Raw genomic sequence first — 57,108 nt, forward strand, 5'->3', positions numbered from 1 at the left:
CGGGCCGCAACTCGATGCGACCAAAGCCGGTGTGGTAGCGAGCCAGGATCAGGTCGACGATCTGCTCGATAGCCTCGGTTTCTGATTTGCACCTAATCCTTCATGTTCTTATGAAGGATTAGGTTTGTAAAACAGCATGTTATAAAAAAGTGGAAAGGACTAAAACTTTCCGCTTTTGCTTTTCCCTTTCTTTTTTTGCATATCTTATCGCCGTCATGGCGTGATGTTTCCCTGCCCAAATGGCGAAAACCCCCCGTTTTTGTGCCTTACTCTGCCCATTAGACGGCGTTGACTCTGGCAATATGTCATCAAACCTGCAACCCCTGGATGTACGCCGTGGCCTCTGAAGACAGCGACGACAAAACAGAAGCCCCCACAGCGCACCGACTAGAAAAGGCGCGCGAAGAAGGGCAGATCCCCCGATCGAAAGAGCTGACATCGATTCTGATCATGCTGGCGGGTATCTGCATCCTGTGGTTTGGCGGCGAGTCGTTTGGCCGTCGGTTGTCGATTGTCCTGTCAACCGGCCTGCGCTTTGACCACGGTATCGTCAACGACGAAAACCTGGTACTGGCGCAAATTATCATCATGCTGAAAAACGCACTTCTCGCCATGTTGCCTCTGCTCACTGGCGTGGTGATTATCGCGTTGATTGCGCCCGTGATGTTGGGCGGCCTGGTGTTCAGCACCAAATCGCTGGCGTTTCAGTTTTCCAAACTGAACCCGTTAAGCGGCATCAAGCGACTGTTTTCCGGGCAGGTGGGCGCGGAGCTGGTAAAAGCGCTGATGAAAGCATTGTTTATGGGGGGCGTTGCCGGTTTGTTCCTGTGGCACCACTGGCCGGACATGATGCGTTTAATGAGTGAGTCGCCTTCTAAAGCCATGGCGAATGCACTCAATCTGGCCGGACTTTGTGCACTGCTGGTGGCTCTGAGCATTATCCCGATGGTGGGGTTTGACGTGTTCTGGCAGATCTACAGCCACCTGAAAAAACTGCGGATGTCACGCCAGGATATCCGTGATGAGTTCAAACAGAGCGAAGGCGACCCGCATGTGAAAGGTCGTATTCGCCAGATGCAGCGCGCGGCGGCGCGCCGTCGCATGATGGCCGATGTGCCGAAGGCTGACGTTATAGTGACTAACCCGACGCATTACTCCGTCGCGCTGCAATATGACGAGAATAAAATGAGTGCGCCGAAAGTGGTGGCGAAAGGGCAGGGCCTGGTCGCACTGCGCATTCGTGAGTTGGGTACAGAAAATCGCGTGCCGATTCTTGAAGCCCCGCCGCTGGCGCGTGCGCTCTATCGTCATGCTGAGATTGGTCAGCAAATCCCTGGCCAGCTGTACGCGGCGGTAGCCGAAGTACTGGCGTGGGTATGGCAGTTGAAACGCTGGCGTTTGTCTGGCGGCCAACGCCCTGTTAAACCTGAAAACCTTCCGGTGCCAGAGGCGCTGGATTTCTTGAACGAGAAGGACACTGATGGCTAATCTGGTAGCAATGCTGCGTCTGCCCAGCAATCTGAAATCGACCCAGTGGCAGGTACTTGCCGGGCCGGTGCTCATCATGCTGATTTTGTCGATGATGGTGCTGCCGCTGCCAGCGTTTGTCCTCGATCTGCTGTTTACCTTTAACATCGCCCTGTCCATCATGGTGCTGTTAGTGGCAATGTTTACCCAGAAGACTCTGGAGTTTGCCGCATTCCCTACCATTCTGCTGTTTACGACCTTGCTGCGCCTGGCACTGAACGTTGCCTCAACGCGTATCATCCTAATGGAAGGGCATACCGGCTCTGCCGCGGCAGGCCGTGTGGTTGAAGCCTTCGGCCACTTCCTTGTGGGCGGTAACTTCGCCATCGGTATTGTGGTGTTCATCATCCTCGTGATCATCAACTTCATGGTAATCACCAAAGGTGCTGGGCGTATTGCTGAAGTCGGCGCGCGTTTCGTACTTGACGGGATGCCAGGCAAACAGATGGCGATCGATGCGGACCTCAACGCCGGGATTATCGGCGAAGATGAAGCGAAACGCCGCCGCTCCGAAGTAACCCAGGAAGCTGATTTCTACGGTTCAATGGACGGTGCGAGTAAGTTCGTTCGCGGTGACGCCGTCGCCGGTATCCTGATCATGGTGATTAACGTCATCGGCGGGCTGCTGGTCGGGGTTCTGCAACACGGTTTATCGATGGGCGATGCGGCGGAAAGCTACACCCTGCTGACCATCGGTGACGGCCTGGTTGCGCAAATTCCGGCGCTGGTTATCTCTACCGCGGCGGGTGTTATCGTTACTCGCGTTGCAACCGATGAAGACGTCGGTCAGCAGATGGTCGGCCAGCTGTTTACCAACCCGCGCGTGATGTTGCTGAGCGCCGGTGTTCTCGGTCTGCTGGGCATGGTGCCGGGCATGCCAAACCTGGTTTTCCTGCTGTTTACGGCGGCGCTGCTGGGACTGGCCTGGTGGTTGCGTGGTAAAGAGCAGCAAGCGCCCGCCGCCGCAGAACCGGTGAAACTGCCGGAAAACACCCAGGCCGTAGAAGCCACCTGGGGCGATGTGCAGCTGGAAGATTCGCTGGGTATGGAAGTCGGCTACCGTCTTATTCCGATGGTGGACTTCCAGCAGGATGGTGAATTGCTGGGGCGTATTCGCAGTATTCGTAAGAAATTTGCGCAGGATATGGGCTTCCTGCCGCCGGTGGTGCACATCCGCGACAATATGGACCTGCCGCCGGCACGCTATCGCATTCTGATGAAAGGGGTGGAAATTGGCAGCGGCGATGCGTATCCGGGGCGCTGGCTGGCGATTAACCCAGGCACCGCGGCGGGGACATTGCCGGGTGAACAAACTGTCGATCCGGCCTTTGGCCTGACGGCAATCTGGATCGAGAGCGCACTCAAAGAACAGGCGCAGATTCAGGGCTTTACCGTAGTGGAAGCCAGTACCGTGGTGGCAACCCATCTCAACCACTTGATTGGTCAGTTTTCTTCAGAGCTGTTTGGTCGCCAGGAAGCACAGCAGTTGCTTGATCGCGTCACACAGGAGATGCCTAAACTGACCGAGGATCTCGTACCGGGCGTGGTCACGCTGACCACGCTGCACAAAGTGCTGCAAAATCTGCTGGCCGAGAAAGTGCCAATTCGCGATATGCGCACCATTCTGGAAACGCTGGCGGAACACGCGCCGATGCAAAACGATCCGCATGAGCTCACCTCGGTGGTACGCGTCGCGCTGGGCCGTGCGATTACCCAGCAGTGGTTCCCGGGCACCGATGAAGTGCAGGTGATTGGCCTCGATACCCCGCTGGAACGCTTGCTGCTGCAGGCACTGCAGGGTGGTGGCGGCCTGGAGCCTGGCCTGGCAGACCGTTTGCTTGAGCAGACGCAGGAAGCACTTACCCGCCAGGAGATGCTTGGCGCGCCGCCGGTACTGCTGGTAAACCATGCCCTGCGTCCGTTACTGGCTCGCTTCTTACGCCGTAGCCTGCCGCAGCTGGTCGTACTGTCGAATATGGAAATGTCGGATAACCGTAATATCCGCATGACAGCCACGATTGGAGGCAAATAATGCGTTATCTGGCCTGGCTGTTCGCATTACCATTGTTGGCCCACGCTGCCGGAGAGGGGGCGTGGCAGGCCAGCAGTATCGGCGTCACACTGAACCACCGTGGCGTGGCCGCCTCGTCCGCGCCACTGGCTTCTTCTCAGCCGGTTAACGGCCTGATGACGCTGGTTGCCTGGCGGTATGAGTTGAATGGCCCGACGCCAGCCGGGTTGATTGTCCGTCTCTGTTCACAAACCCGCTGTGTTGCGCTGGACGGCCAGAGCGGTACAACGCTCGGTTTTACCGGTGTTCCGGCCATTGAACCGTTACGCTTTGTCTGGGAAGTGCCAGGCGGTGGTCGGCTGATGCCCGCCTTAAAAGTGCAGAGCAATCAGGTTATTGTGAATTATCGTCAGCCCGCCCAAAACGGTTAACCGTCTCGCTGTCAACCCTCTCAGTAAGTTAGCGTCTTTTTTAAACAAATAATCCCGTCGCCCGGCGGGATTTTGACGTATGGCTCTCATTTCTGACCCGTCCTTTTGATGCAAAAGAAACACTGTTTTATAAATCGGTGAAGCGCGTAACGGCACCCTTTGCATTATTGCCATTTGTCATGTCCTGCTGGCAAAAACAGAAAGGTTTCCACTTGCACATCCTCTTACTTTAGCCATGTAAGATTTTCCTTTGGCGCAGCCGTAATGCCAGAGGTCCCAATAATGAAAAGGGTTGACGGCAATGAAAACACGAAAAATAGGATTGGCTAATTACCTCGCCTACGGTTCAGGTGACTTTCTGGGGGCGGGTACCACCGCGTTGACCGCAGCATGGTTACTTTATTTCTACACGACCTTCTGCGGCCTGACGCCCATTGAGGCAACATTTATCTTTGCCACCGCCAGGGTGTTGGATGCGGTGGTCAGTCCGTTGATGGGCTTTTTAACCGATAACTTTGGCACGACCTGGCTGGGTAAACGCTTTGGTCGTCGCAAGTTCTTTATTCTGCTGGGTATTCCATGCGTGTTCAGCTACTCCATCATGTGGGTAGGGGACATGAGTTTCTGGTACTACCTGCTGACCTATCTGCTGTTTGATGTGGTTTACACCATGATCCTGGTACCGTATGAAACGCTGGTACCGGAGATGACCGATGACTTTAAACAGAAAACCAAATTCTCTGGCGCGCGTATTTCTATGGCGCAGATGTCAGCGATCCTGGCCTCGTTCCTGCCGGGTGTTTTGCTGACCCATTTCGGCAAAGAAAACCCCATCTCCTTCTTCTACGCCAGCCTGGTGTTCTCTGTGCTTTGTGCGTTGATGCTGACCTTCGTCTGGTGTTTCACCTGGGAGCGCCCACGTGAAGAGTGGACGGAAGCGGCACTGCGTGCAGAAGAGGAGAAAAAGAGCCTGACGCTGGGTCAGAGCCTGAGCCGCCTGTTTGTTGAACTCAGCTCAACGTTACGTATTAAGATTTTCCGCCAGCATCTGGGTATGTACCTTGGCGGGTATATCGCGCAGGACGTATTTAATGCCGTATTCACCTATTACGTGGTATTTGTGCTGATGCAGGAAGCGTCTCTCGCTTCTAACCTGCTGGGTACGATGGCGATTTTCCAGTTTATCGCCGTGATTGCCATGATCCCGCTGTGTATCCGTTTTGGACCCGCGCCTTCATACCGCATGGTGGTCGTGCTGTTTGGCCTGAGCGCCGCCTCTTATGGCGTGCTCTACTACGCTGGGCTGAGTGACGTTTACTCGCTGTTGCTGCTGGTTTCTGCCGTTGCGGGCCTGGGGCGTGGTGGCATCAACTATGTACCGTGGAACACATACACCTACATTGCTGATATTGACGAAGTAGTGACAGGCCAGCGTCGCGAAGGAATTTTTGCCGGGATTATGACCCTGACGCGCAAAGCGTCTCAGGCGGGCGCTGTGATGCTGGTGGGGATCGTAATGCAGGCGTCTGGTTTTGTTTCCGGCCAGAAAATACAGGCACCGGAAGTCAGTCATACCATCCTGATGATCATGTGCTTCGGCACTATCCTGGTGCTGTGCTGCGGTTTCCTTGTCTCCCTGCGCTTTAAACTGAACCTGAAAACCCACAGTGTACTGCGTGAAGAGACAGCCAAAATGCGCCAGAGCGGCCGGAGTATGCCGGAAAGCATTACGCCAGAGGCCCGTGAAACCGTCGAAATGCTGGCGGGTATGCCCTATGAGTCCCTGTGGGGGAATAACAACATTGGCTACTTGAATCGAAATAAACCTGCCGCGCCGGCGCTCAAAAAAGGCGCGTCGCTGAAATCGACTTACAACTGAGGTTACTAATATGAAGGTTTGGCCTGTCAAACACAGCCCGTTATTACGTCAGCCAGAGCGTTTTATCGCCCGTGATGAACTGAAAGCGTTGATCCGAAAAATCACGCATAACCTGGTCAATATTCACGATAACACCGGCGAGTTTTTACTGCGTCTCGACGATGGGCGGGTGATTGATACCAAAGGCTGGGCTGGCTGGGAATGGACACACGGTGTGGGCCTGTATGGCATGTATCAGTACTACCGCCAGACGGGTGATGAAACCATTCGCGACGTGATCGATAGCTGGTTCGCTGACCGTTTTGCCGAGGGGGCAACCACCAAGAACGTCAACACCATGGCACCGTTCCTGACGCTGGCGTATCGCTACGAGGAAACCGGTAACCCGAGCTACCTGCCCTGGCTGGAAACCTGGGCCGAGTGGGCAATGAATGAGATGCCACGCACGGAACATGGCGGCATGCAGCACATTACCCTGGCGGAGGAAAACCATCAGCAGATGTGGGATGACACACTGATGATGACGGTGCTGCCGCTGGCGAAAATCGGTAAGTTACTCCATCGCCCCGACTATGTGGAAGAGGCGGTATATCAGTTCCTTCTGCATGTACAGAACCTGATGGATCGGCAGACCGGACTTTGGTTCCACGGCTGGAATTACGACGGTAATCATAACTTTGCCAGTGCTCGCTGGGCGCGTGGTAACAGCTGGCTGACCATTGTGATCCCGGACTTCCTGGAGCTGGTGGATCTGCCAGAAAACAACGCCGTGCGCCGCTATCTCGTGCAGGTCCTGAATGCGCAAATCGCCGCGCTGGCGAAATGCCAGCATGAAAGCGGGCTGTGGCATACCTTGCTGGACGATGCCGACTCCTATCTGGAAGCCTCGGCAACAGCCGGATTTGCCTACGGGATTTTGAAAGCGTTGCGCAAGCGTTATATCAGTGCTGATTACACGGAAGTGGCTGAAAAAGCGGTAAAAGCCATTGTTGGCCATATTTCGCCGGAAGGGGAATTGTTGCAGGTTTCGTTTGGTACCGGTATGGGCAGCGATTTGGAATTCTATCGTCAGATCCCGCTGACCTCGATGCCATACGGGCAGGCGATGGCAATGCTGTGTCTGACGGAATATTTGCGTAAGTATTTCTGACGATGCAAAAAAGAAAAACCCCGGGTAGCCGGGGTTTTTTATGCCTGATGAGGCAAGTGCGTTTTTGCCGGGTCGGTTACTGCCGGCGGCAACGATTACATGCGTTCCACCGTTTCGATACCCAACGTATCCAGCCCCAGTTTCAGAGTCTTCGCCGTCAACTGTGCCAACTTCAGTCGGCTCAGACGCACCTCATCGCTTTCCGCACTGAGGATTGGGCAGTGCTCGTAAAAACCAGAGAACAGCCCGGCCAGATCGTACAGATAGGCGCACATAACGTGCGGAGTCCCTTCGCGCGCCACGACATTCAGCGTCTCTTCGAACTGCAACAGGCGGGCAGCCAGTTGTGACTCGCGCTCTTCGTTGATCAGTACGGGCGCATTTTCCAGAATACTTTCTTCAACACCCGCTTTACGGAACACTGACAGCACACGCGTATAAGCGTATTGCATGTAGGGTGCGGTATTGCCTTCAAACGCCAGCATATTATCCCAGTCGAACACATAGTCGGTGGTGCGGTTTTTCGACAGATCAGCATATTTTACTGCGCCGATACCCACTGCGTTCGCCAGTTTTTCCAGCTCATCGGCTGGCATATCCGGGTTTTTCTCAGCGACAAGGCGACGAGCGCGTTCCAGCGCTTCATCCAGCAGATCGGAAAGTTTTACTGTCCCACCGGCACGGGTTTTAAACGGCTTGCCGTCTTTACCCAGCATCATGCCGAACATGTGGTGTTCCAGCGGCACGGAATCTGGCACATACCCGGCTTTACGCACAATCGTCCAGGCCTGCATCAGATGCTGGTGCTGGCGGGAGTCAATGTAGTAAAGCACGCGGTCGGCATGCAGCGTTTCATAACGGTACTTCGCGCAGGCGATATCGGTTGTGGTGTAGAGGTAGCCGCCATCTTTTTTCTGGATGATGACGCCCATCGGTTCGCCTTCTTTGTTCTGGTATTCATCCAGGAACACCACAGTGGCACCTTCGCTTTCCACTGCCAGGCCTTTTTCCCGTAGATCTGCAACGATACCCGGCAACATAGGGTTATATAAGCTTTCACCCATCACATCTTTGCGGGTCAGGGTGACGTTCAGACGCTCGTACGTTTTCTGATTCTGACTCATGGTGATGTCGACCAGTTTACGCCACATTTCGCGGCAGTACGCGTCGCCGCCCTGCAGTTTCACCACGTAGCCGCGCGCACGTTCGGCAAATTCGGCATCTTCATCGTAGTGCTTTTTCGCTTCGCGGTAGAACCCTTCGAGATCCGCCAGCGCCATCTCGCCCGCATTTTCCTGCTGTTGCAATTCCAGGTAAGCGATCAGCATACCGAACTGGGTGCCCCAGTCGCCCACATGGTTTGCACGGATCACGTTATGACCCAGCAGTTCCTGGGTACGTACGGAAGCGTCGCCGATAATGGTGGAGCGCAGGTGGCCGACGTGCATCTCTTTCGCTACGTTTGGCGCGGAATAATCGATAACGATAGTTTGCGGCTGCGGACGGGTAATACCAAGACGGTCGGACTTCAGCGCTTCGCTGACATGTTCGGCAAGAAACGTCGGCGCAAGAAAAATATTGATAAAGCCTGGCCCGGCGATTTCAACCTTACTGGCAATCCCGTCAAGTGAGAGGTGGGTCAGAACTTGCTCGGCCAGTTGTCGCGGTGCCATGCCCAGTTTTTTTGCAACTGCCATCACGCCGTTAGCCTGATAGTCGCCAAACTGAACTTTTGCTGACTGGCGGACCTGCGCTTCGCAATCTTCTGGAGCGCCTGCCGCAATCATGGCCTGACTGACTTTTTCTGAGAGAAGTGCCTGAATATTCACCGGGATACCTTACATTTAGGACGCCGCAAAGCAGAGGCGGCGTCCGGGTGTTTAATAAAGCCGGGAGTATACTGCAAATGCCCGGTGGCGTCAGCACTGCATAACACGGTAGATTATGGGCTTTGTTATGACTTGCGAGCACTGTTATGAGCCATTGGCAAACACTCGAAGAGTTGCGGGATATCGCGGAAGATTTGCCGCGTTTTAGCGACGATTTGCAAAAATTGACTACCCGTCTTGGGCTGAATATTGCACCCTTAAACGCCGATCATATCTCCCTGCGTTGCCACCAGAATACGACGGCGGAACGCTGGCGGCGCGGTTTTGAGCAGTGCGGGGAGCTACTGTCGGAAAACGTGATCAATGGCCGTCCTATCTGTCTGTTCAAACTGCGTGAACCTGTGTGCGTGGCGCACTGGCAATTCGACGTTATCGAACTGCCGTGGCCGGGTGAAAAACGCTACCCCCACGAAGGCTGGGAGCATATTGAGATTGTTTTGCCGGGTGCGCCGGAAACGCTGAATGCCCGTGCGCTGGAGCTGATTGCAGATGAAGGGCTGAGCCAGCCAGGTATCGCAGTGAAAACAAGTTCGCCTAAAGGCGAACGTGAACGATTACCCAACCCGACGCTGGCGGTGACCGATGGTAAAGTCACGGTGAAATTTCATCCGTGGACCATTGAGGCTATCGTCGCCAGCGAACAATGAACGACAAGGCTGTGAGCGGTGGGGCGCCGTGCACCTGCCCTCATAGTGCAAAAAGGGAGGCGTGATGACATTACTGGAAATCTGTTGCTATGGCGTTGATGACGCGGTGATCGCCCAACAGCATGGGGCCGATCGCATAGAATTTTGCGCTGCACCGAAAGAGGGCGGTTTAACCCCTTCTTACGGGGCATTGAAAGCCATTCGCAAGGCTGTAACGATCCCGGTGCATCCCATTATCCGTCCGCGCGGCGGCGATTTTTGTTATCGCGATGATGAGTTTTCCGCCATGTTGGAAGATATCCACTTTCTGCGTGAGCTTGGTTTCCCGGGGCTGGTTATCGGGATCCTTGATGAGGATGGGGGTGTGGATCAGGCGCGAATGCGCAAGGTAATGGCCGCTGCGCAGGGAATGGCGGTCACTTTTCATCGCGCCTTTGACATGTGTGCTGAACCGCGACAAGCCTTTGATATATTGGCAGAATTGGGTGTCGCGCGCATTCTGACTTCCGGGCAGCAAGCGTCGGCGGAAAAAGGTCTTTCAATTATTCGGGAACTAAATGACCGATCCGGTGTTCCAATCATTATGGCGGGTGCGGGGGTACGTCCTGAAAACCTCGAACGCTTTCTCACTGCGGGTGTGAAAGAGGTGCACAGTTCGGCAGGTTGCTGGACAGCATCGCCAATGCGTTATCGCAATACAGGATTATCGATGTCTTCAGATGCCAGCGCGGATGAATATGCCCGCTACGGCGTTGACGGAAATTCAGTGGCGGCGATGAAAAAGAAGATCCACGACCATCACCGCTGAAAACGATTTTTACCGCGCATCATGTCGCCCAATATGATGCTTGCTCGTACCAGGCCCCTGCCATTAACAGGGGTCTTTTTTTATCTTAAGGTTTACGCGCAATCAATACGGCACGCTGCGGTGCGGGGTAACCCTCAACGGTTTTAGTGCTGTCTGCCGGATCGAGGAAATCGGCCAGTGACTCGCTGATCATCCAGGGTGTGCGACGCTGCTCGTCGGTGCTGGTCACGCTGATATCGGCAATACGCACATCAATAAAACCGCATTTCTCCAGCCAGTTTTTCAGCGCCAGTGCGGAGGGAATAAAGTAAACGTTACGCATTTGCGCATAACGATCGCCTGGCACCAGCACAGTATGTTCGTCGCCTTCGACCACCAGCGTTTCCAGCACGAGCTCACCCTCTTTAACCAACTGATCTTTGAGCTGCCAAAGATGTTCCAGCGGAGAACGACGATGGTAGAGCACGCCCATCGAGAAAACGGTGTCAAAAGCATTAAGCGCAGGCAGTTGCTCAATGCCCAGCGGCAACAAATGCGCCCGGCGATCATCACCCAGCAGTTTGCGCACCGCTTCAAACTGGCATAAAAACAGTTGTGTCGGATCGATTCCAACCGCCAGCGAGGCCCCGGCACCTATCATGCGCCACAGGTGATACCCGCTGCCGCAGCCCACATCAAGAATGGTACGTCCGCGTAAATCGGAAAGATGCGGCAGAACACGTTCCCATTTCCAGTCAGAGCGCCATTCGGTATCAATATCAATACCGTAAAGGGAGAAGGGGCCTTTACGCCAGGGCATCAGATTACGCAGTAGCGTCTCCATGCCTTTTAACTGACCAGGGCTAAGTGGCTCCGCGCTCTGCGCCGTCACGCTATTTTGCAGATCCAGCCTGGCCGGGGTGACAGACGGCAGAAACTCCACCGCATTATTCCATTGTTTAAATTGCCCATGCAGGGCTTCGCGCTGCCAGCTGGAGATTTGCGCAGGCAGGGTATCCAGCCAGTGGGCTAAAGGACCGACAGCGATTTGCTGATAAAAACGACCAAATTCAATCATGCGTTGTCCGCCTTCAGCGCGACCAGAGAACCAAAGTTAAAACACTGGAACCACAATTCACTGTGTTCAAAACCCGCTTCACGCAGGCGAGCTTTATGGGTCTCGACAGAGTCGGTCAGCATCACATTTTCCAGCATGCTCCGTTTCTGGCTGATCTCCAGTTCGCTGTAGCCATTGGCACGTTTAAAGTCATGGTGCATGTTAAAGAGCAGCTCGCCGACGGTGTGGTCTTCAAAACTGAATTTTTCTGATAGCACCAGCGCTCCGCCCGGGTTCAGCCCCTGGTGGATCTTCTTCAACAGAGCCAGCCGGTCATGCGGCTCAAGGAACTGCAGCGTGAAGTTGAGTACCACCATTGAAGCGTTTTCGATTGTGATGTCGCGGATATCCCCTTCAATGACCGTCACTGGCGTAGGCGCTTTATAGGCGTCGATATGACGCCGACAGCGCTCGACCATCGCTGGAGAGTTATCGACAGCAATGATATGGCAATCAGTGTGCGCAATATTGCGACGGATAGAGAGGGTGGCGGCGCCAAGCGAGCAACCAAGATCATAGACCTGCGTCGCGGGTTGCACAAAACGCTCCGCCAGCATGCCGATCATCGAGATAATATTGGAGTAACCCGGTACGGAACGCTGGATCATGTCCGGGAAGACTTCAGCTACCCGTTCGTCAAAAGTCCAGTCGCCCAGGCTGGCGATAGGCGCAGAAAAAAGCGTGTCGCGGTGAGACATAGTGTAAATATCCGGGAAAACAAAGGGGCGTATTGTGCGCTAATGCAGGGAGAAAACCAACTCCCAGGGCATATACCACAGGTTTGCCAGCACCATCAGTACCAGTGAACACCAGGTGGCGCTCATGCCGGAACGACGCCAGCGAAACAGACGGTGATAATAACCGTAATAATGCATCAGGCGGCCTGCTATCAACAGAAGCCCACAAGCATGCACCATCCAGGTTTCGGCTCCGTTCATCTCCATAAAGAGGAGCAGAATAATCGCGATGGGCAGGTACTCTACAGCATTGCCATGAATACGAATGGCACTCTGTAATTCGCTAAATCCACCATCGCCATAACTCACGCGATACTGCATGCGCAGTCGGGAAAGATCCATTGAAAACTTCAGCAGCAACAACGCACCCAATACGGCATAAAGCGCGCTAACCATACAAACTCCCTTTTAGGCATCGGTGACCGCTTTACAATGATAGGTTGTCCACTCAAAAAAGAGAAGATTGCTGCGGCAGAGAAGGGGCGTTGCCAATACAGGGAAGCGCTGTATACAAATCCTGCCACAACGTTTCGACCAGCTCCGGCGCATGCGCAATATCTGGCGTATGCAAAAAAAGATAAGGTGTGGTGGTCTGCTCCCAGAGCGGCAATTTAGTTAGCCAGACGGCAAACAGTTCGCGGTTTTGTTGCATATTGTCACTGCCGATAAAGCGCACCATCGGATGGCTGGCGGTGAGCAGTGCGTGTACCGGCACTTTGGGCTTTTTACGCTGCGCCTCTATCACCGCTTCGCTATGCTGCACCGCACTATGAACCGGCCGGCTATCCAGCATCACTCTGTTCACTCCCCGGGCGCGCAGTCCCTGATTTAACATTTTCTCGTCTTCCCGTTTGGCAAAAAAAGAGGGATGGCGAACCTCAACGCCGTAAGTGAATTCTGCGGGCAATGCGTCAAGAAAGGTCCACAGAGCAGGCAAATCGCGCGGGCCAAATACGGGCGGCATCTGAAGCCAGTACTGCCCAATTCGGTTCGACAGTGGTGACATACGGGTGAAGAATTCTGCTGTTAGATCGGCGCAATCTCGCAGTGCCGCCTGATGGGAAATGGTTGCCGGGAATTTAAAACAGAAGCGGAAATCATCCGTGGTTTGATCGCGCCAGCGATCGACAATTTCCGCTTTCGGCAGTGCGTAAAGCGTGGTGTTACCCTCCACGCAATTAAAGTAGCGGGCGTAGTCTGCGAGGCTGGTGATGCCAAGGCGCACCCATTTAGGGTGCGACCATTGCGGTAAGCCGATGTAGATCATAGCGCCTGGAGGATCTCATTCGTACTGCGTACACGACCAATACGCGGGAAAATGTGGGTCATACTGCCCTGGTGTTGATCGCTACTGCCCGCGCTGCAGGCGTCCTCGGCAATGACCAGCGAGAAACCGAGCTCCCAGGCGTTGCGGGCAGTCGATTCAACCCCAATATTGGTCGAAATCCCGCACAGGACGATGGTATCAACACCGCGACGGCGCAATTGCAGTTCTAAATCGGTCCCGTAAAACGCGCCCCACTGGCGTTTGGTTACTTCTATATCGCTTGCTTTTTTACCCAACGCGTCGGGATAGTCCCACCAGTTTGCGGGCAGCGTATGGCCGCCGGCAGGGGCATCGACAGGCTGTTTCAGCGCTTCGGCAAAATCTTCCGACCAGCCCACGCGCACCAGCACAACTGGCGAACCGTTTGCACGAAATTTCTCCGCCAGCGTGGCGGCGCGGGCAACCACGTCCTGCGCGGTATGCGGACCGCCTGCGAAAGGAAGGATGCCTTCCTGTAAGTCGATCACGACCAGCGCGGTTTTTTCGGCATTGAGCTCCAGCATAATAACTCCTGCAAAATGAATGATGTCGGCGGTTACCTTACGCGGTAACGCTGCATGCGCGGTTTACAATTTTTGTTAAATTTTGTGAGAATGCGCAATAAGCGCGCAGCAAACGCGCGTACAGTCGGACGCGGGCTTATCGTCACGCATAATTTCCAGTATAATAGCCCCCTTTTTTCATCCAGTTGTGACATACGAAAATAGCTGCTACCAAAGCGCCTGAACGCAGGTGACGGGTCGCACGCAGCTAATTAAAGGATATCTCATGCGTACAGTATATTGCGGGCAGCTCAATCAGTCCCATGTCGGACAGCAAGTAACGCTTTGTGGGTGGGTCAATCGTCGTCGTGACCTCGGTAGCCTTATCTTTATTGATATGCGCGATCGTGAAGGCATCGTGCAGGTGTTTTTCGACCCGGACCGTCAGGATGCGTTCCAGCTCGCGTCTGAACTGCGTAATGAGTTCTGTATTCAAATCACCGGTACCGTGCGGGCGCGCGATGCAAAAAACGTCAACAAAGATATGGCTACCGGTGAAGTTGAAGTGTTCGCGACCGAACTGAACATTATCAACCGTTCCGATGTGCTGCCGCTGGACTCCAACCACGTCAACACCGAAGAAGCGCGTCTGAAGTACCGTTATCTCGACCTGCGTCGCCCGGAAATGGCGCAGCGACTGAAAACCCGCGCCAAAATCACCAGTTTTGTACGCCGTTTTATGGACGATCACGGTTTCCTCGACATCGAAACCCCGATGTTGACCAAAGCGACGCCGGAAGGTGCGCGCGACTACCTCGTGCCGAGCCGCGTGCACAAAGGCAAGTTCTATGCGCTGCCGCAGTCGCCTCAGCTGTTCAAACAGTTGCTGATGATGTCGGGTTTCGACCGCTACTACCAGATCGTTAAATGCTTCCGCGACGAAGACTTGCGTGCCGATCGCCAGCCGGAATTTACCCAGATCGATGTGGAAACTTCCTTTATGACGGCACCGCAGGTGCGCGAAGTGATGGAAGCGCTGGTTCGTCAACTGTGGCTTGAAATCAAAGGTGTTGATCTGGGTGATTTCCCGATCATGACTTTTGCTGAAGCTGAGCGTCGTTACGGCTCCGATAAACCAGATCTGCGTAACCCAATGGAACTGGTAGATGTTGCCGACCTGCTGAAAGCGGTTGAGTTTAAAGTCTTCTCCGGCCCGGCAAACGATCCGAAAGGCCGTGTTGCCGCCTTGCGTGTTCCGGGTGGCGCACAGCTTAGCCGTAAACAGATTGACGACTACGGCAAGTTTATCGAAATCTACGGTGCGAAAGGCCTCGCCTATATTAAAGTCAATGAAGCCGCCAACGGTCTGGAAGGGATCACCAGCCCGGTCGCCAAGTTCCTCAACGCAGAGATCGTGAGCGCTATACTTGAGCGCACTGGCGCGCAGGATGGCGACATGATTTTCTTCGGCGCAGACAACAAAAAAGTGGTGGCCGATGCGCTGGGCGCGCTGCGTCTGAAAGTGGGCAAGGACCTGAATATTACCGATGAAGGTAAGTGGGCACCGCTATGGGTTATTGACTTCCCGATGTTTGAAGATGACGGCGAAGGCGGCCTGACGGCTATGCACCATCCGTTCACCTCGCCGAAAGACATGACCGCCGCAGAGCTAAAAGCTGCGCCGGAAGAGGCCGTTGCTAATGCCTACGATATGGTCATTAACGGCTATGAAGTGGGTGGTGGTTCTGTGCGTATCCATAGTGGCGATATGCAGCAGACGGTGTTCAGCATTCTGGGCATTAACGAACAGGAACAGCGTGAGAAGTTTGGCTTCCTGCTGGACGCGCTGAAATATGGTACACCGCCGCATGCAGGTCTGGCGTTTGGTCTGGATCGTCTGACCATGTTGCTGACCGGTACAGACAATATTCGTGATGTTATCGCTTTCCCGAAAACCACCGCGGCTGCGTGTCTGATGACCGAAGCGCCAAGCTTTGCCAACCCGGCTTCGCTGGTGGAATTAGGCATTTCGGTGGTCAAAAAAGAGACCCCGGAGAATAAGTAATATGCCATTTAAGCACCCTGTCTCTGTACTGGTCGTGATTTATGCGCAAGATACGAAACGGGTGCTGATGTTGCAGCGACGTGACGATCCTAATTTCTGGCAGTCGGTTACCGGCAGTCTGGAAGAGGGGGAGGTAGCGTCGCAAGCCGCCGCGCGTGAAGTAAAGGAAGAGGTCGATATTGATGTTGCGCAGGAGCAACTGGCCTTAGTCGACTGTCAGCGCACGGTGGAGTATGAAATCTTTAGTCATTTACGTCATCGCTACGCGCCGGGCGTTACGCACAATACCGAGTCATGGTTTTGTCTTGCGCTGCCCCATGAACGTCAGATTGTTTTTAGCGAACATCTGGCGTACCGCTGGCTTGATGCGCCCGCAGCGGCGGCATTAACCAAGTCATGGAGCAACCGGCAGGCGATTGAAGAATTTGTAATTAACGCCGACGAATTTTCCCGGAACTGAGGATCTCTGTAAGGCGAAACGCCCTCCTGGGTCGGTGCTTGCAGCAGCAGGACGCCGACGCAAACGGGGGCCACTCACTGACTGAGCGACGGGTTTACGGGAAAAGGCTTTATTGGAGAGTTTCTTATGGCAGGTCATAGTAAATGGGCCAACACCAAGCACCGCAAAGCGGCACAGGATGCCAAACGCGGTAAGATTTTTACCAAAATTATTCGTGAGCTGGTCACTGCGGCACGTCTGGGCGGCGGTGACATTGCTTCCAACCCGCGTCTGCGTGCAGCGGTTGATAAAGCGCTGAGCAATAACATGACCCGTGACACCCTGAACAGGGCGATTGCGCGCGGCGTTGGCGGTGACGACGATGCAAACATGGAAACCATCATTTATGAAGGTTACGGTCCTGGCGGCACCGCGGTGATGGTGGAGTGCCTGAGTGATAACCGTAACCGTACCGTGGCTGAAGTGCGTCACGCGTTTAGCAAATGTGGCGGCAACCTGGGTACTGATGGTTCTGTGGCATATCTCTTCAGCAAAAAAGGGGTGATCTCTTTTGAAGCGGGCGATGAAGACACCATTATGGAAGCGGCGCTGGAAGCGGGTGCGGAAGATGTGGTGACCTTCGATGACGGTGCCATTGACGTTTACACCGCGTGGGAAGAGATGGGTACTGTGCGTGACGCGCTGGAAGCCGCTGGCCTGAAAGCAGACAACGCAGAAGTTTCTATGATCCCGTCCACGAAAGCGGATATGGATGCAGAAACAGCGCCGAAACTGCTGCGTCTGATCGATATGCTGGAAGACTGCGATGACGTGCAGGAAGTTTACCATAACGGTGAGATCTCCGACGAAGTCGCGGCAACGCTGTAATACCTGCCATCTTGCAACCCACTGGAGCGTTGGCTTTCATCGCACACTCCAGTCACGGAGTCTCTCTACGCTCCTGGGGATGCACTGCGTAGCCGCCTTCCTGTGAACTGAAATAGGTTGGGTATCAGGGGTTGCAGGATAATGAAGCCAAGCGGAGATGCATGATGGCGATAATTCTCGGGATCGACCCGGGTTCACGTATCACCGGTTATGGTGTGATCCGCCAGACAGGCCGCCAGCTGACTTACCTCGGCAGCGGCTGCATCCGCACTAAAGTGGACGATTTACCGTCGCGTCTGAAACTGATCTATGCAGGCGTGACGGAAATCATCACTCAGTTCCAGCCTGATTATTTCGCCATTGAACAAGTGTTTATGGCGAAAAACGCCGACTCGGCGCTTAAACTGGGGCAGGCGCGTGGTGTGGCGATTGTTGCTGCGGTTAACCAGGAATTGCCGGTGTTTGAGTATGCCGCCAGGCAGGTTAAACAGACCGTTGTCGGCATTGGCAGTGCGGAAAAAAGTCAGGTTCAGCACATGGTGCGTAACCTGCTGAAACTCCCTGCCAATCCACAGGCAGATGCCGCCGATGCGCTGGCTATCGCCATTACACACTGCCATGTCAGTCAGAATGCGGTACAGGTAAGCAGTTCTCGCCTTAGTCTGGCGCGTGGAAGATTACGTTAAAAAGCGCCTTTGCAGGCGCTTTTTTTATAACAAAGAACGGATTTTCCGGGCATCCTCTTCACTGGAGGGGTTATAGACCACCATTGTCAGGTCGGGTTGTCCTTCAACGGAGAAACTCGAATATTCCAGCGACAATTGCCCTGCGCGGGCATGCAGCAGGATCTTGGTACCTTCCTCCATCCCCTCAATATCGTTTTCCTGCCACAGCGCGGCAAACTCAGCTGATGCAGCACTGAGTTCCTCCACCAGTGGGCGGATTTCGGCAACCGCACCGGCCCGAACTGCATCAGCACGAAAGGCTGCAACCAAAAAACGCGTCAATCCTTGCCAGTCGTTTTGCATCGCGCGTACATGAGGATTGAGAAACATCCTCCGCAAAATATTGCGCTGCTGGAAAGGCAGTGAGGGATAATCCGATAACACCACGGTGGCGGCTTTGTTCCAGGCGAGTACATCCCAGGTGGCATTGCGGATTAACGCCGGGCTAAAGGGCATATGATCCAGTACGTTTTGCAGCCGCGCGCTTATCGTGCCTGTCGGGTTGTAATGCACGCCAGGCGCACGCCCCAAACCAAGATGAAAAACATGCTCACGTTCCCGCTCAGAAAGCCGCAGTGCCTGGCAAATGCGCTCTAGTACTTCCGCCGACGGCGTACCGCCGCGTCCCTGTTCGAGCCAGGTATACCAGGTGGCGCTGATACAGGCCAGGTGCGCGACTTCTTCGCGCCGTAATCCCGGCGTACGCCGCCGACCGGTATGGAAACCCAGTGTTTGCGGGTCCAATTGCGCACGGCGGGATTTGAGATAATCACCAAGATCTTTAGGCTGTGTCACGCTATGCATCCTGTTAGTCCTTATACCACGATAACGTCACTACTTTTCTCTGCTAAGGATATTTATAAGGATAGGCGCGCGAGTCAACATAAGGAGACACACGCATGCATGTTTTTCTGACGGGCGCGACCGGCTGGGTTGGCGCAACGGTAGCGGCGGAATTACTGGCAGCCGGGCATCACGTGACGGGGCTGGCAAGAAATACCGATAAAGCGCAGGCATTACTGGCGGCTGGCGGGCAGGTAATTTACGGGACGCTGGACGATCGCCAGATCCTGTTTGATGCCGCCATGCACGCCGATGCGGTGATCCATACCGCGTTTAATCACGATTTTTCCCGCTTTGCAGACAATTGCGCCCAGGATCAACGGGCTATCGAAACGTTGGGCGAAGCGTTAAAAGGCAGTCATCGCCCTTTACTGGTGACATCAGGTCTGGCGCGATTGGTACAGGGGCGACTGGCAAACGAAACGGATAAACCTGCCAGCGGGCCGGAATACTTGCGTCGTTCGGAGCTGGCAGCGCAAGAGCTGGTGGAAAAAGGTATCCGGGCTGCGAGCATTCGCCTGGCGCCAACGGTACATGGCGTTGGCGATCACGGTTTTGTGCCCAACCTGATCGCGCTGGCGAAGAAAACAGGCGTGGCAGCCTGGCCAGGAGAGGGCTCAAACCGCTGGGCGGCGGTGCATCGTCTTGATGCGGCGAAAGTGTACCGACGGGTATTAGAAACTGGCGTTACACAACCGGTGTATCACGCCGTCGCGGAAGAGGGGATACCCATGCGCGACATTGCGATAGCCATCGGCAAAATGCTGGGTCTACCGGCTGAGTCACGCAGTCCTGAACATTTTGGCTGGTTTGCTGCCTTTGCTGCGGCAGACATGGCGGCGTCCAGTGCCCGGACTCGCGACGTACTGGGTTGGCAGCCCCAGCAGCGTGAATTGCTGGCAGATCTGGCTGATAGCGCCTATTACGCGAATTCCTGAATACCGCGCGTTTTTCCTGCAGAATCGGCTGGATATCTATCCAGCCTTTTTTTATGATACAACATTAGAATTTAAGCCCTTACCGCAGGAGCGTCACGTGATAGGCAGACTCAGAGGCATTATTGTTGAAAAACAACCCCCGTTAGTGGTGCTGGAAGCAGGGGGCGTGGGCTACGAAGTGCATATGCCAATGACCTGTTTTTATGAATTACCGGACGCTGGAAAAGAGGCGATTGTCTTCACGCATTTCGTGGTGCGTGAAGATGCTCAACTGCTGTTCGGTTTTAATAATAAGCAGGAACGTACCCTGTTCCGTGAGTTGATTAAAACCAACGGTGTCGGGCCGAAACTTGCACTGGCGATCCTTTCTGGCATGTCGGCGCAACAGTTTGTGAATTCGGTCGAGCGTGAAGATCCCGCCGCGCTTATCAAACTGCCGGGCATCGGTAAGAAAACGGCTGAGCGCCTGATTGTCGAAATGAAGGACCGCTTTAAGGGGTTGCATGGCGATCTCTTTACACCTGCGGCGGATCTGGTGCTGACTTCCCCTGCCGGCCCGGCGGCAGACGATGCAGAACAAGAAGCTGTTGCCGCGCTGGTAGCGCTGGGCTATAAACCTCAGGAAGCCAGCCGGATGGTGAGTAAAATCGCGCGTCCGGATGCCAACAGTGAAACCCTGATCCGTGAAGCGCTGCGCGCAGCGTTGTGAGGTAGAGGATGATTGAAGCAGATCGCCTGGTCGCACCCGCCAGCACTAACGTGGAAGAGATCGCCGACCGCGCTATTCGCCCGAAACTGCTCGACGAATATGTTGGCCAGCCTCAGGTTCGTTCTCAGATGGAGATCTTTATCCAGGCGGCAAAACTGCGTGGTGATGCGCTTGACCATCTTCTTATCTTTGGCCCGCCCGGTTTAGGGAAAACAACTCTGGCGAATATTGTCGCCAACGAGATGGGCGTGAATCTGCGCACCACATCTGGCCCGGTTCTGGAGAAAGCGGGCGATTTGGCGGCCATGCTCACCAACTTAGAACCGCACGATGTGCTGTTTATTGATGAGATTCACCGCCTTTCGCCGGTAGTGGAAGAGGTGCTGTATCCAGCGATGGAAGACTATCAACTGGATATCATGATTGGCGAAGGTCCGGCGGCGCGTTCCATCAAGATCGATCTCCCTCCCTTTACCCTAATTGGTGCGACCACACGTGCGGGTTCACTGACCTCGCCACTGCGCGATCGTTTTGGCATAGTGCAACGTCTTGAGTTCTACCAGGTCGCCGACCTGCAACATATTGTCGGTCGTAGCGCGCGCTTTATGGGGCTGGAGATGAGTGAGGAAGGTGCGCTGGAAGTGGCGCGACGTTCTCGTGGTACACCGCGTATCGCCAACAGGCTGCTGCGACGCGTACGGGACTTTGCCGAGGTAAAGCATAACGGCGACATCACGGCCGGGATTGCCGCGCAGGCGCTGGACATGCTGAACGTCGATGCCGAAGGCTTTGATTATATGGATCGCAAGCTGCTGTTGGCAGTTATTGATAAGTTTTTTGGCGGGCCAGTGGGTCTGGATAACCTGGCGGCGGCTATCGGCGAAGAGCGGGAAACGATTGAAGACGTACTGGAACCTTATCTCATCCAGCAAGGTTTTTTACAACGTACGCCGCGTGGACGCATGGCAACCGTTCGGGCCTGGAACCACTTTGGCATTACTCCGCCAGAGATGCCCTGAAAAACGCCGGATGTGAACAACATCCGGCCTTGTCCGGCTTTGCTTCTTAGCTAGCCGTTTTCTTCGTCATACTAACGATAAACAGCACTGCGGCGCACAACACCACGGAAGGGCCTGCTGGCGTGTCATACAGCGCCGAGAATGCTAACCCGCCGGTAACGGCAATCATGCCAACGCCTACCGCTATACCGGCCATCTGCTCCGGCGTGCGCGCAAAACGGCGGGCCGTAGCGGCCGGAATGATTAACAGTGATGTAATAATCAGTGCGCCGACGAATTTCATCGCCACGCCGATCGTCAGGGCCGTCACCAGCATGAGCAGCAGCTTCACGCGCTGCAGTTTCACGCCATCAACAAAAGCCAGTTCAGGGCTGATTGTCATTGATAGCAGGCTGCGCCATTGCCAAAGCAAAATCCCCACCACCACGACAACGCCCATGGCAATAAATAGCAGATCCTGCGGAGTTACAGCCAGCAAGTCGCCGAAAAGGTAGGCCATCAGGTCAACGCGAATATTCGACATCAGGCTAACGACTACAAGACCCAGCGATAAAGCGCTATGCGCCATAATACCGAGCAATGTGTCTACTGCCAGATGCGGACGTTTTTCCAGCCATACCAGACCCGCTGCGAGCAGCAGTGTCACGGCGATTACCGCATAAAACGGATTCACATCGAGCAGAAAACCAAACGCCACTCCGAGCAGGGAGGCGTGCGCCAGCGTATCGCCAAAATAGGACATTCGACGCCAGACAACAAAAGAACCCAGCGGGCCAGCCGCGCAGGCCAGCATCACGCCAGCAAACCAGCCGGGCAGTAATAATTCAATCATGAGCGTCCGTTACCCTGGCGCAATACAATGCGGCCTTGTAAATCATGGCGGTGATTATGGTTATGGCGATAAATGCCGAGCTGTTCTGCCCCCCGCTGGCCGAACATCGAAATAAATTCGGGGTGCATGGAAACCACTTCCGGCGTACCTGAACAACATATGTGGTGGTTAAGGCACAGCACTTCATCCGTTTTCGCCATGACCAGGTGTAAGTCGTGAGACACCATCAATACGGCGCAGTCCAGCTCTTTGCGCAACTGGTCGATGAGATCGTACAGCGCCACCTGGCCATTGACGTCTACGCCCTGAGTGGGTTCGTCGAGCACCAGCAACTGGGGACGGTTGAGCAATGCCCGTGCCAGCAAGACCCGCTGCGTCTCGCCACCGGAGAGTTTTTGCATCGGAGCATCAACAAGATGCGCCGCCTGCACGCGTTTCAACGCCGGAACGATCTCTTCTTTACGTGTTCCCGGGCGCAAACGTAAAAAACGCCCGACAGTCAGTGGGAGCGTTGCATCAAGATGCAGTTTTTGCGGCACATAGCCGATACGCAGATTTTTTTCGCGCTTGATAGTACCGGCGTCCGGTGCTACGAGCCCAAGCACGACGCGCACCAGCGTCGATTTTCCTGCGCCATTGGGACCCAGCAACGTCAGAATTTTGCCGGGGCATAAATTTAGCGAAATATCAGATAAGACGCGCCGTTGACCAAAGGCGACGGTGACTTTTTCTAGCGTTACAAGATTCGTCATAGCATTTAAGGGGTTGCACAAGTTGTCGAATGTTATAATATCACATTCCACTTACTCATTACGATCAATAGACGCATTATGTTACATAAAAATACGCTTCTTTGCGCAGCGTTATCCGCTGCGCTTCTGGGTGGGGCAGCACAAACTGCTGACGCCGCAGTCGTAACCTCTTTAAAGCCTCTGGGTTTTATCGCATCAGCTATTGCCGATGGCGTAACAACCACCGACGTGTTGTTGCCTGACGGCGCATCCGAACACGACTATTCATTGCGTCCTTCTGATGTAAAACGCTTACAGAACGCGGACTTAGTATTTTGGGTCGGGCCGGACATGGAAGCGTTTATGGCTAAATCTGCGCAGCAAATTCCCGAGAAAAAACGCATAACGATGGCTGAGCTTGAAGGGGTGAAATCTTTGCTGATGAAAGGTGAGGATGACGATGAACATCATCATGACGATCACCAGCATGCGAGCGAAAAAGGTGATGAGCATCACCATCACGGCGACTACAACATGCACCTGTGGCTTTCCCCAGAGATAGCGCGGCTTTCGGCGGTTGCAATCCACGATAAATTAGTGGAAGTTATGCCGCAAAGTCGAGCCAAGCTTGACGCCAACCTGCAGGCTTTTGAGGCATCATTGACTCAGGTCGACAAACAGGTCGGAAACGAGCTGGCACCGCTGAAGGGGAAGGGGTATTTCGTTTTTCATGACGCCTACGGCTATTTTGAAAAGCATTACGGGCTGACTCCATTGGGTCACTTTACCGTCAACCCCGAAATTCAACCTGGTGCGCAGCGTTTACATGAAATCAGAACACAGTTGGTTGAGCAAAAAGCAACCTGCGTTTTTGCTGAGCCACAGTTCAGGCCAGCGGTCGTTGAAGCTGTTGCCAGAGGGACATCCGTTCGAATGGGAACGTTGGATCCACTTGGGATCAGTATCAAGCCAGGCAAAGAGAGCTATTCACAGTTCCTTGCCCAGCTAGCTAACCAGTATACGAGCTGCCTGAAAGGAGATTAACGAGGAAGTGAATACGTGCAACAGATAGCCCGCTCTGTCGCCCTGGCATTTAACAATCTGCCCCGACCCCATCGCGTTATGCTGGGGTCACTTACAGTTCTCACGCTTACGGTCGCCGTCTGGCGACCTTATGTTTATCACCCTGAATCGGTCTCCGCGCCGATTGTCAAAACCATCGAGCTGAAAAAAAGTGAAGTCCGCTCGTTGTTGCCTGAAGCCAGCGAACCTATCGATCAAACCATGCCGGATGAAGTGGAAGATATTCCACAGGATGAACTGGATGATAAGACCGCCAGCGAAGCCGGGGTTCATGAATATGTCGTCTCTACCGGCGATACGCTAAGCAGTATCCTCAATCAGTACGGCATTGATATGGGCGATATCAGCCAGCTTGCCGCAGCGGATAAAGAGCTGCGTAACCTGAAAATCGGTCAACAGATCTCCTGGACGCTGACTGCGGACGGGGATTTGCAACGCCTGACCTGGGAAATGTCCCGTCGCGAAACACGCACTTACGATCGTACCGATAGCGGCGCGTTCAAAATGAGCAGTGAAATGCAGCAGGGCGACTGGGTCAACAAAGTGATGAAAGGCACCGTTGGCGGCAGCTTCGTGGCCAGCGCCCGAGAAGCGGGGCTGACCAGCGGTGAAATCAGTTCCGTTATTAAAGCCATGCAGTGGCAAATGGACTTCCGTAAGCTGAAAAAAGGCGATGAGTTCTCCGTTCTGATGTCCCGCGAAATGCTGGAAGGTAAGCAGGAGCAGAGCCAACTGGTCGGTGTCCGTCTCCGCTCTGATGGCAAAGACTACTACGCGATTCGTGCAGAGGATGGCAAATTTTACGATCGGAACGGTACAGGCCTGGCGAAAGGTTTTATGCGTTTCCCCACCTCGAAGCAGTTCCGCGTGTCGTCTAACTTCAATCCGCGCCGTCTGAACCCGGTGACCGGGCGTGTTGCACCTCATAAAGGTGTCGACTTTGCCATGCCACAAGGTACGCCAGTCCTCTCTGTAGGAGACGGCGAAGTGGTGGTAGCCAAACGTAGCGGCGCGGCAGGTTATTATGTGGCTATCCGACATGGTCGCACCTATACCACGCGTTATATGCATTTGCGTAAGTTGCTGGTGAAAAACGGGCAGAAAGTGAAACGTGGCGATCGTATCGCGTTGTCCGGAAATACCGGGCGCTCTACCGGCCCGCACCTGCATTACGAAGTATGGATTAACCAGCAGGCAGTGAACCCTTTAACGGCGAAGCTGCCAAGAACGGAAGGTCTGAGCGGTTCGGATCGTACCGATTACCTGGCGCAGGTGAAAGAAGTCTTACCGCAGTTACGCTTCGACTGATTTGCCTGTTAAGTGTGCGTCTGAAGCCGATGTCTCACCCGCATCGGCTTTTTCTTTTGTGCGAAAGAAAGCGGCTCGCTACACTATCCGATTATCTTTTCTGATTTTTGATTTCTGGCCTGCGGACGATGCATGGAAACGAAAAAAAATAACAGTGAGTACATTCCGGAATTCGAGAGCGAATTCCGTCACCCGCGCAACTGGGGTGCCTGGCTGGGCGTGCTCGCGTTTGCTGGCGTCGCGATGATCCCGGCAAAAATGCGCGATCCGCTACTGGGCAAGCTGGGCCGCCTGGCAGGGAAATTCGGTAAAAGCGCGCGCCGCCGCGCCCAGATTAACCTTCTCTATTGCTTCCCTGAAAAAAGCGAAGCGGAACGGGAAGCGATCATTGATGATATGTTTGCCACGGCGCCGCAGGCGATGGTTCTGATGGCTGAACTGGCGATTCGTGGCCCGGAAAAAGTCATGCCTCGTGTGGAGTGGCAGGGAAAAGCGATCATTGATGAAATGCGCAATAATGATGAAAAAGTCATTTTTCTGGTGCCGCACGGCTGGGGTGTGGATATTCCAGCCATGCTGATGTCTTCACAGGGGCAGAAAATGGCGGCGATGTTCCACAATCAGGGCAACAAGGTTTACGACTACGTGTGGAACAGCGTGCGTCGACGTTTTGGCGGGCGCTTGCATGCGCGCAACGATGGGATTAAACCGTTTATCCAGTCGATACGTCAGGGTTACTGGGGCTACTATCTGCCGGACCAGGATCATGGCCCTGAGCACAGCGAGTTTGTCGACTTCTTTGCGACTTACAAAGCAACGCTTCCGGCCATTGGGCGTCTGATGAAGGTTTGCCGGGCGCGTGTTGTTCCCTTATTCCCGATCTATGACGCACATTCGCACCGACTGATTATTCAGGTTCGCCCACCGATGGATGATCTGCTTACCGCAGACGACAACACCATTGCCCGGCGGATGAACGAAGAAGTCGAAGTGTTTGTCGGGCCACATCCGGAGCAATACACCTGGATCCTGAAATTATTAAAAACACGCAAATCCGGTGAAACCGAACCTTACCGGCGTAATGAGCTGTATCCCCGGAAATAAAGCATAAAAAAGGCCTCTCGTGATGAGAGGCCTTTTACTTTCCGTTCCTGATTATTCGACGGTCAGAATACGGGTGGTGTTAGTGGTGCCGATGGTGCTCATCACATCGCCCTGGGTCACAATCACCAGGTCGCCGGAGAGCAGATAGCCTTTGTCACGCAGCAAAGTGACCGCGTCGTGAGCCGCAGCCACCCCCTCGTTATGGCTGTCGAAATAGACCGGTGTAACACCGCGGTACAGCGCAGTCAGATTCAGCGTACGTTCATGGCGCGACAGTGCAAAAATCGGCAGACCGGAACTGATACGTGACGTCATCAGCGCAGTACGTCCTGACTCGGTCATGGTGATAATGGCAGTGACACCCTTCAGGTGGTTAGCGGCATACATTGCCGACATCGCAATGGCTTCTTCCACGTTGTCGAACTGAATATCCAGACGGTGTTTAGAAACGTTGATGCTTGGGATTTTCTCTGCCCCGAGGCACACGCGCGCCATTGCTGCCACCGTTTCAGAAGGGTACTGACCGGCCGCGGTTTCGGCTGAGAGCATGACCGCATCGGTACCATCCAGCACGGCGTTCGCGACGTCCATGACTTCTGCGCGGGTTGGCATGGGGTTAGTGATCATCGACTCCATCATCTGGGTGGCGGTGATCACAGAACGGTTCAGCTGGCGTGCGCGACGAATCAACGCTTTCTGAATGCCGACCAGTTCCGGATCGCCGATTTCCACGCCCAGGTCACCACGGGCTACCATCACAACGTCAGAGGCGAGGATTACATCATCCATGGCATCCTGGTTGCAGACCGCTTCGGCACGTTCAACTTTGGCGACGATTTTGGCATCACAACCAGCATCGCGCGCCAGGCGGCGAGCATAGTTCAGATCTTCCCCGCAGCGCGGGAAGGAGACAGCAAGGTAATCCACGCCGATCAGCGCAGCGGTAACAATGTCTGCTTTATCTTTTTCGGTCAGGGCTTCCGCAGAAAGACCACCGCCGAGTTTGTTAATGCCTTTATTGTTGGAGAGCGGGCCACCGACGGTCACTTCGGTAAACACTTTCATGCCCTGAACTTCCAGCACTTTTAACTGCACACGACCATCATCCAGCAGCAGGATATCGCCTGGCACGACGTCTGCTGGCAGGCCTTTGTAATCGATACCGACTTTTTCTTTATCGCCTTCGCCTTTACCCAGATTGGCGTCCAGCAAGAATTTATCACCGATATTCAGGAAGACTTTGCCTTCCTTAAAGGTGGAAACGCGAATTTTTGGCCCTTGTAAATCGCCAAGGATAGCAACATGACGTCCCAGTTTTGCCGCAATCTCACGCACTTTATCGGCGCGTAACTTATGATCTTCCGGTGTCCCGTGAGAGAAGTTCATACGCACTACGTTAGCACCCGCAGCAATAACCTTTTCGAGGTTGTTATCGCGATCGGTGGCCGGGCCTAAAGTAGTAACGATTTTGGTTCTGCGAAGCCTTCTGGACATGTAATACTCCGTTGACTGAAACAACTTGGTGTTGCGTGAACATGAATTCGGTCATTTGTCGCCCTGCTGTGAAGAACAACGTTGCAGACCGAACAGCGTAAAGGTACCGCTTTTGTTATTAACTATTAGTGGTTATCACTTTTGATAAGCAGTTCCTTATCAAAGCGCGATTCTTTCAGTGCTTCTTTGACTCGCTTCAAGTTATCCCTGAATTTTGCACCCCGACGCAACGTAAACCCTGTAGCTAACACGTCGATGACAGTCAGTTGCGCAAGTCGTGACACCATGGGCATGTAAATGTCTGTATCTTCCGGGACATCCAGCGTGATCGCAAGTGTTGCTTCTCGCGCCAGTGGTGTCCCCGCGGAGGTTAGCGCAATGACCATGGCGTCGTTTTCACGTGCCAGTTGCGCAAGTTCGACTAAATTCTTGGTGCGGCCAGTGTGTGAAATCAACACAACTACGTCATCGTCGCTACAATTCATACAGCTCATGCGTTGCAACACAATGTCATCGGAGTAGACCACGGGAACGTTAAAGCGAAAAAATTTATTCATCGCATCGTGGGCCACCGCCGCAGACGAGCCGAGGCCAAAGAAGGCGATTTTTTTCGCCTGCGTCAGTAAATCCACGGCGCGGTTAACCGCTGCCATATCCAGCGACTGGCGTACATGATCGAGACTCGCCATCGCCGATTCGAAGATTTTACCCGTGTAGGCTTCTACGCTGTCGTCTTCGTCGACGTTGCGGTTAACATAAGGTGTGCCGTTGGCAAGACTTTGTGCGAGATGCAGTTTAAAATCAGGAAATCCGCGCGTATCAAGACTGCGGCAGAAACGGTTCACCGTCGGCTCGCTGACCTCCGCTTCTTGCGCAAGCGTGGCAATACTGGAGTGAATGGCCTGTTGCGGCGCGGCGAGAATGACTTCCGCCACTTTTCGTTCGGATTTGCTAAGGTTTTCCAGTCGTGACTGGATTTTTTCCAGCATATTCATGGGTGATAAAGCGCTCATGGTAAAACGATTCCACAAGAATGAAATCGTGATGCGTTTATCCTGATATTACCCCCGGGCGTCTTAGAAAGGTAAAGCGTGACGAGAAATGTTGTTGTTTTTTTTCATTACATGATCAACGTCGGATTTTAGCGTGGGTCTCCTGGGCAGACGTACAGCGTTTTCCGGGCGAAAACCCCTGGTTTTCGTCACAATAAAATAACGCACTTCCTGACAAGGCGTAACAGTTTCGGTAGTGACGTAAAAGCAGTACATTGTACCGTAATAAAATTACATTGAAGACCTGGCCAGAGTTCCAGGATCGCCAACTGAGGAGAATGATATGGCGGTAATACAAACAGCCCAGGCGTGTGACCTGGTCATTTTCGGCGCGAAAGGCGACCTTGCGCGCCGGAAATTGCTGCCGTCCCTGTATCAACTGGAAAAAGCGGGTCAGATCCACCCCGAAACGCGTATCCTGGGTGTTGGACGCGCCGACTGGGATAAAGAAGCTTATACCAACGTGATCCGCGAAGCGCTCGAAACCTTTATGAAGGAAAAGATCGACGAAAGCCTGTGGGATAAGCTGAGCAGCCGTCTGGATTTCTGCAATCTGGATGTGAATGACACCTCCGCTTTTAAACGCTTAGGCGCGATGCTCGATCAAAAAAACCGTACTACCATCAATTATTTTGCGATGCCGCCCAGCACCTTTGGCGCAATCTGCAAAGGGTTGGGCGAAGCGAAACTGAATGCGAAACCGGCGCGTGTCGTGATGGAAAAGCCGCTGGGAACTTCGTTAGCCACTTCCCGTGAAATTAACGACCAGGTCGGTGAATATTTTGAAGAGTGCCAGGTTTACCGTATCGACCATTATTTGGGTAAAGAGACGGTGCTCAACTTGCTGGCGCTGCGTTTTGCTAACTCCTTGTTTGTTAACAACTGGGATAACCGCACCATTGATCACGTTGAGATCACCGTAGCGGAAGAAGTCGGGATCGAAGGCCGTTGGGGTTACTTCGATCAGGCGGGTCAGATGCGCGATATGATCCAGAACCACCTGCTGCAAATCCTTTGCATGATTGCAATGTCGCCACCGTCGGACTTAAGCGCTGACAGCATCCGCGATGAAAAGGTGAAAGTGCTGAAATCGCTGCGTCGTATCGACCGCACAAATGTGCGTGAAAAAACCGTGCGTGGTCAGTACACCGCCGGCTTTGCACAGGGTAAAAAAGTGCCCGGTTATCTGGAAGAAGAGGGTGCCAACAAATCCAGTAATACCGAAACGTTCGTCGCTATTCGCGTGGACATTGATAACTGGCGCTGGGCAGGTGTCCCGTTCTACCTGCGCACCGGCAAACGTCTGCCCGCGAAATGTTCAGAAGTCGTGGTCTACTTCAAAACGCCGGAACTGAACCTGTTCAAAGAGTCGTGGCAGGATTTGCCACAAAATAAACTCACCATTCGTTTGCAGCCAGATGAAGGTGTGGATATTCAGGTGCTTAACAAAGTACCGGGCCTCGATCATAAACATAATCTGCAGATCACAAAACTCGATCTGAGCTATTCAGAAACCTTTAACCAGACGCATCTTGCCGATGCGTATGAACGTCTGCTTTTGGAAACCATGCGCGGGATCCAGGCGCTGTTCGTTCGCCGTGATGAGGTGGAAGAAGCGTGGAAGTGGGTGGACTCGATCACTGAAGCATGGGCGGCGGATAATGATTCCCCGAAACCTTACCAGGCAGGCACCTGGGGCCCGGTCGCATCTGTGGCCATGATCACTCGCGATGGCCGTTCGTGGAATGAGTTTGAGTGACCGAGGGAACCTGATAATGAGGTTATTTTACCGGTAACATGATCTAACACAGAAATCAGGACAATTTTTCATCTTTCAGGCCCCGACTGGATTCACCAGCGGGGCTTTTTTTATTACACTGGCTGAAGCGATTTTGCCTTTGGGGCGCAGCGTACTGGTGTTTCTGGCTTAATGATAACGAGCATTTATGCCTCCCATGTTGCCACCCCGGACAGATAAATTTCAGGAGCCTCTATGAACCCAACAATGTTACGCGTAACAAATCGTATTATTGAACGTTCGCGTGAAACCCGCTCAGCCTATCTTGCGCGTATTGAGCAGGCGAAAAGCGACACGGTACGCCGCTCGACGCTGGCCTGTGGAAACCTGGCTCACGGTTTCGCCGCATGCCAGCCTGACGATAAAGCATCGTTAAAAAGTATGCTGCGTAACAATATCGCCATTATCACCTCCTACAACGACATGCTCTCTGCGCATCAGCCTTACGAAACCTACCCGAACATCATTCGTAAAGCCTTGCACTCGGTCAACGCGGTCGGTCAGGTTGCGGGTGGGGTGCCAGCCATGTGCGATGGTGTCACTCAGGGCCAGGACGGTATGGAGTTATCTCTGCTCAGCCGTGAAGTTATCGCCATGTCGGCGGCGGTAGGGCTGTCGCATAATATGTTCGATGGGGCACTTTACCTGGGCGTATGTGACAAAATCGTCCCCGGGCTGGTGATGGCCGCGCTGTCATTTGGTCATTTACCGGCGTTGTTTATTCCGTCAGGCCCGATGGCCAGCGGCCTGGAGAACAAAGAAAAAGTACGTATTCGCCAGCTTTACGCGGAAGGGAAAGTCGACAGGATGGCGTTGCTGGAATCTGAAGCTGCGTCTTACCACGCGCCGGGCACGTGTACCTTCTACGGTACTGCCAATACCAATCAGATGGTGATTGAGTTTATGGGCTTGCAACTGCCTGGATCCTCTTTCGTACACCCGGATGCGCCATTGCGCCAGGCACTAACGGAAGCGGCGGCTCGCCAGGTGACGCGTCTGACCGGCAACGGCAACGAATGGATGCCGCTTGGTAAGATGATCGACGAGAAAGTAGTGGTGAACGGTATTGTTTCATTGCTGGCAACCGGGGGTTCGACCAACCACACTATGCATCTGGTGGCAATGGCGCGTGCCGCCGGCATCATCATTAACTGGGATGACTTCTCCGAACTCTCCGACGTGGTACCCCTGCTGGCGCGTCTCTACCCGAACGGCCCGGCAGACATTAACCACTTCCAGGCAGCGGGTGGCGTGCCCGTGCTCATGCGCGAGTTGCTTAAAGGTGGGCTGCTGCATGAAGAGGTGAACACTGTCGCGGGCTTCGGTCTGACGCGTTATACCAATGAACCCTGGTTAAACAATGGCGAGCTGGACTGGCGCCCGGGCGCTGACGCCTCACTGGATGCTGACATCATCGCCACGGTGGATAAACCGTTTTCGAAACATGGTGGCACTAAAGTACTGAGCGGTAATCTTGGGCGTGCGGTGATGAAAACGTCGGCGGTGCCGGTTGAGAATCAGGTTATTGAAGCACCGGCCGTGGTGTTTGAAAGTCAGCATGACGTATTACCCGCCTTCGAAGCGGGGCTTCTGGATCGCGACTGTGTGGTTGTTGTCCGTCATCAGGGGCCAAAAGCGAATGGAATGCCAGAATTACATAAACTCATGCCGCCACTTGGTGTATTATTGGACCGCCGTTTCAAAATTGCTTTAGTTACCGATGGACGGCTCTCAGGTGCATCGGGTAAAGTGCCGTCGGCGATCCATGTAACACCCGAAGCCTATGACGGTGGATTGCTGGCGAAAGTGCGTGACGGCGACGTCATCCGGGTCAACGGGCAGACAGGTGAATTAACGCTGCTGGTGGATGACAACGAGCTTGCTGCGCGCCAGCCACATATTCCTGACCTGAGCGCGATGCGCGTGGGCACGGGGCGCGAAATGTTCGGCGCACTCCGGGAGAAACTTTCCGGGGCGGAACAGGGCGCAACCTGTATCACTTTTTAAGACGACAAGATTTTAGTTCTGGCGAGAGAAAAACCTGATGAAAAACTGGAAAACGAGTGCAGAAACAATCCTGAAAACGGGCCCGGTCGTGCCGGTGATCGTAGTGAACAAACTGGAACACGCGGTGCCGATGGCAAAAGCACTGGTTGCGGGAGGGGTTCGCGTTCTGGAAGTCACTCTGCGTACGGCCTGTGCCATTGATGCTATTCGCGCTATCGCAAAAGAAGTTCCGGAGGCGATCATCGGCGCCGGTACTGTCCTGAACCCGCAACAACTGGCCGAGGTTACCGCTGCCGGCGCGCAATTCGCCATCAGCCCCGGTCTGACTGAGCCGTTGCTGAAAGCGGCAACCGAAGGCACCATCCCTCTGATCCCGGGTATCAGCACCGTTTCAGAATTGATGTTGGGCATGGACTACGGTCTGAAAGAATTCAAATTCTTCCCGGCGGAAGCTAACGGCGGCACTAAGGCGTTGCAGGCGATTGCAGGCCCGTTCGCTCATGTTCGTTTCTGCCCGACAGGCGGGATCTCACCGGCCAATTACCGTGATTACCTGGCGCTGAAAAGCGTGCTGTGCATCGGCGGCTCCTGGCTGGTACCGGCAGATGCGCTGGAAGCGGGTGATTACGATCGCATCACAACACTGGCGCGCGAAGCTGTCGAAGGCGCGAAACAGTAATAGCGAGGCGGGTGAAGACCCCGCCTGGAAAGTAGCCCGGCCAGCATAATGCGACCGGGCTTTTTTTTATCCCTGAACCTGTACTGCCGCCGCCGCGGCAATGGCGCGTTCAACGGCACTTTCGGTGGTGTCGGCAACGGCCAGCGCGACGCCCATGCGGCGGGAGCCTTCGATCTCGGGCTTGCCGAACAGACGCAGTTGTACCCCCGCGCCGACCGCGTTCTGAACATTGCAAAACGTGACGTTCTGACTGCTAAGCCGCGGGAGGATCACCGCTGAGGCCGCGGGACCATACTGGCGGATCTCGCCAACCGGCAATCCCAGGAAGGCACGCACATGCAGAGCAAACTCGGACATGTCTTGTGAAATCAGCGTGACCATGCCGGTATCGTGCGGGCGAGGAGAGACTTCGCTAAAAACGACCTCATCCCCGCAAACAAACAATTCAACGCCAAACAGACCGTAACCACCCAGTGCCAGTACGACTTTATGGGCGATCGCATGTGCGCGTTCCAGTGCCGTGACGGACATCTGCTGCGGCTGCCAGGATTCACGGTAATCGCCTTCTTCCTGGCGGTGGCCAATCGGGGCGCAGAAGTGCACACCATCTGCCGCGCTGATGGTTAGCAGCGTAATTTCAAAATCAAAGTTAACGACCCCTTCGACAATCACGCGGCCAGCGCCGGCACGACCGCCTTGTTGCGCATATTCCCACGCTTTGGCTAACTGATCCGCGCTTTTAATAAAACTCTGACCTTTGCCTGAAGAGCTCATTACGGGTTTTACGATACAGGGCAGACCAATCTCTTCAACAGCCTGTTGGAATGCGGCTTCACTGTCGGCAAAACGGTAACTTGACGTAGGCAGTTGCAGCTCTTCAGCTGCCAGGCGGCGAATGCCTTCGCGGTTCATGGTCAGTTGGGTGGCGCGGGCACAGGGCACAACGTGCTGGCCCTGAGCTTCCAGTTCGAGCAGTGTTTCGGTGGCGATGGCTTCAATTTCGGGCACAATAAAATGCGGTTTTTCACTCGCCACCAGTACCTTCAATGCTTCACCATCGAGCATGTTGATCACATGTGAACGGTGTGCCACATGCATGGCTGGCGCGTTAGCGTAGCGGTCTACCGCAATCACCTCAATGCCGAGACGCTGGCATTCTATAGCCACCTCTTTGCCCAGTTCACCAGAACCGAGTAACATCACACGCGTTGCTGCAGGGCGCAGCGCAGTTCCTAAAAGAGTCATAGCAGCCTACCGTTGGAAAAAAACTGCGCGCAGTATAAACGAAAACGTTTGCGTCTGTCTTTTGTCACTTGCGATGGTTTTTCCATCGCGCTACTATACTGTATAAATACACAGTTAAATGAGGCTGCATCATGGCGGTAGAAGTTAAATACGTAGTCATTAGAGAAGGTGAGGAAAAAATGTCTTTTGCCAGCAAAAAGGAAGCGGATGCTTACGACAAGATGCTCGACCTGGCTGAAGTCCTCGGGGAATGGCTGACCACCGGGCCTGTCACGCTGGAAGACGAAACCCGCGACCAGATGGCTCTTTGGCTTGCTGAACATAAAGACGCGCTCAGCGGTATTCTGAAATCCGGCAAATTACCGGGTGCAGACGAGGAATCGACGGTATCTCCGGCCGTTGAAGAGAGTGAACAGAACGACGCGGTAGATATTAAAAGCGCGGGTAAACGCGCAGAAGTCGCCTGATCTTGCACTGCCAGCAATTTGTACCATGCTATGAATGGGTAAGAACCAGGAGATAAGCATGAAAATAGCAGGGGTTTTATCCAGCTTACTATTGCTGGCAGGCAGCATGACGGCGCAGGCTGCAAACGACAAAACGGTCAAGTTTCCCTCCTGCGAGGGACTTAACGCGGATGGGATCGCGGCCAGCGTTAAGCGTGATTATTTACAGAATCGTATTGTGCGCTGGGTGGACGATCAAAAGAAACTGGGCCAGGCCGATCCGATAGCCTGGATCAGTGCAAAGGATATTGTCGGCAAGGATGATAAATGGACCGTGCCGTTAACCGTGCGCGGTAAAAGCGCGGATATTCACTACAAGGTTGCAATAGACTGCAAAGCCGGTAAGGCGGACTATCAGCCTCAGTCCCATTAACACTTTTCTTATCTTTTGCAGACTTAGACACTTCCTGACATCCCCCTCGCGTACTCTGAGCGTTCATTCATCGCTTCGTGAGGGGTATCACTATGAATTGGCTAAATCAATTACAGTCACTGCTCGGCCAGAGCAGTGACTCTGCGAACGCAACATCTTCTTCAGCTGGCGAGCAAGGGCTCAGTAAGCTGCTGGTTCCCGGCGCGTTAGGTGGTCTGGCGGGGTTGCTGGTGTCCAGTAAATCATCGCGTAAGCTGCTTGCCAAATACGGCACCAGCGCACTGTTAATTGGCGGCGGCGCGGTGGCGGGAAGCGTATTGTGGAATAAATATAAATCGCGGATACGCGATGCTCATCAGAACGAGCCGCAATTTGGCCATCAGAGTTCGCCGCTGGACGTGCGCGCAGAACGTCTGATTCTGGCGCTGGTGTTTGCGGCTAAAAGTGATGGTCATATCGATGACAAAGAGCGCGCCGCTATCGAACACCAATTGCGGGAGGCGGGTATCGAAATGCAGGGGCGAGCACTGGTGACGCAGGCCATTGAGCAGCCTCTCGATCCGCATCGCCTGGCGCAGGGTGTACAAAATGAAGAAGAGGCACTGGAAGTCTATTTTCTTAGTTGTGCTGTCATTGATGTCGACCACTTTATGGAACGCAGCTATCTCAACGCGCTGGGCGATGCGCTGAAAATTCCTCAGGACGTACGCGATGGCATCGAACAGGATCTCAAGCAGCAAAAAGACACCATCATACAGTCGTGAGCATCACGTTTCGCTTGCATCGCGCGTGGGTTTTGCCACCCTTATAGGAGTGTAAAACAAATAAAGAACAATGCTATGCCGCCAAAAGCCAAAAAAATCCCTCATGCCATGACCGTGCATGGCGACACGCGAATCGATGACTATTACTGGCTGCGGGACGACACGCGCTCTCAGCCAGACGTTCTTAACTATCTTGCCGACGAAAACGACTACGGACGCGAGATAATGGCGTCGCAGAAAGCCCTGCAGGACCGGGTATTGGAGGAGATCATTTCGCGGATCCCGCAGCGTGAAATATCTGCCCCCTACATTAAAAATGGCTACCGCTATCGGCATGTGTATGAACCCGGCAATGAGTACGCCATTTACCAGCGCCAGTCTGTTCTGGCCGCGGAATGGGAGGAGTGGCAGGTGCTGCTGGATGCCAATCAGCGTGCCTCACACAGTGAATTTTACACCCTCGGTGGTCTGTCCGTGTCGCCAGATAACGCCCTTATGGCCGTCGCGGAGGATTATCTCTCCCGCCGACAGTACGGCCTGCGTTTTCGTGACCTGGAGACGGGAAACTGGTATCCGGAAGTACTCGAAAATGTCTCGCCGGAGTTTGTCTGGGTGAATGATTCTGAAACGCTCTACTATGTGCGTAAACATGATACGACGCTGCTGCCGTATCAGGTATGGCGGCACAGCATAGGCACGCCCCCGCAGCAGGATGAACTGGTGTATGAAGAGCAGGATGACACTTTCTACGTCGGGCTGAGCAAAACAACGTCTCAACATTACATCACTATCCATCTGGCCAGTGCCACCACCAGCGAGGTCTTACTGCTGGATGCCGAATTGCCAGATGCGCAACCTCTGCGTTTCCTGCCACGCCGTAAAGATCATGAATACAGCCTCGATCATTTCCAGCACACGTTTTATTTACGCTCAAATCGAGACGGTAAAAATTTTGGTCTCTATCGTACAAAAGTGCGTGATGAACGTCGCTGGGAGGTGCTGATTCCGGCGCGTGAACAGGTCATGCTGGAGGGCTTTACCCTGTTCACCGACTGGCTGGTAGTAGAGGAGCGCCAACGCGGGTTGACCAGCCTGCGGCAAATCAACCGTAAAACGCGAGAAGTGGTTGGCATAGCCTTTGACGATCCCGCATATGTCACCTGGCTTGCCTATAACCCGGAGCCGGAAACATCCCGCTTACGTTATGGCTACTCATCAATGACCACGCCGGATACGCTCTTTGAACTGGATATGGACACCGGCGAACGGCGGGTGCTCAAGCAAATTGATGTCGAGGGATTTGACGCCAGCCAGTATCAGAGCGAACACTTGTGGATCCGTGCCAGAGATGGGGTAGAAGTCCCCGTCTCGTTGGTCTACAACAAACACCATTTCCGCCCGGGGCAGAACCCGTTACTGGTGTATGGTTACGGTTCGTACGGGGCGAGCATGGATGCCGATTTCAGTAGCAGCCGCCTGAGTCTGTTGGATCGGGGCTTTGTCTGCGCCATTGCGCATGTGCGTGGCGGCGGAGAACTCGGGCAGGCATGGTATGAAGACGGTAAGTTTCTTAACAAGAAAAACACCTTTAATGATTTTATCGACGTGACCGATATGCTGTTGGCGCAGGGCTACGGCTCACCGCTGTTCTGCTATGCCATGGGAGGGAGCGCAGGTGGGTTATTGATGGGCGCGATCGTCAATGAGCGCCCCTCCTTGTTCCATGGCGTGATAGCGCAGGTACCATTTGTTGATGTCGTCACCACAATGCTCGATGAGTCGATCCCGCTGACTACCGGTGAGTTTGAAGAGTGGGGCAATCCGCAGAATGAAACGTACTACCACTATATGAAAGGTTACAGCCCTTACGACAACATTGGCGCGCACGATTACCCGCATATGCTGGTGACCACCGGGCTACATGATTCACAGGTTCAGTACTGGGAGCCGGCGAAGTGGGTGGCTAAACTGCGAGAGTATAAAACCGACAATAATCTGCTGTTGCTGTGTACAGATATGGATTCCGGGCATGGCGGCAAATCAGGACGTTTTAAATCGTATGAAGGCGTTGCTCTGGAATATGCTTTTTTAATTGCCCTTGCCCAGGGATCGCTGCCCGGACAGGGGGCACACTAATCATCGCCTAAATAGTGCCTTAGCGTCAGACGTAGTTCCGGGCTCATGCGCTCAAGGTTGTTGAATAACCAACGCAGATAGCCCGGATCGCGATCGGCGATCTCGGAAACCGGTTTACCGCGGTATTTGCCAAACGTAAAGGTCGTGAGTAGCGCAGGGCGGCCAGTGATGGTCGCCATCTCATCCGCTGACCAGCCTGAAACCTGCATGATATCGATAAGCAACGCGGCAGTAATATAGCAGTCGTACAGTGCCCGGTGATGATGCAGTCCGGGGGGCGTTTGCACACTCAACTTACGGGATTTATACAGCGCCATGTTGCTGTACTTAATGCCTGGCCACAGGCGGCGCGCCAGTTTCATGGTGCAGATCCATTCACCTGGCATTTCGGGTAACACGCGTCGGTCAAAGCTGGCATTGTGCGCAACATACCAGGCGCTACCGTAATAGTGCGGCACAATCTCTTCAATCCATGGCTGATGGGCTACCATCGATTCGGTAATACGGTGTATCGCCATTGCCTGCGGGCTGATTGGTCGGTCCGGGCGTACCAGATGGCTCATCGGGTTAACGATCTGGCCATCAACCACATCCACGGAGGCTATTTCGACAACCCCACCCTGAAGATCGCAGGTTTCGGTATCAATAACACGTAACATTCCTGTCTCCATTACTTCGCTTTAGGCTCGTAAGGCAAGCGAGAAAGCGAGACGGAAGCCAGTCGGTGCGCAATGAGACGCTGACGAAACCAGTCACGCAGGTGCGCGGGCTGTTCGCGTTCAACCGCCTCGGCGATGACCGGCATATTATAACGCTCTTTAAATGCAACACCTGCTGCAGCAAGATCGACGTTGACCTTGTCCATTTCGTCCTGCGGGAGTTTTGCAAGATTAGTTGTCATGATTTTCTCCTGGTTAGACGCGGCAAAAGGTACTAAGCCTGTGGCATAAAGACAAGCATACCGATAATGATACTCGACGCGATAATTATACAGAGTTATTCTCTGCCCTAAATGTATAACAAAAAGGAATGAAGACAATGCGCATCTCTCCGCTCCCTCGTGGTCGTTGGATCGTGCTCATCGCCAGCCTGTTTGTCACGCCTGCCGCACTCGCGCATGCACATCTGAAAGGCCAGTATCCAGCCGCCAATGCTGAAGTCACTGCAGCACCGCAAGCCTTGACGCTCAATTTCTCGTAAGGGATCGAACCAAGGTTCAGCGGTATTGATGTGACGGGTGAACGGCAGCAAATTATCAGGACCGGCGCGGTGAAACGCAATGAGAATGATAAAACGCAGATGATTGTCCCCCTGGAACAACCGCTGACGCCGGGCAAGTATACTGTTAGCTGGCATGTGGTTTCTGTGGATGGCCATAAAACCAGTGGTCGTTACGTCTTTTCTGTGAAGTGATCCATGCTGGCAGAAAGCTATGTCTGGCTGCGGTTTGTCCATTTCGCTGTCCTGATAGTGATCTTTGGTTCAGCCCTGTTTAGCAGCTGGCTTGCGCCGCATGCCCTGCGACGCCTGCTCGCACACCGTTTTATGCCACTCCAGCAGAGGTGCCTGTGGCTGAATATCGCGTCTGCTGTGCTGATGTTTATGGTACAAGGCGGGATGATGGGCGAAGGCTGGCAGGATGTCTGGCGACCAGAGATTTGGCTCATGTTAACGGGCACACAGTTCGGGTCGGTCTGGTCGTTGCAAATGTTACTGGCCTGCCTGACGCTGATCGTTGCGCTGTTACAGCCCGGGAATCAGCAGCGGCTTTTACTGCTGGTGACTATCCAGTTTATGTTGTCGGCTGGAACGGGGCATGCCGCGATGCACGACGGGCTGACTGGCGTACTGCAACGCGGTAATCACTTTATCCACCTCATTTGCGCGGCAACGTGGCTGGGAGGACTGCTTCCGGTGCTATTTTGCATGCAACTGGCGCACGGGCGCTGGCGGGAGGCCGCAATCGCGGCGATGATGCGTTTCTCGCGCTATGGGCATCTTGCTGTTGCCGGGGTGTTGATGACTGGCATTATCAATACCTTGTTCATTCAGGGGTTGAACCTTCCCTGGCATAGCGCCTGGGGACGTTTGTTATTGCTGAAATGTGCGCTTGTGGTGGTGATGGTGGCAATTGCGCTCGTGAATCGGTATGTTCTGGTGCCCCGCCTGAGCCTTAAAAACGATACTGCACGGCAGCGTTTTATTAGCCTGACATGGGCTGAAGTGGGGCTGGGAGCGCTGGTGCTGGCAGCTGTGAGCTTGTTTGCGACCTGGGAACCTTTTTGACTGAACCTGGCGGAAAGAATGAAGAAGAAATTATTGGCACTGTTAATGTTGACCTGTTCTGGTACTGCGCTGGCGGCACCGCAGGTGATCACTGTGAGTCGTTTCGAAATCGGCAAAGAAAAATGGGCCTTCAACCGGGAAGAAGTGATGCTAACCTGCCGCCCGGGCAAGGCGCTGTATGTGATTAATCCAAGTACGCTGGTGCAATACCCGTTGAATGATGTGGCTCAACAACAGGTCGATAGCGGTAAAAGTAGCGGCCAACCCATCAGTGTCATCCAGATCGATGACCCCAACCGACCCGGTGAAAAGATGAGTCTGGCGCCGTTTATTGCCAAAGCTGAGACACTTTGTTAATAAACTGTCTTAATGGCTTGAATCAAAAAACAAAAACCGCAAGACTTTCTCAACAAGTCTTGCGGTTTTAACATTTCTGAGCGTGACGATAACCTAATTTTTCTGACCACTTTTGTCGCGGACTGGAAAACCTGACGTCGTCATCTATTCTTAAAGTGCAAGGCGACTTAGCCTGCATTAATGCCAACTTTTAGCGCACGGCTCTCTCCCAAGAGCCATTTCCCTGGACCGAATACAGGAATCGTATTCGGTCTTTTTTTGCACTTCAGTAATACCAGCCCTGCAGCGCTAATTCAAGTGGTTATACCCCCCGCGGTTGTGTTGCTCTGGCGAACCCGCAAGGGTGAGGATTTGTTATGGCTCAGGTTAACTCATCGCTCTTCTTCATGATCCCAACAGAAATGCCCAACGGGAGGATGGCTTTTGCACGTGATAGATGCGTGTACTGCGGGGAGGGGCAACGAAGGACCGTATGCGGTAGAGGGCAAAATCATAGGAAACGTGAGCAAAAAAGGTACGATTTTCCGAAATGTTCAGCTTCTCTCACACTTGCTCTTCGGGAATGAATCAAGCGCTCATACTCTGCCTAAAAAGGATAAACATCCGGCCTGAGCCGGATGTTTAATGATCGCATTTTTGATGCCTGCCAGGGACTTACCAGCCGCCCGGGCCACCACCGCCAGGTCCTTGCATGGGCGCTCCACCGTGCCCTCCGCCGTGACCGCCACCGGGACCTGGTCCCCAGAAGGGGCCGATACAACCGGAAAGAGAAAGCGCCGCGCAAAGGGTAATCACTGCAAAAATCATTTTTTTCATATTATCTCCTCAAGAAGTCGCGCTAATTTATCATTATCCTATAAATTTTACTTAAGCGTAATCTTAAAAATATATGATATATAATAAAAATCGTACTACGAGTCCGGAGGAACACGGATGACGCAGACATAGCGGAAGGCATGCCACTCGTTTGTTTATCCTCATGTTATCTGGACTGATGGCGGGTAGCGGTAGCCCTTGTCACTGAAAATCGCTGACGTGAATTTTATGATGCACTGGGTGGAAAAGACGGAGAGTAAATATGTAGGCGGTATCAGATAGCGCGTAACGCGACGCTGGTGAATTATACCATTATATTAACAATGTTTATCTATGGTTTAAGAAAAGAGGTGTTTAAAATAGGGGCATTGATAACAAAATAAACGCAGGCAAAGCGTATTACTCCGCCTGCTAATATTTACGCGCAAAACAATTGATTAACTTTTACAATAACATCATCCAGCAATTCAAAACGACGGCGGTACTCGGCACGTTTTTTACTGGCAATAGATTCTAATGACTTACGTGCAAATTGTGTCGGCAAACGCCAGCGCCATTTATTGTCTTTTACACCTTCAATGGATGCCCAAAATTCATCGTAACTGGCGTGAAAATGGCGGCCTTTGCTCAGGCGGTAACGCAGAGCGCGGAACACATGGCCATTATCGCTGACACCGTAGATCGCAGTTATGCCTGTCACAGCAGCAAACTGACTCAACACTTCCAGCAGCATTTTTTTCGGGAACACACCGTGACAAGCGCGCGTGGCGACTTTAATGACATCGTGCTGAACCTCTTTGCGTGGTCCTTGCAGACCGCCGATAACCAGTACGCGTTGGCCCTTTTCGCTCACCACGCTGAATGTCACGCTGGCCAGCAGGTGATCATTCTCATCGTGCAGCCATAGCGTGCTTTCACCTTCACGCTCTGCTTTGCTGGCACCGGATGCATAAAGAGAGAAACGGGCGTCATCTTTACCTAAAAATTCGATGATTTGACGAGGCTCCGCGGCACTTAGCGTCTCTGCCAGCGCAGGTGGGACTTTCTCATCCAGCCAGACGTAATGGGAAATAATGGCATCCGCACGTTGCGACGCTCCCAGCCCCAGCGTGAGGTATTGGCGGTGCGATTTACTGGGAAGCGTAATTTGAGCGCTGAGTAAGCTGTCGAACCCCGGTCGGCGGGACAACGCATCCAGCATGCGCGTGGTCGGTGACCAGAATAGCAGCGAGCGAAATAAAAACTTAATACGGTAATTACGCTTTTTCCAAATCGGACCGGGGACAAGACGACCGGCAACCAAATCGGAAATAATACGCGGCTTATAATTTGTCTTAAGTTCTGTTTGCAGGCTGATATTTGACACGATGAAGACCTCTGATTGTTTCAGCGCTTATTTTAAAGGTCTGGTAAATACAAATTAATGCTGCCCCGGTCTTTATTTTCGATTCGTTTAATAATGATTTAGATAAATAGCGTCTGAACAATACATCTTTCTTCGTCAAGGATTTTCCTATACTTAAAAATAAGGGGGGCAAACATGTATCAGCGTATTGACGGCACACAGTGGCGTAACATTTGGATTGTCGGCGATTTGCATGGTTGCCACCGGCAACTGATGCAGGCGCTCCGTGTACGCCATTTTGATCCCTGGCAGGATCTCTTGGTTTGCGTGGGAGATGTGATCGATCGCGGGCCAGAGAGCGTTCAATGTTTGAAGCTATTGCAAAAACCCTGGTTTAAAACCGTGCGCGGCAATCATGAACAGATGGCGATAGATGCTCTGCGCGAGGGTGATATGGCCATGTGGCAGCTCAATGGCGGTAACTGGTTCAGCACACTGGAGGCGGAGGAACGGCAGCACGCGCTGGAAGGGTTGCAGCGTTGTGCACAGCTGCCCTATATCCTGGAGTTACATTGCCAGAACGGTGTGAATGTTGTTGCGCATGCCGATTATCCGGCTGCGGAATATCAGTGGGAGAAAGCGATTGATCAGGAGTCTGTGCTCTGGCGACGCGACAGACTAAACAAGCTGTTGGCGGGCAAAGGTAGCAAAATCGCCGGTGCCGATCATTTTTGGTTTGGTCACACACCTCTCAGAGCTCGTTACGATGCGTACAATCTGCACTATATTGATACCGGTGCGGTGTTCGGCGGTGAATTGACACTGGCGCAACTGCAATAATCAAAAATCACTGAACTCACTGGCCGGGCGCCAGAAACCGTCAATAAAGTCTTCAACCGGGTAGCAGCCTCCATGGCGTAATCGCTGTGTATCCATCGCGCGAAGACACTGTTGTTCGGTGTTAAATACATCTACAACGATGTCGTCACACCCACCATCCAGGTAACAGACAAATAACACCAGAGCGAACATCCCATCCTCGGTTCAGTACAACGTAACGATAAGTGTAGAGGATGAATCCAGGCAGGGGAAATCAGGCGGGTAAATAACCCGTCTTATGGACGGGTTCCTTTCGAATCAGGCAAGACGCATGACCCAGGTATCAGACTTCTGATCGTAATGCTCGCGATACAAAACCGAATGTTCGCCGTTTAGGGTGGCAGGAATGCTGGTTTCCGCGTCCCAGGCATCAAGTTGCATACACAGATCCGGGTCAGAGCTGCAGGGAATACGCAATGTGCGTTGGCCCTGCGCTTCGCCCTGCAACTCGGCATCGTCGATTTCGAATGCGCCAATGCGCACGCTGGTTTTCGTCATAATGCTCTCCGTTGTTAGCTGATTGTGTGGTACGACCAGTGAAGCCGCCCATATTTCAGCCTGGTACAACGAAGAGCAAGTTGCCAGTCAGAAAGTGCTATTTTTTTACCGCGATCATGCGTTACCGGCAAACAACCGACCGTCGCGCACCAGTTCGCGTGGGTAACTGTTCTTCAGTCGCGACCCCACTTTTTTTGCCAGACCTAGCGGTTGCCCCTGAAAGGTCACAATCACATCATCGCGCGGCGGCAAAGTGTCCGGGTAGATGTCGCGGCCGCGATACCACTCTTCTGCTTCGGCCAGCGTCAGGGGAAAAGCCAGCGGATTATCATGACCGGTCAGCGCAATAACGGCCTCATGCTGCCAGCGAAAACCTTTATTGTGTGTTTCTGCCAGACGCAGACCAATACGTTGAAAACGAACTTTGCCAATCAATGGCTCAATATGGGCCGGAAACAGCCAAATCTCTTTATCCCGTTGCCACAGATGCAACTCATTCCCCCAACGCAATCCGACCGCCGCGGCGGCAGTGGCAATTTGTGCCGCTTCCCGCGGTTTAACCGGGCTAAAGGGGAAATTACCGACTTTATAGGTTGGCAAAGGCAGGGGAGGTACCGTTGCCGTTTTGCGCAGGCGGGACACGAAAAAACCTTCACAATCATAGATCTGCGGGAATACATGCAAAAACCCGTCTTCGGTTAATGCGCGGCCGGCATCCGGGAAAAGTGCATCCAATGGCATGAACTCAACCGCATCCGGGTAGCGGGCCTGTAGCCAGTGACAAATGGCTTCATTTTCATCGCGATTCAGTGTACAGGTCGAATAGACCAGCGTGCCGCCAGGACGCAAAGCATGGAAGGCGCTATCGATCAGCTCGCGCTGGGTGGCGGCAATCTCCAGGTTACTGGCAACCGACCAGTTTTTCAGCGCATCGGCATCTTTTCGTACCACGCCTTCGCCTGAGCAAGGAGCATCGAGCAAAATGGCATCGAACATCTCGGGGAGTGCCGGTCCAAAAACCCGGCCATCAAAATGCGTCAACGCAACATTAGAGATGCCGCTACGGTTAATATTGGCATGTAACACTTTGACCCGGCTGGCCGAGAACTCATTGGCCAGAATGGCTCCCTTGTTGTTCATACGTGCAGCGATTTGTGTGGTCTTGGACCCTGGTGCGGCGGCTACATCCATGACCCGTTGCGGTATATCGCCATCAGCAAACAGGGCGGCAACCGGTAGCATCGAGCTTGCTTCCTGAATGTAAAACAACCCGCTTAAATGCTCAGCGGTACTGCCCAGCGGCAGCGTCTCTTCATCGTCACGCTCGATCCAGAACCCCTCGGCACACCAGGGTACGGGTGTGAGTTGCCAGCCGTAGGGGGCTACCAGTGTGAGAAAATCCGCCACGGTAATCTTCAACGTATTAACGCGAATACTCCGCCGCAAAGGGCGCTGGCAGGCCGCGATAAATTCATCGAAAGAGAGATGGGCTGGCATGGCCAGGCGCATTTGCGCCAGGAATGCTTCAGGAAGGTAAACAGCGTTTTGAGCCACAGGGCGCACCACAAGCAATAAAACAGGCGCGCAGTGTAGCACAAAGGCTCCGACGCAGACACGCCGGAGCCTATAGCGTTAACGCGGCAGGGCGGTGCCCCATTGCCGCCACTCTTTCGGCTCACTTTCCAGCAACAGGAAATGTTTACCCGGCTGTGCTTTCGGTGCCAGCGGCGTACCCGGTGGCGTCGCAAAGGCAATACCGCCGCGAATGAATTGATTAAAGGTACCGGTTTTCACCACCCCGCCAGTCAGGCCAAAATCAAGCGTATAGCCGGACGCCAGCCAGAAGACTGAATTGTTGCGTACCAGGTGTTGATAGCGTTTGCTGATGCGCATCGCCACCATCACACGGTCGGAAAGTGTGCCGAGCGCCAGCCCGGTAACCGTACCCACCTCGATACCGCGGAACAGGACCGGGGTGCCGATGTTCATCGAACCTACTTCCGGCGCTTCTACCACAATATTGAGCCCGTCGAGGTAGCGCGAGTCGGTGATGGTCGCTTCCGAAATTTCGAAATCCCTGCGCATGTCGCCGCGCCCTGGCTCCACATTGATATAAGGCTGCAACAGGGTATCAAGATGCTCGACGCCTGCGGCAGAGATTTGCGGGGTGATCACAGAGAAACGAGAACCCGAGCGGGCAAAGGTCTGCACATATTCCGGGTAGAGTACGGCACTGGCCTGAACTTCGTTTTTATCGGTGATCAGTTGCAAACTCTGAATCTGACCGATATCAATGCCCAAATAGCGGATCGGCATGCCTTCCGCCAGTTTTCCGGCATCAAACGCGTGTAACGTGATCTGGCCACCAACGGCACGCGCCGCAGTTTCGGAAGCGTACAGTTCACGTTTGTCGCCTTTACGGGTGCGACCACTCGCGCCACTCAGGTTATCAAAACTGATTGCACCTTTTATCGCCCGGGACAGGGGAGAGGCCTGTACCGTCAGCCCGCTGCCATTAAGCTGCACTTTCGCACCACCTTCGGCCCAAAAGACGCTGTTCGAGGTCAGCAGATCGTGATACTCAGGTTTGATATGTAAATCGATGTCGAAGGCGTTAGCACGCGGGCGCACCGTGATAACCTGGCCCACTTCGAATTTACGATACAACACCACCGAGCCTGCCTGCACATCTGGCAGGGTTTGCGCAGTCAGCGTCAGTGTCGTGGTGGGCAGATCGCTCAGACTGTTTTCCAGCGCTTTATCGAGGTTGGCAAACAGCGGATAGGTCTGTTTCATGTCGCCTTTTACCCCAGGCAGAATGCGGATCCCTCCGCTGACCCATTCACTGGCGCTGGCAGCAAGAAATTCCACGCCATCAAGTCCAACTTTGACATCGATACGGCTGTTAACCACAAATTTACTGTCGCCATGCACCAGCGAGCGATATTGCGGATCGATAGCCACAGCAAAGGAAACACCGTCGCGCGTCAAATTGCGCTCCAGTACTTGCCCTATCTGCACACCATGCAGAACCAGCGGTTGCCCTGCGTCGATGCCATAACTTTCCGGCGCAGTCAGTGTCAACGTAACGACGCCGGGCTCCTGCAAAAGATTTTTGTCGGCAGGAAGTACTGCGAACTGATTGCGAGGCTGGCCTTCACCTGGCACCAGCTCCAGCGTATTGCCGGTCAATAACGCGCTGACATTGGGGTTGTTGAGCGAAAGTTTCGGGCTGCGCATCTCAATACGGGTTGTATCGCGTAGGAGATTGACCACGCCGGGATCGACAGTCAGCTCCCCGGTTACGGTGCCCCCGGGATTAAGGTCGATTTTGGTCAGCTCACCCACTTCCAGACCCTGGTACATTAACGGCGTGGAACCGGCTTTCAGACCCTGGCCGCCGGGCAGATCCAATTTGACCAGCACACCGCGCTGGCTGTGAGCCAGGTCTTCATATAAGCCATACTCATCGTCCTGGTTAGCTGTGGCCGATTCGTCGGGTGAATCGAAGGCGATGGCACCATTGACCAGCGCAGCCAGACTTTCCAGTTCCACTTTCGCGCCGCTCAGACTCACATCCGCTTTGACACCGGAAACGTTCCAGAAACGGCTGGCTTTTTTGACCAGATTGGTGAAACGCCGCTCAATCAGCACATCGATGGTAACGCCTTGTTTATTGGCGTTGATCGAATAGTCATAGACCCGACCGACGGGGATTTTTCGAAAGTAGACCAATGAGCCACTGTTTAGCGCCCCTAAATCCGGCGCATGCAGATGGATCATCAGGTCGCCATTGTTCAGGCGATACTTTGGTTGCGTGTCCAGCGCGGTAAAATGCTCCTGCGGCTCACCTTTACCCGGCATCATTCCGATGTAGTTACCGCCAACCAGTGCATCCAGCCCGGATACCCCGGCGAGGGACGCTTTGGGGGTGACCAGCCAGAACTGGGTTTCGCTGCGAAGCGCATCTTTCATGTTGGCTTTAATACTGGCGCGCACTTCAATTTTTTTCAGATCGTCACTCAGGCGAATATCCTGCACGGTGCCAACTTCCACCCCCTGGTAACGAACCGGTGTGCGCCCGACAACGATGCCATCGGCGGACATAAAATCGATAGTGATGGTGTTACCACGATCTTCGTAGCTGCTCCATATCAGCCAGCCTGCGATCAAGAGGGCGATAACCGGTAACAGCCAGAACGGCGAAATGCGCCGTTTAGATTTAATGCGCGCTTCAGTCGGCGAAGCGGGGGTTTCCTGACTCATGAGCATCCCAAAGTAAGCGACTGTCCAGCCATTCGACAGCAAGAATAGTCAAAATTACCGCCGCACCGAAATAAAACGCGGCCGGTCCCATAGTAAAAGCGAGTAGCTGGTCGCGATTAATCAGTGACATCATCAGTGAAATGACAAACAGATCGAGCATCGACCAACGCCCAATCCAGGTCACAAAGCGCAAGAGTAAAATACGAGAACGCAACCCCTGTTCAAATTTAAAATGGATGCTGAGAAGCAGTGTAAACAGCACAATGACTTTGGTAAATGGTACCAGGATACTGGCGATAAACACCACGCCCGCCACAGCAATATTGCTGTGGGCAAGGGAGATGATCCCGGACATGATGGTGTCTTCCTGGCGCGCACCGTTGACATAAATCACCGAAATCGGCAACAGGTTCGCCGGGAACAGCAAAATAAATGACGCCGTCAGTGATGCCCAGCATTTTTGCAGGCTCTGCTTACGACGCATTGGCAAAGGAATATGGCAGCGCGGGCAGCGGCCTCGCGGGTCCGGGAAACCGGTAAAATGGCAGCCAAGGCAGATACGCAACTGCGGGTCTGGGCGCTTTGCCGGGCGTTGCGGATAAAAGCGCTCCCATAACTGTTCCACATTGAGGTGGATAAGTGTCATGACACTCAGGAGTACCAGCGCGATAAACGCAAATAAGCCGATGCCGGGCTGAAGCCATGCGTAGTCCTGCACTTTGATCGAGGCAACGCCAATCCCCACCAGGTAGATATCCAGCATCACCCATTCTTTGAGTTTCTCCAGCATCAATAATACCGGACGGAGATTCATGCCAAGGATATTGCCGAGCCATAAATAGGCAATCCCGCTAATCAGCACCAGCGGTGCGCCAACGGTACAAAACAGGACCATTGCTGCGGTCAGTGGGGATCCCTGTGCGGTCATTTGCCAGATCCCCTGCAACAGGTTGGCATCAATGCGCACTCCTAATAAATAGAGATGCAATAAGGGTTCGCCCCATGCGAAGGGCATCAGTAGTAGCATTGTTACCGCCATGGCGCCCAGGCGGGTTAATGACCAATCGCGCCCATCGCGGATTTTGGCGTCGCAACAGGGGCAAAATGCACTTTGGTGCGATTTCATAACCGGTAACGCAAAAAGCGTATCGCATTGTGGGCAGCGCTGATAATGTGCGCGGGGCAATGCTTCGCCGACCCGGCGAATGGCGATTTTTTGCGTGGTGGCGAGTTGTCGAATCTTCAGGGCCATTGCATGCGTCAGAAAAGGTTTGAATGAATCTATCTTAACTCATGTCGTGAACATCTTGAGCATCAACGCATTTAATGCTTATTTTAATAGGCTAAGCAGTTTTCAAAGTAAGACACCAAAGTGGTTGGATAATGAACAAAACAGAATTTTACGCGGATCTGAACCGTGACTTTCAGGCGTTAATGGCAGGTGAAACCAGTTTTTTAGCTACGCTTTCAAACACCAGTGCGCTGTTATTTGAGCGTCTTAACGGGGTGAACTGGGCGGGGTTTTACTTGCTGGAAGGCGACACGCTGGTACTGGGACCGTTTCAGGGCAAAATCGCCTGCGTGCGTATTCCCGTCGGGCGGGGTGTTTGCGGCACGGCAGTGGCGCAAAACAAGGTACAGCGTGTAGAAGATGTGCATCAGTTCGACGGCCATATCGCTTGTGATGCCGCCAGTAATGCGGAAATCGTATTACCACTGTCGGTGAATAATCAGATAATTGGCGTACTGGATATTGATAGCGTTGAGTTCTCTCGCTTTACTGCAGAGGATGAACAAGGGCTTCGCGAGCTGGTGTCGCATCTGGAAAATGTCCTTGCGGGGACGGATTTTAAAAAATACTTTGCGCCCGTGGCAGGATAATCAACGGATAACGTAGCATTTACGGATAGCGTCATTATAATGACGCCTGTTCATGCCTGCGCTTGTTGGCAACGTCCGTTGTAATCAGGAAATTTCATGGAAAATCAACCTAAGTTGAATAGCAGTAAAGAAGTTATCGCTTTTTTGGCCGAACGTTTTCCTCACTGTTTCAGTGCTGAAGGCGAAGCACGCCCCCTGAAAATTGGAATTTTTCAGGATCTGGTCGAGCGTGTTGAGGGTGAGATGAGTCTCAGCAAAACCCAACTTCGTTCCGCTTTACGTCTTTATACTTCAAGCTGGCGTTACCTGTACGGCATCAAGGCGGGCGCGGCTCGTGTTGATCTCGACGGCAACCCGTGCGGTGTCCTTGATGAGCAGCATGTCGAACATGCGCGTAAGCAGCTTGAAGAAGCAAAAGCTCGCGTTCAGGCGCAACGCGCTGAACAGCAAGCCAAAAAACGAGAAGCAGCTGCTGCTGCCGGTCAGGAAGAGGCGCCTCGTCGTGAGCGCAAACCGCGTCCGGCTCCGCGTCGTAAGGAAAGCGGCGAGCGTAAGCCTCGTGCTGACAAACCTGTCGCGAAAACCCAACGCGCACCGCAGCAGGAAGAGCGCCATACGCCAGTTTCAGATTTGTCTGTACTGAGTGTGGGGCAAAACCTGAAGGTGAAAGCGGGGAACAATGCGATGGACGCCACCGTGCTGGAAATCACCAAAGATGGCGTTCGCGTACAGCTTAGTTCGGGTATGTCGATGATTGTACGCGCAGAACATTTAATGTTCTGAAACGGAGGCCTGGCCTGGCATGAACACTTTGTTTAAGCGCACAGCGTTGGCTGGTCTGTTATTCGTAACAGGCCATGCGCTGGCTGTGGAAGATATTACCCGTGCTGATCAGATTCCGGTGTTAAAGGAAGAGACGCAGCATGCGACCGTGAGCGAGCGTGTTACGTCACGCTTCACACGCTCTCATTACCGTCAGTTCGATTTGGATCAAGCCTTTTCGGCGAAGATCTTCAATCGCTATCTTAATCTGCTGGACTACAGCCATAACGTGCTGCTGGCAAGCGATGTCGAGCAGTTTTCGCAAAAGAAAGGCCAGTTAGGCGATGAGTTGCGCAGCGGTAAGCTGGACGTTTTTTACGACCTCTATAACCTCGCGCAAAAACGCCGATTCGAGCGTTATCAGTATGCGTTGAAGGTACTGGAGCGCCCGATGAATTTTACCGGTAATGATTCGTTCAATTTGGATCGCAGCAAAGCTCCCTGGCCGAAAGATGAAGCCGAGTTAAATGCGCTGTGGGACAGCAAAGTGAAGTACGACGAGCTGAGCCTGAAGCTGACTGGCAAAGATGACAAAGAGGTGCGTGAAACCTTAACGCGTCGATATAAGTTTGCGATTCGCCGTCTGGCGCAGACCAACAGCGAAGATGTGTTTTCGCTGGCGATGACCTCCTTTGCCCGGGAAATCGATCCGCACACTAACTACCTTTCCCCGCGTAACACTGAGCAATTCAATACTGAAATGAGCCTGTCGCTTGAAGGTATTGGCGCGGTGTTGCAAATGGACGACGACTACACCGTGATTAATTCAATGGTGGCGGGTGGTCCGGCGGCGAAAAGTAAAGCCATTAGCGTGGGCGATCGTATCGTTGGCGTCGGGCAGACCGGGCAGAACATGGTCGATGTCATTGGCTGGCGTCTTGATGATGTCGTTGCCCTGATCAAAGGTCCTAAAGGCAGCAAAGTCCGTCTCGAAGTTCTGCCAGCAGGTAAGGGCACCAAAACCCGTATCGTGACGCTGACGCGTGAGCGTATCCGCCTCGAAGATCGTGCTGTGAAGATGTCGGTTAAGACGGTAGGTAAAGAGAAAGTCGGGGTGCTGGACATTCCTGGCTTCTACGTTGGTCTGACGGATGATGTCAAAGTTCAGTTGCAGAAGCTGGAAAAACAGAACGTCAGCAGCGTAGTCATCGATCTGCGTACCAACGGTGGCGGAGCACTGACCGAGGCGGTGTCGCTCTCTGGTCTGTTTATCCCTTCCGGGCCGGTCGTACAGGTGCGTGATAATAACGGCAAGGTGCGCGAAGACAGCGATACTGACGGTGTGGTCTATTATAAAGGCCCGCTGGTGGTACTGGTGGATCGCTTTAGTGCCTCGGCGTCGGAAATTTTTGCTGCTGCGATGCAGGACTATGGTCGTGCGTTGATTGTTGGCGAGCCGACGTTCGGAAAAGGTACCGTTCAGCAGTACCGTTCGCTCAACCGTATCTATGATCAGATGCTGCGTCCCGAATGGCCAGCGCTGGGTTCGGTGCAGTACACCATCCAGAAATTCTATCGGGTCAATGGTGGCAGTACGCAGCGTAAGGGCGTAACGCCGGACATCATTATGCCGACCGGAACGCAGGTGACGGAAACGGGTGAGAAATTCGAAGACAACGCACTGCCGTGGGATAGCATCAATGCTGCCACCTTTGTGAAATCCGGTGATTTAAAACCCTTTGGCGCAGAATTGCTGAAAGATCATGAAGAACGTATCGCGAAAGATCCTGAATTCCAGTACATCATGAAGGATATTGCGCGCTTTAATGCTCTGAAAGATAAACGTAACCTCGTGTCGCTGAATCTGGTGCAGCGTGAGAAAGAGAATGCGGAAGATGATGCGATTCGCCTCTCTCGCCTTAACGACCGCTTCAAACGTGAAGGCAAACCGCTGCTGAAAAAACTGGATGATTTGCCGAAGGATTATCAGGAGCCGGATCCGTACCTTGATGAGACGGTCCACATTGCGCTTGACCTTGCCCATCTGGACAAAGACAAACCGGCGGAACAACCCGCTCCCGCGAAGTAACTCCCAACAGGCACAAGAAATTGTGCCTGTTTTTTTTAACAATCCTCCACTGGCGTAAGCGTTGTGCTACAAAATGTAAAGTTGTGTCTTTCTGGTGACTTACGCCACTCCGATGCTTGAAAATAGCCTGTATGCCCATACGATGTGGGTAATCGCATAGTGCGTTTTGTTAAACCGAGGTTAAAAGAAAATTATGATGCGAATCGCGCTCTTCCTGTTGACTAACCTGGCCGTGATGCTGGTATTCGGTCTGGTACTTAGCCTGACGGGCATTCAATCGAGCAGCGTTCAGGGTCTGTTAATCATGGCGCTGTTGTTTGGTTTTGGCGGCTCGTTCATTTCACTGCTGATGTCGAAATGGATGGCGCTGAAATCGGTTGGCGGCGAAGTGATTGAGCAACCGCGTAACGATATGGAGCGCTGGTTGATGAATACGGTGGCGCAGCAGTCGCGCCAGGCAGGCATCGCAATGCCGCAGGTGGCAATCTACCATGCGCCGGATATCAACGCCTTTGCGACTGGTGCACGTCGTGATGCCTCGCTGGTCGCGGTCAGTACCGGGCTGTTGCAGAACATGAGTCGTGACGAGGCAGAAGCCGTCATCGCTCACGAAATCAGCCACGTGGCCAACGGCGATATGGTAACGATGACGCTGATCCAGGGCATCGTAAACACCTTTGTTATCTTTATCTCGCGCATTATCGCGCAGATTGCCGCAGGGTTTCTGGGCGGCAACCGTGACGACGGTGAAGAGAGTAACGGCAACCCGCTTATCTATTTTGCTGTTGCAACCGTACTGGAGCTTGTATTCGGTATTCTGGCCAGCATTATTACCATGTGGTTCTCTCGCCACCGTGAGTTTCATGCCGACGCCGGCTCTGCGAAGTTGGTAGGACGCGAGAAGATGATTGCCGCTTTGCAACGCCTGAAAACGAGCTATGAACCTCAGGAGGCCAGCAGCATGATGGCATTCTGTATCAACGGGAAGTCAAAATCGCTGAGCGAATTGTTTATGACACACCCGCCGCTGGACAAACGTATTGAAGCGCTGCGTACCGGCGAATACCTCAAATAAGTTCAGTGCAGTTCTGGAAAGCGCGTCGCATGACGCGCTTTTTTTATGTCTCTAAGAGACGTGCTTCGTCAGGAAGATTTAACCCTGTTTAATTTAGGGGTATGCTCATAAGGTTATTATCTGGTCATCCTGACAATGGCTTTCCGGCTTTATGTCGCAGATTTGTAATGAAGTGGGTATACGCGCATTGCGGCGACAAATGGGCGAATTTATAATAAAATCGGATTCTGAATTTTATAAAACACAGGCGGTGAGGTGATTAATGGCAATCGCAGATTTGGATAAACAGCCAGATTCTGTCTCTTCAGTATTGAAGGTATTTGGCATTCTGCAGGCGCTCGGCGAAGAGCGTGAAATCGGCATTACCGAGCTTTCGCAGCGTGTCATGATGTCAAAAAGCACCGTTTATCGCTTTTTGCAAACCATGAAGTCTCTGGGCTATGTGGCGCAGGAAGGGGAGTCAGAAAAATATTCCCTGACGCTGAAGCTGTTTGAACTGGGTGCGCGCGCATTGCAAAACGTGGATTTGATCCGCAGTGCGGATATCCAGATGCGTGAACTCTCTCGTCTGACCAAAGAGACGATTCACCTGGGCGCGCTGGATGAAGACAGCATTGTCTACATCCACAAAATCGACTCAATGTACAACCTGCGCATGTACTCGCGTATTGGCCGTCGCAACCCGCTGTACAGTACCGCAATTGGCAAAGTGTTGCTGGCCTGGCGCGACCAGGAAGAAGTGGTGCAAATTCTCGAAGGCGTGGAATACAAACGCAGTACTGAGCGTACCATTACCAGTACGGAAGATTTGCTGCCGATGCTGGATATTGTGCGTCAGCAAGGTTATGGCGAAGACAATGAAGAGCAGGAAGAGGGCTTACGCTGTATTGGCGTACCGGTTTTCGACCGCTTTGGCGTCGTCATTGCCGGGCTGAGTATCTCTTTCCCGACGCTGCGTTTCTCTGAAGAGCGTTTGCACGAATACGTAGAAATGCTGCACCAGGCGGCACGTAAAATTTCTGAGCAGATGGGATATAACGACTATCCGTTCTGAAAATAAAAGCCGCCTCAGGGCGGCTTTTTAGTTTTATTGTTAACCGTTATCAATCACGGTTTCGCTTTTTCGCAGTAGCGGGCAATTCGACAGACCAAAGAAGCCGTTGTTGGAATGAACATATTGTGCGGTACTGGTCCCTCTCGCTGTCAGATACTTACACTGTAAACCCAGGCCTGCCGCGTTCTCATGGCTGCCGATTAGGACGCCATATCCGCTCAACAAAAGCCCAATCCACGCCAGCGCAACGATGATCACACCCCGAATCACTGTTCGCATGTTAGCTCCTTGCAAAATGAAAAATCGATTCTCAGGCTACTGACTTTACCTTATGAAACAAGTCGAGCATTCCTAAAAAATTCGAAAGGAGCTACAGTTAGTCGCGGTTTAGGGAAGCCATGTTAACCTGGTGACACCTTGCAATGTTGCGGAGAGTGGAGTGAGAAAATATAGATGGCTGATACTGGCTGCCGTACTGGTAGTCTGCCTGCTACTCTGGACTCAAATGATTAACGTGATGTGCGATCAGGATGTACAATTCTTCAGCGGCATCTGCGTCATCAACAAATTCATCCCCTGGTAATGGCATTTTTTCAGTGAGAGATTTCCTTCCTTGACGCCAGTGGTAAAATGCCGCGTCTACATTGAGGTGGTGAAATGAACGAAGTAATGAATTCGGGTGCACTTAATTTTGCATCCCTTGTGGTTTCTTTGGTGGTTTTGGTGGTCGGGCTGGTGTTGTGGTTCTTTATTAATCGCGCCAGTTCACGTTCGAACGAACAGATAGAATTGCTCGAGGCCTTGTTAGACCAGCAAAAAAGGCAAACAGCGCTGCTGCGTCGCCTGTGTGAAGCTAATGAGCCGGAAAAAGAAGAGACGCCTGAACCGGTCAAAGCGCAGGCCAGAGACGATGATGAGGATTTCATCCGTCTGGTGGCTGAACGCTAACAGGTCAGGAGGGCAAGATGGTCTGGAAAAACCCCTGGTACAATCCTGCTCTCCCGCACCATACCCCCGAAGGATTCACCAACACGGCATCCGTCGCCCACCAGCCTGGCGACGTAAAACGCTGGCGCGA

At 53.4% G+C, this 57,108-nt stretch carries 58 protein-coding genes and 1 pseudogene (2 of these 59 only partly in view); 37 read left to right on the forward strand and 22 right to left on the reverse strand.

Annotated features, from left to right (window positions below):
• The 6 genes from cheZ to bglB form a co-directional block, all read left to right on the forward strand.
• A protein-coding gene (cheZ, locus tag ACUY4S_RS09880) for a protein phosphatase CheZ (protein WP_312691612.1) crosses the window boundary here: on the forward strand, positions 1-85 show its final stretch. Its footprint begins 560 nt before the window's first position; the window shows 85 of its 645 coding nt (coding positions 561-645); its start codon lies beyond the left edge, outside the window; the stop codon is at positions 83-85.
• A gap of 251 nt (positions 86-336) precedes the next feature.
• The gene (gene flhB / locus ACUY4S_RS09885; RefSeq protein WP_312691613.1) at positions 337-1,488 is read left to right on the forward strand and encodes a flagellar biosynthesis protein FlhB; all 1,152 of its coding nucleotides are present in this window, start codon (positions 337-339) and stop codon (positions 1,486-1,488) included.
• Positions 1,481-3,559 (forward strand): flagellar biosynthesis protein FlhA, encoded by a 2,079-nt coding sequence (gene flhA / locus ACUY4S_RS09890; protein WP_312691614.1) that lies wholly within the window; start codon positions 1,481-1,483, stop codon positions 3,557-3,559. Before flhB ends, flhA begins: the two co-directional genes overlap by 8 nt.
• Positions 3,559-3,969: a flagellar protein FlhE gene (gene flhE / locus ACUY4S_RS09895; protein ID WP_458023095.1), complete on the forward strand. Its 411-nt coding sequence runs from the start codon at positions 3,559-3,561 to the stop codon at positions 3,967-3,969. The genes flhA and flhE overlap by 1 nt, the downstream gene beginning before the upstream one ends.
• Before the next feature lie 301 nt (positions 3,970-4,270).
• Positions 4,271-5,848 (forward strand): MFS transporter, encoded by a 1,578-nt coding sequence (locus tag ACUY4S_RS09900; protein ID WP_312691616.1) that lies wholly within the window; start codon positions 4,271-4,273, stop codon positions 5,846-5,848.
• A gap of 10 nt (positions 5,849-5,858) precedes the next feature.
• On the forward strand, positions 5,859-6,998 hold the full coding sequence (gene bglB, locus ACUY4S_RS09905; protein ID WP_458023096.1) for a beta-galactosidase BglB: 1,140 nt from the start codon (positions 5,859-5,861) through the stop codon (positions 6,996-6,998).
• A 95-nt stretch (positions 6,999-7,093) separates the two neighbouring features.
• Here the strand turns inward: bglB and argS are convergent, their stop codons facing one another.
• Positions 7,094-8,827, reverse strand: coding sequence for an arginine--tRNA ligase (gene argS / locus ACUY4S_RS09910; RefSeq protein WP_312691618.1), 1,734 nt, complete (start codon positions 8,825-8,827; stop codon positions 7,094-7,096).
• Between the two features lie 146 nt (positions 8,828-8,973).
• On the opposite strand from argS, the gene ACUY4S_RS09915 reads away from it, so the two are divergent.
• Positions 8,974-9,534, forward strand: a complete 561-nt coding sequence (locus tag ACUY4S_RS09915; protein WP_458023097.1) for a VOC family protein — start codon at positions 8,974-8,976, stop codon at positions 9,532-9,534.
• Positions 9,535-9,598: 64 nt separating this feature from the next.
• Positions 9,599-10,342 carry a copper homeostasis protein CutC gene (gene cutC / locus ACUY4S_RS09920; protein WP_312691620.1) on the forward strand — a complete coding sequence of 248 codons (744 nt, stop codon included), beginning with the start codon at positions 9,599-9,601 and terminating at the stop codon, positions 10,340-10,342.
• An 85-nt stretch (positions 10,343-10,427) separates the two neighbouring features.
• Here cutC and cmoB read toward each other — a convergent pair whose 3' ends face one another.
• From cmoB to ACUY4S_RS09945, 5 genes are read right to left on the reverse strand one after another with little or no spacing between them, the layout of a single operon-like run.
• Positions 10,428-11,399, reverse strand: a complete 972-nt coding sequence (gene cmoB / locus ACUY4S_RS09925) for a tRNA 5-methoxyuridine(34)/uridine 5-oxyacetic acid(34) synthase CmoB (protein ID WP_312691621.1) — start codon at positions 11,397-11,399, stop codon at positions 10,428-10,430.
• A complete protein-coding gene (gene cmoA, locus ACUY4S_RS09930; protein ID WP_458023098.1) occupies positions 11,396-12,136 on the reverse strand; it encodes a carboxy-S-adenosyl-L-methionine synthase CmoA in 741 nt (246 codons plus the stop codon). Before cmoA ends, cmoB begins: the two co-directional genes overlap by 4 nt.
• Positions 12,137-12,175: 39 nt before the next feature.
• On the reverse strand, positions 12,176-12,571 hold the full coding sequence (locus ACUY4S_RS09935) for an MAPEG family protein (protein ID WP_458023099.1): 396 nt from the start codon (positions 12,569-12,571) through the stop codon (positions 12,176-12,178).
• Between the two features lie 52 nt (positions 12,572-12,623).
• Positions 12,624-13,442: a DUF72 domain-containing protein gene (locus ACUY4S_RS09940; RefSeq protein ID WP_458023100.1), complete on the reverse strand. Its 819-nt coding sequence runs from the start codon at positions 13,440-13,442 to the stop codon at positions 12,624-12,626.
• On the reverse strand, positions 13,439-14,005 hold the full coding sequence (locus ACUY4S_RS09945) for a hydrolase (RefSeq protein WP_458023101.1): 567 nt from the start codon (positions 14,003-14,005) through the stop codon (positions 13,439-13,441). The genes ACUY4S_RS09940 and ACUY4S_RS09945 overlap by 4 nt, the downstream gene beginning before the upstream one ends.
• Positions 14,006-14,270: 265 nt before the next feature.
• Between ACUY4S_RS09945 and aspS the strand changes: the two genes are divergently transcribed.
• From aspS to ruvC, 4 genes are all read left to right on the forward strand, one after another.
• Positions 14,271-16,049 carry an aspartate--tRNA ligase gene (aspS, locus tag ACUY4S_RS09950; RefSeq protein WP_312691626.1) on the forward strand — a complete coding sequence of 593 codons (1,779 nt, stop codon included), beginning with the start codon at positions 14,271-14,273 and terminating at the stop codon, positions 16,047-16,049.
• A gap of 1 nt (position 16,050) precedes the next feature.
• Complete coding sequence (nudB, locus tag ACUY4S_RS09955; RefSeq protein WP_458023102.1) at positions 16,051-16,509, forward strand: dihydroneopterin triphosphate diphosphatase; 459 nt, start codon at positions 16,051-16,053, stop codon at positions 16,507-16,509.
• A 126-nt stretch (positions 16,510-16,635) separates the two neighbouring features.
• A complete protein-coding gene (locus ACUY4S_RS09960; protein WP_039056641.1) occupies positions 16,636-17,376 on the forward strand; it encodes a YebC/PmpR family DNA-binding transcriptional regulator in 741 nt (246 codons plus the stop codon).
• A 164-nt stretch (positions 17,377-17,540) separates the two neighbouring features.
• Positions 17,541-18,062: a crossover junction endodeoxyribonuclease RuvC gene (ruvC, locus tag ACUY4S_RS09965; RefSeq protein WP_458023111.1), complete on the forward strand. Its 522-nt coding sequence runs from the start codon at positions 17,541-17,543 to the stop codon at positions 18,060-18,062.
• A gap of 24 nt (positions 18,063-18,086) precedes the next feature.
• Here ruvC and ACUY4S_RS09970 read toward each other — a convergent pair whose 3' ends face one another.
• Complete coding sequence (locus ACUY4S_RS09970; protein WP_458023103.1) at positions 18,087-18,905, reverse strand: helix-turn-helix transcriptional regulator; 819 nt, start codon at positions 18,903-18,905, stop codon at positions 18,087-18,089.
• 95 nt (positions 18,906-19,000) lie between these two features.
• Here ACUY4S_RS09970 and ACUY4S_RS09975 point away from each other — a divergent pair, with 95 nt between their 5' ends.
• The 3 genes from ACUY4S_RS09975 to ruvB all read left to right on the forward strand — a co-directional run bounded on the left by ACUY4S_RS09975 (position 19,001) and on the right by ruvB (position 21,610).
• A complete protein-coding gene (locus ACUY4S_RS09975; protein ID WP_458023104.1) occupies positions 19,001-19,882 on the forward strand; it encodes an SDR family oxidoreductase in 882 nt (293 codons plus the stop codon).
• Between the two features lie 97 nt (positions 19,883-19,979).
• Positions 19,980-20,591, forward strand: coding sequence for a Holliday junction branch migration protein RuvA (ruvA, locus tag ACUY4S_RS09980; RefSeq protein WP_312691629.1), 612 nt, complete (start codon positions 19,980-19,982; stop codon positions 20,589-20,591).
• An 8-nt stretch (positions 20,592-20,599) separates the two neighbouring features.
• Positions 20,600-21,610, forward strand: coding sequence for a Holliday junction branch migration DNA helicase RuvB (gene ruvB / locus ACUY4S_RS09985; protein WP_312691630.1), 1,011 nt, complete (start codon positions 20,600-20,602; stop codon positions 21,608-21,610).
• Positions 21,611-21,656: 46 nt separating this feature from the next.
• Here ruvB and znuB read toward each other — a convergent pair whose 3' ends face one another.
• Both znuB and znuC read right to left on the reverse strand, forming a co-directional pair.
• Entirely contained in the window at positions 21,657-22,442 is a 786-nt protein-coding gene (gene znuB / locus ACUY4S_RS09990; RefSeq protein WP_312691631.1) for a zinc ABC transporter permease subunit ZnuB, read from the reverse strand.
• A complete protein-coding gene (znuC, locus tag ACUY4S_RS09995) occupies positions 22,439-23,194 on the reverse strand; it encodes a zinc ABC transporter ATP-binding protein ZnuC (RefSeq protein ID WP_458023105.1) in 756 nt (251 codons plus the stop codon). Before znuC ends, znuB begins: the two co-directional genes overlap by 4 nt.
• A gap of 78 nt (positions 23,195-23,272) precedes the next feature.
• Here znuC and znuA point away from each other — a divergent pair, with 78 nt between their 5' ends.
• The 3 genes from znuA (at position 23,273) to lpxM (ending at position 26,668) form a co-directional block, all read left to right on the forward strand.
• Positions 23,273-24,217 carry a zinc ABC transporter substrate-binding protein ZnuA gene (znuA, locus tag ACUY4S_RS10000; RefSeq protein ID WP_458023106.1) on the forward strand — a complete coding sequence of 315 codons (945 nt, stop codon included), beginning with the start codon at positions 23,273-23,275 and terminating at the stop codon, positions 24,215-24,217.
• A 15-nt stretch (positions 24,218-24,232) separates the two neighbouring features.
• On the forward strand, positions 24,233-25,564 hold the full coding sequence (gene mepM / locus ACUY4S_RS10005) for a murein DD-endopeptidase MepM (protein WP_312691634.1): 1,332 nt from the start codon (positions 24,233-24,235) through the stop codon (positions 25,562-25,564).
• 132 nt (positions 25,565-25,696) lie between these two features.
• Entirely contained in the window at positions 25,697-26,668 is a 972-nt protein-coding gene (lpxM, locus tag ACUY4S_RS10010) for a lauroyl-Kdo(2)-lipid IV(A) myristoyltransferase (protein ID WP_312691635.1), read from the forward strand.
• Between the two features lie 51 nt (positions 26,669-26,719).
• Here lpxM and pyk read toward each other — a convergent pair whose 3' ends face one another.
• Both pyk and ACUY4S_RS10020 read right to left on the reverse strand, forming a co-directional pair.
• Positions 26,720-28,162 (reverse strand): pyruvate kinase, encoded by a 1,443-nt coding sequence (pyk, locus tag ACUY4S_RS10015; protein ID WP_312691636.1) that lies wholly within the window; start codon positions 28,160-28,162, stop codon positions 26,720-26,722.
• A 125-nt stretch (positions 28,163-28,287) separates the two neighbouring features.
• Positions 28,288-29,157 carry a MurR/RpiR family transcriptional regulator gene (locus tag ACUY4S_RS10020; RefSeq protein WP_312691655.1) on the reverse strand — a complete coding sequence of 290 codons (870 nt, stop codon included), beginning with the start codon at positions 29,155-29,157 and terminating at the stop codon, positions 28,288-28,290.
• Positions 29,158-29,497: 340 nt separating this feature from the next.
• Between ACUY4S_RS10020 and zwf the strand changes: the two genes are divergently transcribed.
• From zwf to kdgA, 3 genes are all read left to right on the forward strand, one after another.
• Positions 29,498-30,973 carry a glucose-6-phosphate dehydrogenase gene (gene zwf, locus ACUY4S_RS10025; RefSeq protein ID WP_312691637.1) on the forward strand — a complete coding sequence of 492 codons (1,476 nt, stop codon included), beginning with the start codon at positions 29,498-29,500 and terminating at the stop codon, positions 30,971-30,973.
• Positions 30,974-31,207: 234 nt separating this feature from the next.
• The gene (gene edd, locus ACUY4S_RS10030) at positions 31,208-33,019 is read left to right on the forward strand and encodes a phosphogluconate dehydratase (protein ID WP_458023588.1); all 1,812 of its coding nucleotides are present in this window, start codon (positions 31,208-31,210) and stop codon (positions 33,017-33,019) included.
• A 37-nt stretch (positions 33,020-33,056) separates the two neighbouring features.
• Entirely contained in the window at positions 33,057-33,698 is a 642-nt protein-coding gene (kdgA, locus tag ACUY4S_RS10035) for a bifunctional 4-hydroxy-2-oxoglutarate aldolase/2-dehydro-3-deoxy-phosphogluconate aldolase (RefSeq protein ID WP_312691639.1), read from the forward strand.
• Positions 33,699-33,764: 66 nt separating this feature from the next.
• On the opposite strand, the gene purT is transcribed toward kdgA, so the two are convergent.
• A complete protein-coding gene (purT, locus tag ACUY4S_RS10040) occupies positions 33,765-34,943 on the reverse strand; it encodes a formate-dependent phosphoribosylglycinamide formyltransferase (protein WP_458023589.1) in 1,179 nt (392 codons plus the stop codon).
• 131 nt (positions 34,944-35,074) lie between these two features.
• On the opposite strand from purT, the gene ACUY4S_RS10045 reads away from it, so the two are divergent.
• The 4 genes from ACUY4S_RS10045 to ptrB all read left to right on the forward strand — a co-directional run bounded on the left by ACUY4S_RS10045 (position 35,075) and on the right by ptrB (position 38,722).
• A complete protein-coding gene (locus tag ACUY4S_RS10045; RefSeq protein ID WP_458023590.1) occupies positions 35,075-35,410 on the forward strand; it encodes a YebG family protein in 336 nt (111 codons plus the stop codon).
• A 58-nt stretch (positions 35,411-35,468) separates the two neighbouring features.
• Positions 35,469-35,822 (forward strand): protein YebF, encoded by a 354-nt coding sequence (yebF, locus tag ACUY4S_RS10050; protein ID WP_458023591.1) that lies wholly within the window; start codon positions 35,469-35,471, stop codon positions 35,820-35,822.
• A 92-nt stretch (positions 35,823-35,914) separates the two neighbouring features.
• Positions 35,915-36,586: a tellurite resistance TerB family protein gene (locus tag ACUY4S_RS10055; protein ID WP_458023592.1), complete on the forward strand. Its 672-nt coding sequence runs from the start codon at positions 35,915-35,917 to the stop codon at positions 36,584-36,586.
• Positions 36,587-36,661: 75 nt separating this feature from the next.
• Entirely contained in the window at positions 36,662-38,722 is a 2,061-nt protein-coding gene (ptrB, locus tag ACUY4S_RS10060) for an oligopeptidase B (RefSeq protein WP_458023593.1), read from the forward strand.
• On the opposite strand, the gene exoX is transcribed toward ptrB, so the two are convergent.
• Positions 38,719-39,381, reverse strand: coding sequence for an exodeoxyribonuclease X (gene exoX, locus ACUY4S_RS10065; protein ID WP_312691645.1), 663 nt, complete (start codon positions 39,379-39,381; stop codon positions 38,719-38,721). The genes ptrB and exoX overlap by 4 nt on opposite strands.
• Before the next feature lie 11 nt (positions 39,382-39,392).
• The gene (locus tag ACUY4S_RS10070; RefSeq protein WP_312691646.1) at positions 39,393-39,623 is read right to left on the reverse strand and encodes a DNA polymerase III subunit theta; all 231 of its coding nucleotides are present in this window, start codon (positions 39,621-39,623) and stop codon (positions 39,393-39,395) included.
• Between the two features lie 137 nt (positions 39,624-39,760).
• Here ACUY4S_RS10070 and yobA point away from each other — a divergent pair.
• From yobA to ACUY4S_RS10085, 3 genes and pseudogenes are all read left to right on the forward strand, one after another.
• Positions 39,761-40,135, forward strand: a pseudogene (yobA, locus tag ACUY4S_RS10075) (CopC domain-containing protein YobA).
• Positions 40,136-40,138: 3 nt separating this feature from the next.
• On the forward strand, positions 40,139-41,008 hold the full coding sequence (gene copD / locus ACUY4S_RS10080) for a copper homeostasis membrane protein CopD (protein WP_458023594.1): 870 nt from the start codon (positions 40,139-40,141) through the stop codon (positions 41,006-41,008).
• Between the two features lie 18 nt (positions 41,009-41,026).
• Positions 41,027-41,365, forward strand: a complete 339-nt coding sequence (locus tag ACUY4S_RS10085) for a YebY family protein (protein WP_312691649.1) — start codon at positions 41,027-41,029, stop codon at positions 41,363-41,365.
• Between the two features lie 654 nt (positions 41,366-42,019).
• On the opposite strand, the gene ACUY4S_RS10090 is transcribed toward ACUY4S_RS10085, so the two are convergent.
• A complete protein-coding gene (locus tag ACUY4S_RS10090; protein WP_312689144.1) occupies positions 42,020-42,181 on the reverse strand; it encodes a hypothetical protein in 162 nt (53 codons plus the stop codon).
• Between the two features lie 418 nt (positions 42,182-42,599).
• Positions 42,600-43,547 (reverse strand): VirK/YbjX family protein, encoded by a 948-nt coding sequence (locus tag ACUY4S_RS10095; protein ID WP_458023595.1) that lies wholly within the window; start codon positions 43,545-43,547, stop codon positions 42,600-42,602.
• A gap of 174 nt (positions 43,548-43,721) precedes the next feature.
• On the opposite strand from ACUY4S_RS10095, the gene pphA reads away from it, so the two are divergent.
• Positions 43,722-44,366: a protein-serine/threonine phosphatase gene (gene pphA, locus ACUY4S_RS10100; RefSeq protein ID WP_458024262.1), complete on the forward strand. Its 645-nt coding sequence runs from the start codon at positions 43,722-43,724 to the stop codon at positions 44,364-44,366.
• On the opposite strand, the gene ACUY4S_RS10105 is transcribed toward pphA, so the two are convergent.
• The 5 genes from ACUY4S_RS10105 to yebS form a co-directional block, all read right to left on the reverse strand.
• Positions 44,367-44,558, reverse strand: a complete 192-nt coding sequence (locus ACUY4S_RS10105; RefSeq protein ID WP_312689150.1) for a YdfD/YebW family protein — start codon at positions 44,556-44,558, stop codon at positions 44,367-44,369.
• A gap of 105 nt (positions 44,559-44,663) precedes the next feature.
• Entirely contained in the window at positions 44,664-44,903 is a 240-nt protein-coding gene (locus ACUY4S_RS10110; protein WP_312689152.1) for a YebV family protein, read from the reverse strand.
• A gap of 114 nt (positions 44,904-45,017) precedes the next feature.
• A complete protein-coding gene (rsmF, locus tag ACUY4S_RS10115; protein WP_458021992.1) occupies positions 45,018-46,457 on the reverse strand; it encodes a 16S rRNA (cytosine(1407)-C(5))-methyltransferase RsmF in 1,440 nt (479 codons plus the stop codon).
• A 78-nt stretch (positions 46,458-46,535) separates the two neighbouring features.
• On the reverse strand, positions 46,536-49,169 hold the full coding sequence (locus ACUY4S_RS10120; protein ID WP_458021990.1) for a PqiB family protein: 2,634 nt from the start codon (positions 49,167-49,169) through the stop codon (positions 46,536-46,538).
• Complete coding sequence (yebS, locus tag ACUY4S_RS10125) at positions 49,138-50,421, reverse strand: membrane integrity lipid transport subunit YebS (protein WP_312689158.1); 1,284 nt, start codon at positions 50,419-50,421, stop codon at positions 49,138-49,140. Before yebS ends, ACUY4S_RS10120 begins: the two co-directional genes overlap by 32 nt.
• 131 nt (positions 50,422-50,552) lie before the next feature.
• Between yebS and msrC the strand changes: the two genes are divergently transcribed.
• The 5 genes from msrC to kdgR all read left to right on the forward strand — a co-directional run bounded on the left by msrC (position 50,553) and on the right by kdgR (position 56,030).
• On the forward strand, positions 50,553-51,050 hold the full coding sequence (gene msrC, locus ACUY4S_RS10130) for a free L-methionine (R)-S-oxide reductase MsrC (protein ID WP_312689160.1): 498 nt from the start codon (positions 50,553-50,555) through the stop codon (positions 51,048-51,050).
• A 96-nt stretch (positions 51,051-51,146) separates the two neighbouring features.
• A complete protein-coding gene (gene proQ, locus ACUY4S_RS10135) occupies positions 51,147-51,833 on the forward strand; it encodes an RNA chaperone ProQ (protein ID WP_312689162.1) in 687 nt (228 codons plus the stop codon).
• Between the two features lie 19 nt (positions 51,834-51,852).
• A complete protein-coding gene (gene prc, locus ACUY4S_RS10140; protein WP_312689163.1) occupies positions 51,853-53,901 on the forward strand; it encodes a carboxy terminal-processing peptidase in 2,049 nt (682 codons plus the stop codon).
• 193 nt (positions 53,902-54,094) lie between these two features.
• On the forward strand, positions 54,095-54,976 hold the full coding sequence (gene htpX, locus ACUY4S_RS10145; RefSeq protein ID WP_312689165.1) for a protease HtpX: 882 nt from the start codon (positions 54,095-54,097) through the stop codon (positions 54,974-54,976).
• Positions 54,977-55,238: 262 nt separating this feature from the next.
• Positions 55,239-56,030 (forward strand): DNA-binding transcriptional regulator KdgR, encoded by a 792-nt coding sequence (gene kdgR, locus ACUY4S_RS10150; RefSeq protein WP_312689167.1) that lies wholly within the window; start codon positions 55,239-55,241, stop codon positions 56,028-56,030.
• Between the two features lie 39 nt (positions 56,031-56,069).
• Here kdgR and ACUY4S_RS10155 read toward each other — a convergent pair whose 3' ends face one another.
• Positions 56,070-56,309, reverse strand: coding sequence for a YobH family protein (locus ACUY4S_RS10155; protein WP_312689169.1), 240 nt, complete (start codon positions 56,307-56,309; stop codon positions 56,070-56,072).
• Between the two features lie 160 nt (positions 56,310-56,469).
• Here ACUY4S_RS10155 and mgrB point away from each other — a divergent pair, with 160 nt between their 5' ends.
• The 3 genes from mgrB to ACUY4S_RS10170 all read left to right on the forward strand — a co-directional run.
• A complete protein-coding gene (gene mgrB, locus ACUY4S_RS10160; protein ID WP_312689170.1) occupies positions 56,470-56,613 on the forward strand; it encodes a PhoP/PhoQ regulatory lipoprotein MgrB in 144 nt (47 codons plus the stop codon).
• Between the two features lie 74 nt (positions 56,614-56,687).
• Positions 56,688-56,978 (forward strand): YebO family protein, encoded by a 291-nt coding sequence (locus ACUY4S_RS10165; protein WP_458021987.1) that lies wholly within the window; start codon positions 56,688-56,690, stop codon positions 56,976-56,978.
• Positions 56,979-56,995: 17 nt separating this feature from the next.
• A protein-coding gene (locus tag ACUY4S_RS10170; RefSeq protein WP_458021985.1) for an MBL fold metallo-hydrolase crosses the window boundary here: on the forward strand, positions 56,996-57,108 show its 5' end (the start). The gene runs 907 nt beyond the window's last position; only the first 113 of its 1,020 coding nucleotides appear in the window; it begins with the start codon at positions 56,996-56,998; its stop codon lies off the right edge, out of view.

This window comes from Kosakonia beeri (assembly GCF_054165705.1).

Coding starts and splice junctions, on each gene's coding strand:
- bglB (WP_458023096.1), top strand. CDS start 5,859: ATGAAGGTTTGGCCTGTCAAACACAGCCCGTTATTACGTCAGCCAGAG.
- ptrB (WP_458023593.1), top strand. CDS start 36,662: ATGCCGCCAAAAGCCAAAAAAATCCCTCATGCCATGACCGTGCATGGC.
- aspS (WP_312691626.1), top strand. CDS start 14,271: ATGCGTACAGTATATTGCGGGCAGCTCAATCAGTCCCATGTCGGACAG.
- znuB (WP_312691631.1), bottom strand. CDS start 22,442: ATGATTGAATTATTACTGCCCGGCTGGTTTGCTGGCGTGATGCTGGCC.
- znuA (WP_458023106.1), top strand. CDS start 23,273: ATGTTACATAAAAATACGCTTCTTTGCGCAGCGTTATCCGCTGCGCTT.
- lpxM (WP_312691635.1), top strand. CDS start 25,697: ATGGAAACGAAAAAAAATAACAGTGAGTACATTCCGGAATTCGAGAGC.
- ACUY4S_RS10165 (WP_458021987.1), top strand. CDS start 56,688: ATGAACGAAGTAATGAATTCGGGTGCACTTAATTTTGCATCCCTTGTG.
- znuC (WP_458023105.1), bottom strand. CDS start 23,194: ATGACGAATCTTGTAACGCTAGAAAAAGTCACCGTCGCCTTTGGTCAA.
- copD (WP_458023594.1), top strand. CDS start 40,139: ATGCTGGCAGAAAGCTATGTCTGGCTGCGGTTTGTCCATTTCGCTGTC.
- ACUY4S_RS10120 (WP_458021990.1), bottom strand. CDS start 49,169: ATGAGTCAGGAAACCCCCGCTTCGCCGACTGAAGCGCGCATTAAATCT.
- ACUY4S_RS10070 (WP_312691646.1), bottom strand. CDS start 39,623: ATGACAACTAATCTTGCAAAACTCCCGCAGGACGAAATGGACAAGGTC.
- ACUY4S_RS10085 (WP_312691649.1), top strand. CDS start 41,027: ATGAAGAAGAAATTATTGGCACTGTTAATGTTGACCTGTTCTGGTACT.
- ACUY4S_RS09915 (WP_458023097.1), top strand. CDS start 8,974: ATGAGCCATTGGCAAACACTCGAAGAGTTGCGGGATATCGCGGAAGAT.
- ACUY4S_RS09940 (WP_458023100.1), bottom strand. CDS start 13,442: ATGATCTACATCGGCTTACCGCAATGGTCGCACCCTAAATGGGTGCGC.
- kdgR (WP_312689167.1), top strand. CDS start 55,239: ATGGCAATCGCAGATTTGGATAAACAGCCAGATTCTGTCTCTTCAGTA.
- edd (WP_458023588.1), top strand. CDS start 31,208: ATGAACCCAACAATGTTACGCGTAACAAATCGTATTATTGAACGTTCG.
- ACUY4S_RS10155 (WP_312689169.1), bottom strand. CDS start 56,309: ATGCGAACAGTGATTCGGGGTGTGATCATCGTTGCGCTGGCGTGGATT.
- ACUY4S_RS09970 (WP_458023103.1), bottom strand. CDS start 18,905: ATGCATAGCGTGACACAGCCTAAAGATCTTGGTGATTATCTCAAATCC.
- exoX (WP_312691645.1), bottom strand. CDS start 39,381: ATGTTACGTGTTATTGATACCGAAACCTGCGATCTTCAGGGTGGGGTT.
- ACUY4S_RS09975 (WP_458023104.1), top strand. CDS start 19,001: ATGCATGTTTTTCTGACGGGCGCGACCGGCTGGGTTGGCGCAACGGTA.
- htpX (WP_312689165.1), top strand. CDS start 54,095: ATGATGCGAATCGCGCTCTTCCTGTTGACTAACCTGGCCGTGATGCTG.
- ruvC (WP_458023111.1), top strand. CDS start 17,541: ATGGCGATAATTCTCGGGATCGACCCGGGTTCACGTATCACCGGTTAT.
- ACUY4S_RS10105 (WP_312689150.1), bottom strand. CDS start 44,558: ATGTTCGCTCTGGTGTTATTTGTCTGTTACCTGGATGGTGGGTGTGAC.
- ruvB (WP_312691630.1), top strand. CDS start 20,600: ATGATTGAAGCAGATCGCCTGGTCGCACCCGCCAGCACTAACGTGGAA.
- cutC (WP_312691620.1), top strand. CDS start 9,599: ATGACATTACTGGAAATCTGTTGCTATGGCGTTGATGACGCGGTGATC.
- cmoA (WP_458023098.1), bottom strand. CDS start 12,136: ATGTCTCACCGCGACACGCTTTTTTCTGCGCCTATCGCCAGCCTGGGC.
- flhA (WP_312691614.1), top strand. CDS start 1,481: ATGGCTAATCTGGTAGCAATGCTGCGTCTGCCCAGCAATCTGAAATCG.
- ACUY4S_RS10020 (WP_312691655.1), bottom strand. CDS start 29,157: ATGAATATGCTGGAAAAAATCCAGTCACGACTGGAAAACCTTAGCAAA.
- ACUY4S_RS09900 (WP_312691616.1), top strand. CDS start 4,271: ATGAAAACACGAAAAATAGGATTGGCTAATTACCTCGCCTACGGTTCA.
- kdgA (WP_312691639.1), top strand. CDS start 33,057: ATGAAAAACTGGAAAACGAGTGCAGAAACAATCCTGAAAACGGGCCCG.
- nudB (WP_458023102.1), top strand. CDS start 16,051: ATGCCATTTAAGCACCCTGTCTCTGTACTGGTCGTGATTTATGCGCAA.
- cmoB (WP_312691621.1), bottom strand. CDS start 11,399: ATGATTGAATTTGGTCGTTTTTATCAGCAAATCGCTGTCGGTCCTTTA.
- zwf (WP_312691637.1), top strand. CDS start 29,498: ATGGCGGTAATACAAACAGCCCAGGCGTGTGACCTGGTCATTTTCGGC.
- msrC (WP_312689160.1), top strand. CDS start 50,553: ATGAACAAAACAGAATTTTACGCGGATCTGAACCGTGACTTTCAGGCG.
- ACUY4S_RS09945 (WP_458023101.1), bottom strand. CDS start 14,005: ATGCTGGAGCTCAATGCCGAAAAAACCGCGCTGGTCGTGATCGACTTA.
- yebF (WP_458023591.1), top strand. CDS start 35,469: ATGAAAATAGCAGGGGTTTTATCCAGCTTACTATTGCTGGCAGGCAGC.
- pyk (WP_312691636.1), bottom strand. CDS start 28,162: ATGTCCAGAAGGCTTCGCAGAACCAAAATCGTTACTACTTTAGGCCCG.
- ACUY4S_RS10045 (WP_458023590.1), top strand. CDS start 35,075: ATGGCGGTAGAAGTTAAATACGTAGTCATTAGAGAAGGTGAGGAAAAA.
- ACUY4S_RS10055 (WP_458023592.1), top strand. CDS start 35,915: ATGAATTGGCTAAATCAATTACAGTCACTGCTCGGCCAGAGCAGTGAC.
- ACUY4S_RS10090 (WP_312689144.1), bottom strand. CDS start 42,181: ATGAAAAAAATGATTTTTGCAGTGATTACCCTTTGCGCGGCGCTTTCT.
- ACUY4S_RS10110 (WP_312689152.1), bottom strand. CDS start 44,903: ATGACGAAAACCAGCGTGCGCATTGGCGCATTCGAAATCGACGATGCC.
- ACUY4S_RS09935 (WP_458023099.1), bottom strand. CDS start 12,571: ATGGTTAGCGCGCTTTATGCCGTATTGGGTGCGTTGTTGCTGCTGAAG.
- proQ (WP_312689162.1), top strand. CDS start 51,147: ATGGAAAATCAACCTAAGTTGAATAGCAGTAAAGAAGTTATCGCTTTT.
- ACUY4S_RS09960 (WP_039056641.1), top strand. CDS start 16,636: ATGGCAGGTCATAGTAAATGGGCCAACACCAAGCACCGCAAAGCGGCA.
- purT (WP_458023589.1), bottom strand. CDS start 34,943: ATGACTCTTTTAGGAACTGCGCTGCGCCCTGCAGCAACGCGTGTGATG.
- yebS (WP_312689158.1), bottom strand. CDS start 50,421: ATGGCCCTGAAGATTCGACAACTCGCCACCACGCAAAAAATCGCCATT.
- flhE (WP_458023095.1), top strand. CDS start 3,559: ATGCGTTATCTGGCCTGGCTGTTCGCATTACCATTGTTGGCCCACGCT.
- prc (WP_312689163.1), top strand. CDS start 51,853: ATGAACACTTTGTTTAAGCGCACAGCGTTGGCTGGTCTGTTATTCGTA.
- pphA (WP_458024262.1), top strand. CDS start 43,722: ATGTATCAGCGTATTGACGGCACACAGTGGCGTAACATTTGGATTGTC.